General features: G+C 68.4%; 58 protein-coding genes (1 of these 58 cut by a window edge). 30 read left to right on the top strand and 28 right to left on the bottom strand.

Features of this window, described 5'->3' with window-relative positions; all coding sequences use genetic code 11:
* Positions 1–82: the start of a LamB/YcsF family protein gene (locus tag A5789_RS06325; protein ID WP_064901902.1), read on the bottom strand. 668 nt of this gene lie to the left of the window's left edge; only the first 82 of its 750 coding nucleotides appear in the window; it begins with the start codon at positions 80–82; its stop codon lies beyond the left edge, outside the window.
* A gap of 106 nt (positions 83–188) precedes the next feature.
* On the opposite strand from A5789_RS06325, the gene A5789_RS06320 reads away from it, so the two are divergent.
* Complete coding sequence (locus tag A5789_RS06320; RefSeq protein ID WP_064901901.1) at positions 189–716, top strand: NUDIX domain-containing protein; 528 nt, start codon at positions 189–191, stop codon at positions 714–716.
* Here A5789_RS06320 and A5789_RS06315 read toward each other — a convergent pair.
* On the bottom strand, positions 713–1,393 hold the full coding sequence (locus A5789_RS06315) for a TIGR00266 family protein (RefSeq protein ID WP_030518137.1): 681 nt from the start codon (positions 1,391–1,393) through the stop codon (positions 713–715). The two genes, A5789_RS06320 and A5789_RS06315, sit on opposite strands and share 4 nt — an antisense overlap.
* Positions 1,394–1,591: 198 nt before the next feature.
* On the opposite strand from A5789_RS06315, the gene A5789_RS06310 reads away from it, so the two are divergent.
* Positions 1,592–2,245 (top strand): peptidylprolyl isomerase, encoded by a 654-nt coding sequence (locus A5789_RS06310; RefSeq protein ID WP_324193184.1) that lies wholly within the window; start codon positions 1,592–1,594, stop codon positions 2,243–2,245.
* A gap of 63 nt (positions 2,246–2,308) precedes the next feature.
* On the opposite strand, the gene arc is transcribed toward A5789_RS06310, so the two are convergent.
* Complete coding sequence (gene arc / locus A5789_RS06305; RefSeq protein WP_063015441.1) at positions 2,309–4,069, bottom strand: proteasome ATPase; 1,761 nt, start codon at positions 4,067–4,069, stop codon at positions 2,309–2,311.
* A 348-nt stretch (positions 4,070–4,417) separates the two neighbouring features.
* Between arc and A5789_RS06300 the strand changes: the two genes are divergently transcribed.
* Positions 4,418–4,858: a nuclear transport factor 2 family protein gene (locus A5789_RS06300; protein ID WP_227462892.1), complete on the top strand. Its 441-nt coding sequence runs from the start codon at positions 4,418–4,420 to the stop codon at positions 4,856–4,858.
* A gap of 40 nt (positions 4,859–4,898) precedes the next feature.
* On the opposite strand, the gene A5789_RS06295 is transcribed toward A5789_RS06300, so the two are convergent.
* Positions 4,899–5,732: a tRNA (adenine-N1)-methyltransferase gene (locus A5789_RS06295; RefSeq protein ID WP_064901900.1), complete on the bottom strand. Its 834-nt coding sequence runs from the start codon at positions 5,730–5,732 to the stop codon at positions 4,899–4,901.
* Between the two features lie 83 nt (positions 5,733–5,815).
* Here A5789_RS06295 and A5789_RS06290 point away from each other — a divergent pair, with 83 nt between their 5' ends.
* The gene (locus A5789_RS06290; RefSeq protein WP_064901899.1) at positions 5,816–6,679 is read left to right on the top strand and encodes a RecB family exonuclease; all 864 of its coding nucleotides are present in this window, start codon (positions 5,816–5,818) and stop codon (positions 6,677–6,679) included.
* A gap of 21 nt (positions 6,680–6,700) precedes the next feature.
* Here the strand turns inward: A5789_RS06290 and hisG are convergent, their stop codons facing one another.
* From hisG to A5789_RS06260, 6 genes are all read right to left on the bottom strand, one after another.
* The gene (hisG, locus tag A5789_RS06285; protein ID WP_064901898.1) at positions 6,701–7,552 is read right to left on the bottom strand and encodes an ATP phosphoribosyltransferase; all 852 of its coding nucleotides are present in this window, start codon (positions 7,550–7,552) and stop codon (positions 6,701–6,703) included.
* Positions 7,553–7,644: 92 nt separating this feature from the next.
* On the bottom strand, positions 7,645–7,908 hold the full coding sequence (locus A5789_RS06280) for a phosphoribosyl-ATP diphosphatase (RefSeq protein ID WP_030518144.1): 264 nt from the start codon (positions 7,906–7,908) through the stop codon (positions 7,645–7,647).
* 85 nt (positions 7,909–7,993) lie between these two features.
* Positions 7,994–8,587: a GNAT family N-acetyltransferase gene (locus A5789_RS06275; protein WP_227462891.1), complete on the bottom strand. Its 594-nt coding sequence runs from the start codon at positions 8,585–8,587 to the stop codon at positions 7,994–7,996.
* A 218-nt stretch (positions 8,588–8,805) separates the two neighbouring features.
* Entirely contained in the window at positions 8,806–10,620 is a 1,815-nt protein-coding gene (locus A5789_RS06270; RefSeq protein WP_064901897.1) for a choline/carnitine O-acyltransferase, read from the bottom strand.
* Positions 10,617–11,426 (bottom strand): class I SAM-dependent methyltransferase, encoded by an 810-nt coding sequence (locus A5789_RS06265; RefSeq protein WP_197039966.1) that lies wholly within the window; start codon positions 11,424–11,426, stop codon positions 10,617–10,619. Before A5789_RS06265 ends, A5789_RS06270 begins: the two co-directional genes overlap by 4 nt.
* A gap of 28 nt (positions 11,427–11,454) precedes the next feature.
* Positions 11,455–12,411, bottom strand: coding sequence for an arpA protein (locus A5789_RS06260; protein ID WP_227462890.1), 957 nt, complete (start codon positions 12,409–12,411; stop codon positions 11,455–11,457).
* A gap of 170 nt (positions 12,412–12,581) precedes the next feature.
* Between A5789_RS06260 and A5789_RS06255 the strand changes: the two genes are divergently transcribed.
* Positions 12,582–14,747: an AAA family ATPase gene (locus A5789_RS06255; RefSeq protein ID WP_064923011.1), complete on the top strand. Its 2,166-nt coding sequence runs from the start codon at positions 12,582–12,584 to the stop codon at positions 14,745–14,747.
* Positions 14,662–15,099: a helix-turn-helix transcriptional regulator gene (locus tag A5789_RS37220; protein WP_064901895.1), complete on the top strand. Its 438-nt coding sequence runs from the start codon at positions 14,662–14,664 to the stop codon at positions 15,097–15,099. Before A5789_RS06255 ends, A5789_RS37220 begins: the two co-directional genes overlap by 86 nt.
* On the opposite strand, the gene A5789_RS06245 is transcribed toward A5789_RS37220, so the two are convergent.
* From A5789_RS06245 to metH, 3 genes are all read right to left on the bottom strand, one after another.
* Positions 15,056–15,721: an HAD family phosphatase gene (locus tag A5789_RS06245; protein ID WP_227462889.1), complete on the bottom strand. Its 666-nt coding sequence runs from the start codon at positions 15,719–15,721 to the stop codon at positions 15,056–15,058. The two genes, A5789_RS37220 and A5789_RS06245, sit on opposite strands and share 44 nt — an antisense overlap.
* A 25-nt stretch (positions 15,722–15,746) precedes the next feature.
* Complete coding sequence (locus A5789_RS06240) at positions 15,747–17,387, bottom strand: serine/threonine-protein kinase (protein WP_064901894.1); 1,641 nt, start codon at positions 17,385–17,387, stop codon at positions 15,747–15,749.
* A 74-nt stretch (positions 17,388–17,461) separates the two neighbouring features.
* On the bottom strand, positions 17,462–21,040 hold the full coding sequence (gene metH / locus A5789_RS06235) for a methionine synthase (RefSeq protein ID WP_064901893.1): 3,579 nt from the start codon (positions 21,038–21,040) through the stop codon (positions 17,462–17,464).
* 162 nt (positions 21,041–21,202) lie between these two features.
* Between metH and A5789_RS06230 the strand changes: the two genes are divergently transcribed.
* Positions 21,203–22,063 (top strand): PAC2 family protein, encoded by an 861-nt coding sequence (locus A5789_RS06230; RefSeq protein ID WP_210743458.1) that lies wholly within the window; start codon positions 21,203–21,205, stop codon positions 22,061–22,063.
* Positions 22,064–22,135: 72 nt separating this feature from the next.
* On the opposite strand, the gene A5789_RS06225 is transcribed toward A5789_RS06230, so the two are convergent.
* Positions 22,136–22,441, bottom strand: a complete 306-nt coding sequence (locus A5789_RS06225) for a hypothetical protein (RefSeq protein WP_062965122.1) — start codon at positions 22,439–22,441, stop codon at positions 22,136–22,138.
* A 311-nt stretch (positions 22,442–22,752) separates the two neighbouring features.
* On the opposite strand from A5789_RS06225, the gene A5789_RS06220 reads away from it, so the two are divergent.
* From A5789_RS06220 to A5789_RS06200, 5 genes are all read left to right on the top strand, one after another.
* Positions 22,753–23,868, top strand: coding sequence for an XRE family transcriptional regulator (locus A5789_RS06220; RefSeq protein ID WP_227462888.1), 1,116 nt, complete (start codon positions 22,753–22,755; stop codon positions 23,866–23,868).
* Between the two features lie 58 nt (positions 23,869–23,926).
* Positions 23,927–24,691, top strand: coding sequence for a DUF2127 domain-containing protein (locus tag A5789_RS06215; RefSeq protein WP_064901892.1), 765 nt, complete (start codon positions 23,927–23,929; stop codon positions 24,689–24,691).
* A 159-nt stretch (positions 24,692–24,850) separates the two neighbouring features.
* Positions 24,851–26,359, top strand: coding sequence for a TIGR02677 family protein (locus tag A5789_RS06210; RefSeq protein WP_063019361.1), 1,509 nt, complete (start codon positions 24,851–24,853; stop codon positions 26,357–26,359).
* Complete coding sequence (locus tag A5789_RS06205) at positions 26,359–27,801, top strand: DUF2398 family protein (protein WP_064901926.1); 1,443 nt, start codon at positions 26,359–26,361, stop codon at positions 27,799–27,801. Before A5789_RS06210 ends, A5789_RS06205 begins: the two co-directional genes overlap by 1 nt.
* A gap of 2 nt (positions 27,802–27,803) precedes the next feature.
* Positions 27,804–32,024 carry a TIGR02680 family protein gene (locus A5789_RS06200; protein ID WP_064901891.1) on the top strand — a complete coding sequence of 1,407 codons (4,221 nt, stop codon included), beginning with the start codon at positions 27,804–27,806 and terminating at the stop codon, positions 32,022–32,024.
* 43 nt (positions 32,025–32,067) lie between these two features.
* On the opposite strand, the gene A5789_RS06195 is transcribed toward A5789_RS06200, so the two are convergent.
* Together A5789_RS06195 and A5789_RS06190 are read right to left on the bottom strand one after the other, a co-directional pair.
* On the bottom strand, positions 32,068–32,310 hold the full coding sequence (locus A5789_RS06195; RefSeq protein WP_064901890.1) for a hypothetical protein: 243 nt from the start codon (positions 32,308–32,310) through the stop codon (positions 32,068–32,070).
* 219 nt (positions 32,311–32,529) lie between these two features.
* On the bottom strand, positions 32,530–33,018 hold the full coding sequence (locus A5789_RS06190; RefSeq protein WP_063015778.1) for a M15 family metallopeptidase: 489 nt from the start codon (positions 33,016–33,018) through the stop codon (positions 32,530–32,532).
* Positions 33,019–33,177: 159 nt separating this feature from the next.
* Between A5789_RS06190 and A5789_RS06185 the strand changes: the two genes are divergently transcribed.
* Positions 33,178–33,762: an NADPH-dependent FMN reductase gene (locus tag A5789_RS06185; RefSeq protein WP_064901889.1), complete on the top strand. Its 585-nt coding sequence runs from the start codon at positions 33,178–33,180 to the stop codon at positions 33,760–33,762.
* A gap of 10 nt (positions 33,763–33,772) precedes the next feature.
* Positions 33,773–34,240, top strand: coding sequence for a nuclear transport factor 2 family protein (locus A5789_RS06180; protein ID WP_064901888.1), 468 nt, complete (start codon positions 33,773–33,775; stop codon positions 34,238–34,240).
* 15 nt (positions 34,241–34,255) lie between these two features.
* Here A5789_RS06180 and A5789_RS06175 read toward each other — a convergent pair whose 3' ends face one another.
* Positions 34,256–34,714, bottom strand: coding sequence for a MarR family transcriptional regulator (locus A5789_RS06175; RefSeq protein WP_064901887.1), 459 nt, complete (start codon positions 34,712–34,714; stop codon positions 34,256–34,258).
* Between the two features lie 95 nt (positions 34,715–34,809).
* On the opposite strand from A5789_RS06175, the gene A5789_RS06170 reads away from it, so the two are divergent.
* Positions 34,810–35,202 (top strand): hypothetical protein, encoded by a 393-nt coding sequence (locus A5789_RS06170; RefSeq protein ID WP_064901886.1) that lies wholly within the window; start codon positions 34,810–34,812, stop codon positions 35,200–35,202.
* Between the two features lie 32 nt (positions 35,203–35,234).
* On the opposite strand, the gene A5789_RS06165 is transcribed toward A5789_RS06170, so the two are convergent.
* Positions 35,235–36,386 (bottom strand): serine hydrolase domain-containing protein, encoded by a 1,152-nt coding sequence (locus A5789_RS06165; RefSeq protein WP_064901885.1) that lies wholly within the window; start codon positions 36,384–36,386, stop codon positions 35,235–35,237.
* A 165-nt stretch (positions 36,387–36,551) separates the two neighbouring features.
* On the opposite strand from A5789_RS06165, the gene A5789_RS37215 reads away from it, so the two are divergent.
* The gene (locus A5789_RS37215) at positions 36,552–36,779 is read left to right on the top strand and encodes a hypothetical protein (RefSeq protein WP_169812432.1); all 228 of its coding nucleotides are present in this window, start codon (positions 36,552–36,554) and stop codon (positions 36,777–36,779) included.
* 6 nt (positions 36,780–36,785) lie between these two features.
* Here the strand turns inward: A5789_RS37215 and A5789_RS36320 are convergent, their stop codons facing one another.
* From A5789_RS36320 to A5789_RS06150, 3 genes are read right to left on the bottom strand one after another with little or no spacing between them, the layout of a single operon-like run.
* Positions 36,786–36,998, bottom strand: coding sequence for a hypothetical protein (locus A5789_RS36320; protein ID WP_146098585.1), 213 nt, complete (start codon positions 36,996–36,998; stop codon positions 36,786–36,788).
* Positions 36,991–37,338: a hypothetical protein gene (locus A5789_RS06155; RefSeq protein WP_064901884.1), complete on the bottom strand. Its 348-nt coding sequence runs from the start codon at positions 37,336–37,338 to the stop codon at positions 36,991–36,993. The genes A5789_RS36320 and A5789_RS06155 overlap by 8 nt, the downstream gene beginning before the upstream one ends.
* A 3-nt stretch (positions 37,339–37,341) precedes the next feature.
* Entirely contained in the window at positions 37,342–37,695 is a 354-nt protein-coding gene (locus A5789_RS06150; protein WP_064901883.1) for a hypothetical protein, read from the bottom strand.
* Between the two features lie 337 nt (positions 37,696–38,032).
* On the opposite strand from A5789_RS06150, the gene A5789_RS06145 reads away from it, so the two are divergent.
* Together A5789_RS06145 and A5789_RS06140 are read left to right on the top strand one after the other, a co-directional pair.
* Positions 38,033–38,902, top strand: coding sequence for a helix-turn-helix transcriptional regulator (locus A5789_RS06145; protein WP_064901882.1), 870 nt, complete (start codon positions 38,033–38,035; stop codon positions 38,900–38,902).
* A complete protein-coding gene (locus A5789_RS06140; RefSeq protein ID WP_064901881.1) occupies positions 38,899–39,111 on the top strand; it encodes a DUF397 domain-containing protein in 213 nt (70 codons plus the stop codon). Before A5789_RS06145 ends, A5789_RS06140 begins: the two co-directional genes overlap by 4 nt.
* A 308-nt stretch (positions 39,112–39,419) precedes the next feature.
* Here A5789_RS06140 and A5789_RS06135 read toward each other — a convergent pair whose 3' ends face one another.
* Positions 39,420–39,839 (bottom strand): MerR family transcriptional regulator, encoded by a 420-nt coding sequence (locus A5789_RS06135; RefSeq protein WP_064901880.1) that lies wholly within the window; start codon positions 39,837–39,839, stop codon positions 39,420–39,422.
* Positions 39,836–40,171 carry a hypothetical protein gene (locus tag A5789_RS06130; RefSeq protein ID WP_064901879.1) on the bottom strand — a complete coding sequence of 112 codons (336 nt, stop codon included), beginning with the start codon at positions 40,169–40,171 and terminating at the stop codon, positions 39,836–39,838. Before A5789_RS06130 ends, A5789_RS06135 begins: the two co-directional genes overlap by 4 nt.
* Positions 40,172–40,286: 115 nt before the next feature.
* Between A5789_RS06130 and A5789_RS06125 the strand changes: the two genes are divergently transcribed.
* The 3 genes from A5789_RS06125 to A5789_RS06115 all read left to right on the top strand — a co-directional run bounded on the left by A5789_RS06125 (position 40,287) and on the right by A5789_RS06115 (position 42,268).
* Positions 40,287–40,622, top strand: coding sequence for a helix-turn-helix transcriptional regulator (locus A5789_RS06125; protein WP_064901878.1), 336 nt, complete (start codon positions 40,287–40,289; stop codon positions 40,620–40,622).
* Complete coding sequence (locus A5789_RS06120; protein WP_064901877.1) at positions 40,622–41,335, top strand: cation transporter; 714 nt, start codon at positions 40,622–40,624, stop codon at positions 41,333–41,335. Before A5789_RS06125 ends, A5789_RS06120 begins: the two co-directional genes overlap by 1 nt.
* Before the next feature lie 201 nt (positions 41,336–41,536).
* Positions 41,537–42,268 (top strand): dienelactone hydrolase family protein, encoded by a 732-nt coding sequence (locus tag A5789_RS06115; RefSeq protein WP_063015792.1) that lies wholly within the window; start codon positions 41,537–41,539, stop codon positions 42,266–42,268.
* A gap of 167 nt (positions 42,269–42,435) precedes the next feature.
* Here the strand turns inward: A5789_RS06115 and A5789_RS06110 are convergent, their stop codons facing one another.
* Positions 42,436–42,930, bottom strand: a complete 495-nt coding sequence (locus tag A5789_RS06110) for a hypothetical protein (protein ID WP_155525696.1) — start codon at positions 42,928–42,930, stop codon at positions 42,436–42,438.
* Between the two features lie 739 nt (positions 42,931–43,669).
* Between A5789_RS06110 and A5789_RS06105 the strand changes: the two genes are divergently transcribed.
* From A5789_RS06105 to sigJ, 4 genes are all read left to right on the top strand, one after another.
* Positions 43,670–44,212: a YceI family protein gene (locus A5789_RS06105; RefSeq protein WP_063015794.1), complete on the top strand. Its 543-nt coding sequence runs from the start codon at positions 43,670–43,672 to the stop codon at positions 44,210–44,212.
* 48 nt (positions 44,213–44,260) lie between these two features.
* On the top strand, positions 44,261–45,196 hold the full coding sequence (locus A5789_RS06100; RefSeq protein WP_082940493.1) for an alpha/beta fold hydrolase: 936 nt from the start codon (positions 44,261–44,263) through the stop codon (positions 45,194–45,196).
* A 106-nt stretch (positions 45,197–45,302) separates the two neighbouring features.
* Positions 45,303–46,484 carry an NAD(P)/FAD-dependent oxidoreductase gene (locus A5789_RS06095; RefSeq protein WP_064901925.1) on the top strand — a complete coding sequence of 394 codons (1,182 nt, stop codon included), beginning with the start codon at positions 45,303–45,305 and terminating at the stop codon, positions 46,482–46,484.
* Positions 46,481–47,404, top strand: a complete 924-nt coding sequence (gene sigJ, locus A5789_RS06090) for an RNA polymerase sigma factor SigJ (RefSeq protein ID WP_064901874.1) — start codon at positions 46,481–46,483, stop codon at positions 47,402–47,404. The genes A5789_RS06095 and sigJ overlap by 4 nt, the downstream gene beginning before the upstream one ends.
* A gap of 144 nt (positions 47,405–47,548) precedes the next feature.
* On the opposite strand, the gene A5789_RS06085 is transcribed toward sigJ, so the two are convergent.
* Positions 47,549–48,436 carry an LLM class flavin-dependent oxidoreductase gene (locus A5789_RS06085; RefSeq protein WP_064901873.1) on the bottom strand — a complete coding sequence of 296 codons (888 nt, stop codon included), beginning with the start codon at positions 48,434–48,436 and terminating at the stop codon, positions 47,549–47,551.
* 238 nt (positions 48,437–48,674) lie between these two features.
* Here A5789_RS06085 and A5789_RS06080 point away from each other — a divergent pair, with 238 nt between their 5' ends.
* The 3 genes from A5789_RS06080 to A5789_RS06070 all read left to right on the top strand — a co-directional run bounded on the left by A5789_RS06080 (position 48,675) and on the right by A5789_RS06070 (position 50,271).
* Positions 48,675–49,430, top strand: coding sequence for a class I SAM-dependent methyltransferase (locus A5789_RS06080; protein WP_064901872.1), 756 nt, complete (start codon positions 48,675–48,677; stop codon positions 49,428–49,430).
* A gap of 116 nt (positions 49,431–49,546) precedes the next feature.
* Positions 49,547–49,930 (top strand): hypothetical protein, encoded by a 384-nt coding sequence (locus tag A5789_RS06075; RefSeq protein WP_064901871.1) that lies wholly within the window; start codon positions 49,547–49,549, stop codon positions 49,928–49,930.
* A gap of 2 nt (positions 49,931–49,932) precedes the next feature.
* Positions 49,933–50,271, top strand: coding sequence for a helix-turn-helix domain-containing protein (locus A5789_RS06070; RefSeq protein WP_064901924.1), 339 nt, complete (start codon positions 49,933–49,935; stop codon positions 50,269–50,271).
* 105 nt (positions 50,272–50,376) lie between these two features.
* Here the strand turns inward: A5789_RS06070 and A5789_RS06065 are convergent, their stop codons facing one another.
* Positions 50,377–51,138, bottom strand: a complete 762-nt coding sequence (locus tag A5789_RS06065; RefSeq protein WP_064901870.1) for a TetR family transcriptional regulator — start codon at positions 51,136–51,138, stop codon at positions 50,377–50,379.
* 92 nt (positions 51,139–51,230) lie between these two features.
* Between A5789_RS06065 and A5789_RS06060 the strand changes: the two genes are divergently transcribed.
* Complete coding sequence (locus tag A5789_RS06060; protein WP_064901869.1) at positions 51,231–52,439, top strand: FAD-dependent monooxygenase; 1,209 nt, start codon at positions 51,231–51,233, stop codon at positions 52,437–52,439.
* 80 nt (positions 52,440–52,519) lie between these two features.
* On the opposite strand, the gene A5789_RS06055 is transcribed toward A5789_RS06060, so the two are convergent.
* Together A5789_RS06055 and A5789_RS06050 are read right to left on the bottom strand one after the other, a co-directional pair.
* On the bottom strand, positions 52,520–52,783 hold the full coding sequence (locus tag A5789_RS06055; protein WP_063015801.1) for a hypothetical protein: 264 nt from the start codon (positions 52,781–52,783) through the stop codon (positions 52,520–52,522).
* Positions 52,784–53,122: 339 nt separating this feature from the next.
* Entirely contained in the window at positions 53,123–53,521 is a 399-nt protein-coding gene (locus tag A5789_RS06050; protein WP_064901868.1) for a PPOX class F420-dependent oxidoreductase, read from the bottom strand.
* A gap of 416 nt (positions 53,522–53,937) precedes the next feature.
* Here A5789_RS06050 and A5789_RS06045 point away from each other — a divergent pair, with 416 nt between their 5' ends.
* Entirely contained in the window at positions 53,938–55,164 is a 1,227-nt protein-coding gene (locus A5789_RS06045; protein ID WP_064901867.1) for an FAD-dependent monooxygenase, read from the top strand.
* Positions 55,165–55,327: the final 163 nt, after the last annotated feature.

Genomic DNA, 55,327 nt, shown 5'->3' with positions numbered 1-55,327 from the left:
CGACGTCGAGCAGCGCCGCGTCGTCGCTCATCGTGTACGCACCGAACCCCTCCCCGAGATCGCTGTTCAGATCGATCACCACGGAGTATCACCTCGCCTCGCCGTTGTCCTACCACCATCGTCGGCGCCCGTCGCCGATACGCCACCGTGGGCGCATTCTCCCGCACTCACCGCCTAGGCTGGCGGGAATGGGTGAGGTGATCGCCGTCTACGACGGCCGCGGCAACGAGACCGGCAGCGCCGAACGCGCCGAGGTGTATGCCGAAGGATTGTGGCATGCCAGTGCCGGCGTGCTGGTGCGATCGCTCGACGGGCGGCGCATCTACGTCCATCGGCGTACCGATACGAAGATGGTGTTCGCCGGAATGCACGACTGCCTGGCCGGCGGGGTGCTGGCCCCCGGCGAGGATCCCGCCGCCGCGGCGGCGCGCGAGCTGGGCGAGGAATTGGGAATCGTTGCCGCGCCAAGCGGACCGCGGCCGCTGGCCCGGGTGTCCTGGGACGGCAGCTGGGCGGGCCGCCCGATGCGGTGCCACCTGTTCGCCTACGAGATTCGCTCCGACGGGCCGATCACCGTCCAGCCCGAGGAGATCGCCGCGGGCTGGTGGTGGACCGACACGCAGCTGTGGGAGCACCTGAGCGATCCCGGCTGGCCGTTCGTCCCCGACACCCGGGTCCTGATCGACGAACTGCTGCATCCGCGCAATCGGACCTAGCCGGACGAGGTGACCGCGCCGGCCCAGGCCGCGAACGCGCCGGGGTTGCGGGTCTGCAGCAGCACCCGGCCCGGACCGGTGAAGTCGAACACCAGACCTTCGCCGGAAGTGATCGACTGCAGCGAACGACCCGAAACCGCCCGGCGGATACCGAATTTCAACGCCAGGTCGTAAGCCACCACATGGCCGCAGTCGATGGTCACCGACTCCCCCGGCTGCAGATCGATCACGTCGATCGCGCCGAAGACGCCGAGCACGACCTCGCCCTGCCCCTGGGCACGCAGGCCGAATCCGCCCTCGCCGCCGAACATGTTCGCGAAACCGCCCCATTTCGCTTCCACTTGCACGCCATGGGAATTGGCGATCCAGCCGCCGCGGCTGATGAAGTACGGGCGATCGGGCGCGATCGGCAGCGCCAGCATGTCCCCGGGCAGCGCCGGCGCCACATCGACCCAGCCGCCCTGTGGCGGCGCGGTGAACGTGGACACGAAGAACGACTCACCGGCCAGCACGGAACGCTTCAGCCCAGCCAGAAATCCGCCCTCGGCCTTCGCGGCCAGGCTCACCCCGGCCGAATGGGCCACCATCGCACCGGTTTCCGCACGCAACGGCTCCCCGCCGGCGAGAAAACACCGTGCCACCGTGGACGACGGATTATGCCGCAACACCACCTGCATGGCCGCGACGTTAGCAGCGCCGGGACCGGGATGTCCCATTCACCCGCACCCGGCGGTCGGGCATGCGATGATGCCGGGCGACCGAACCCATCACGAGACGAATCTCGGAGGCCCGCCCCGGTGCATATCGATGTCCCACACTCGCAGTCCGATCTCGACCACTCCGCCCGACGCGACCGCAGATCGCGCAGATTGCCGGTGCGCAGCGGCCTGGCGGCGGCGGGTGCGGCGATCGCACTGCTGGCCGGCGGCACCCCTGCCGTGGCTGCCCCGCTGCCACTGCACACCCAGGCACCCGGCTGCATGACCCCCGGCGACGCCCAGCCCAACGGCAAGCAGTGGCCGGCCGAACCCGCGGTGACCATCGACCCCAACGCCGGATACACGGCGACGCTGGAAACCAACTGCGGAACCATCACCGTCGCCCTCGACGCCGCGCGGGCCACGCATACGGTCAACTCGTTCGCCTTCCTCGCCGGCGAGCAGTACTTCGACCACACCCGCTGCCACCGCCTGACCACCGAGGGCATCTTCGTGCTGCAGTGCGGTGACCCGACCGGAACCGGCACCGGCGGTCCCGGCTACCGGTTCGGCGACGAGAACCTGGTCGGGGCGACCTACCCGGCGGGAACGGTCGCCATGGCCAACTCCGGCCCGAACACCAACGGAAGCCAGTTCTTCCTGGTCTACTCCGACAGCAAACTGCCGCCCAGCTACACCCCCTTCGGCCGGATCACCGGCGGGATGGACGTGCTGCAGAACATCGCCGCGGGTGGCGTGAAGGACGGATCCGGCGACGGCGCACCGGCCACCGATATTGTGCTCGACTCGGTGGCCACTGCCCGGCGCTGACACCGGATACGGCGAAGGCCGCGCTCGCGATGCGAGCGCGGCCTTCGTGTGTGTGCGGTACTCCTAGAGGTACTGACCCGTATTGGATTCGGTATCGATCGCCCGGCTCGCCGAAGCGTTCTTACCGGTAACCAGCGTCCGGATGTAGACGATCCGTTCGCCCTTCTTACCCGAAATACGTGCCCAGTCATCCGGATTGGTGGTGTTGGGCAGGTCCTCGTTCTCGGAGAACTCGTCGACTATCGAATCGAACAGGTGCTGGATGCGCAGACCGGGATTGCCGGTCTCGAGCACCGATTTGATCGCGTACTTCTTGGAACGATCCACGATGTTCTGGATCATGGCGCCGGAGTTGAAGTCCTTGAAGTACAGGACCTCCTTGTCACCGTTGGCGTAGGTGACCTCGAGGAAGCGGTTGTCCTCGCTCTCGGCGTACATCCGGTCCACGACCCGCTCGATCATCGCCTTGACGCACTTGGAGCGATCGCCGGCGAATTCGGCGATGTCGTCGGCGTGCAGCGGCAGTTCCTCGGTGAGGTACTTGGAGAAGATGTCCTGTGCCGCTTCGGCATCCGGACGCTCGATCTTGATCTTGACGTCCAGACGGCCGGGCCGCAGGATCGCGGGGTCGATCATGTCCTCGCGGTTGGACGCGCCGATCACGATGACGTTCTCCAGGCCCTCCACGCCGTCGATCTCCGACAGCAGCTGCGGCACGACCGTGGTCTCCACATCCGAGGACACACCCGAACCACGAGTGCGGAAGATCGAGTCCATCTCGTCGAAGAACACGATCACCGGGGTGCCTTCGGAGGCCTTCTCACGAGCCCGCTGGAAGATGATCCGGATGTGGCGCTCGGTCTCGCCCACGAACTTGTTCAGCAGCTCGGGACCCTTGATGTTGAGGAAGAAGGACTTGGCCTCCTTGGCGTCCTCACCACGCGCCTCGGCGATCTTCTTCGCCAGCGAGTTGGCGACCGCCTTGGCGATCAGCGTCTTACCGCAGCCCGGCGGACCGTAGAGCAGCACGCCCTTGGGCGGGCGCAGCGCGTATTCGCGGAACAGATCCTTGTGCAGGAACGGCAGCTCCACCGCGTCGCGGATCTGCTCGATCTGGCGGCCCAGGCCACCGATGTCCTCGTAACCGACATCGGGCACCTCTTCGAGCACCAGATCCTCGACCTCGGCCTTGGGAATGCGCTCGAACGCGAATCCGGCCTTGGTGTCGACCAGCAGCGAGTCACCCGGCCGCAGCCGCCGCACGGGCGCGTTGGGATCTTCGACGTCGTCCGCGTCGACCAGCGCCGACAGCGGGCCCGACAGCCAGACCACGCGTTCCTCGTCGGCGTGGCCCACGACCAGGGCGCGGCGGCCGTCGTCGAGGACCTCGCGCAGGGTGCCGATCTCACCGGTCCGGTCGAAGGTGCCGGCCTCGACCACCGTGAGCGCCTCGTTCAGACGCACGGTCTGTCCGTAGTGCAATTCGGAGGTGTCGATGTTCGGCGAGCACGTCAGGCGCATCTTGCGTCCGGAAGTGAACACGTCGACCGTCTGGTCCTCGTACACACCGATCAGCACGCCGTAGCCGCTGGGCGGCTGGCCCAGCCGGTCGACCTCCTCACGCAGCGCCACCAACTGCTGACGGGCCTCCTTGAGGGTGTCCATCAGTTTGGTGTTGCGAATCGTCAGCGAATCGATACGAGCTTCCAATTCCCTTGAACGATCCGGCGAGTCGGCGAGTTGCCTACGGAGTGCAGCCGCCTCGGCGCGTACCACCTCGAGTTCTCTCCAGGCCGCCGAATCCGAATTCTCGATGGGGCTCATGATGCTGCTCCTCCCAGTCCCGGTCTATCAACGCTACCGGGCGCGAACCGTTCTCGCTTTCCGACATGGTTTCGTCGTGATCACATCTCAGCTGCGGTACCAGCCCGGGCAACCATGTTAGCCTGCCCTAACCTGCATTCGGCGAGCGATTTCGCCGGACCGAACCGAAAGGTCTAGTCGATGCTCCTTCCTACCCGCCACAGCGCTACTCCCTTCGGTGGCAGTACCCGCACCGGGAGCAACGCCACGCGGACCGCCGGTGTTTCCGGTCTGCGTCGCTCCTGGATGCATCTTGCCGGGTTCCGCCTTGCCACGGCTACCGCCTTTACCGCGCTCGCCGTTACCGCTATGACAGCATGCGGGTCCGACAATTCCCAGGACTCCACGCCGACGGGCACCACGACGGCCACCTCGGCCGCAGCCGCCGCCACGAGCGCCGCCGCCGCGCCCGCCCCCACCGCCGAGGAACTGCAGACCACCCTCAACGGCTTCGTGGATCCGGCCAAGCCGACCGCCGAGAAGGAGAAGCTGGTGGTCGGAGGGGGTAAACGAGCCGCCAACATCGACACCATGACCAAGGGCCTGGCCAACTACGGCACCATCACCTTCACCGTCGCCGATGTCAAGACCGAGGGCGATCAGGCCACCGGCCAGGTCACCATCACCTCGCCGCACGGCCCGGCCGGCCCGATGCCGATGACCTGGCAGCACTCGGCGGCCGGCTGGCAGCTGTCCGACGCCTCCGCCTGCCAGATCCTGGCGATGGGTATGGCGCCCTGCCAGCCCTGAGCGCCGCACGGCCCGAGAGAGGAAGGCCTCAGCCGCTCGCTCAGCCCTTGGAGGGCCGCCGCTGCGGCTTGGGCGCCACCACACCGTCGGCGAGGCGCCGGGCGCTCACCAGGAAGGCCGTATGCCCCTGCATACGATGCTCGGGACGGACCGCCAGGCCGACCACATGCCACGGCCGCACCAGCGACTCCCAGGACCGCGGCTCGGTCCAGCACTGTTGCTGACGCAGCGCCTCCACGATTTCCGACAGCTGCGTGACGGTGGCGACGTAGACGATCAGGACCCCGCCGGGGATCAGCGCACGCGATACCGCGGGCAGCGCGTCCCACGGTTTGAGCATGTCCAACACCACCCGGTCGACCTGCTCGCCGTCGTAGTCGGCGACGTCGCCCAGGGTCAGCGTCCAGTTGTCCGGGCGTTCGCCGAAGAATCGCTCGACATTGCGGACGGCGTGCTCGGCATGGTCCTCGCGGATCTCATAGGAGCGCACACTGCCGCTCGGCCCGACCGCGCGCAGCAGCGAACAGGTCAGCGCGCCCGATCCGGCGCCGGCCTCGAGCACCCGCGCACCGGGGAACACATCACCCTCGTGCACGATCTGAGCGGCGTCCTTGGGATAGATCACCGCCGCACCGCGCGGCATCGAGAGCACGTAGTCGACCAGCAGTGGCCGCAGCGCGAGATACGGTGTGCCGTTGGCGGATTGGACCACAGAGCCCTCGTCGGCGCCGATCAGCTCGTCGTGGCGGATCGGTCCCTTGTGGGTGTGGAACTCCTTGCCCGGCTCCAGGACGACGGTGTGTTGCCTGCCCTTGGCATCGGTCAGCTGCACCCGGTCCCCCGTGGTGAATGGGCCGGTCCGTCTGGCCGTCATGAATCTCCGTTCTCCTGCGCGTCATTTCCGGCGGCGGTATCGCGCCGCGGAATGTGTCGGTACCCGCCGATAGCCTGCCAGGTATGTCCGCACCACCGACGGCGACCCCGCCCGAATTACCGGCCGTTTCCCGCGGGCCGGCGTTGTCGCCCTCGCGGGCAATCGATTTCAAACAATGTCCGCTCAAATACCGATTACGCGCGATCGACCGCATTCCGGAAACACCCGGACGCGACGCCGTACGCGGAACGGTGGTGCACGCGGTGCTGGAATCGCTGTACGGGCTACCCAGTGGTGAACGCGTTCCGGAGCGGGCCGCGGCGCTGGTGGAACCGGCCTGGCAGCGTTTGCTGGCAGATCGCCCCGAGATCGAGGTGGTGCTCGAACAGGGCGGTCTCCCACCGTTTCTCGACGAGGTGAGCCGCCTGGTCCGCGACTACTATCACCTCGAGAACCCCACCGGATTCGACCCGGAATCCTGTGAATCGCTGGTGGAGGTCCGGCTGGCGGACGGCTCGCCGCTGCGCGGATATGTCGACCGCATCGATATCGCGCCGGACGGCCGGTTGCGGGTCGTCGACTACAAGACCGGGCGCGTTCCCGCACCGGATGCCGAGCAGAAGGCGCTGTTCCAGCTGAAGTTCTATGCGCTGATCATGTACCGCACCCGGGGGGTGGCCCCGGCCCAGCTGCGGCTGCTGTATCTGCGCGACGGGCAGATCCTGACCTATGCGCCGGACGCGGACGAACTCGTCCGGTTCGAGCGCATCGTGTCGGCGCTGTGGGCGGCGATCACCACCGTCGGCCGCGAGGGAGATTTCCCGCCGCGGCCGGGGTGGGGCTGCAAATTCTGCGAGTACCGCCCGCTGTGCCCGGCCTACGGCGGTACCCCGCCGCCGTATCCGGGCTGGCCGGACGACGCTGCCGCGACGGTGCCGCATCCATGACCGCGGCGCCGTCGAGCGAGGTCAGAAGGCGCGGCAGGAACGAATATCGGTAGCCAGAATCGCCTTGGCGCCGAGGTCGGCGAGCTGATCCATCACGTCGTTGCCCTGATTACGCGGCACCAGCGCGCGCACGGCGACCCAGTCGGGATCGGTCAGCGGCGAGACGGTCGGCGACTCCAGACCAGGCGTGATCGCGGCGGCCCGGTCGAGCAGATCCTTGGGGCAGTCGTAATCGAGCATCAGGTACTGCTGGGCGAAGACCACACCCTGCACCCGCGCGATGAGCTGGTTGCGGGCCTTGTCGCTGTGATCGGAGCCGGTGGCCTCGATCAGCACGGCCTCCGAATCACACAGCGAATCGCCGAAGGCGACCAGATCGTGCTGACGCAGGGTGCGCCCGGAGCCGACCACGTCCGCGATGGCGTCGGCGACCCCGAGCTGGATGGAGATCTCCACCGCGCCGTCGAGGCGGATCACCTCGGCCTCGATCCCCCGGCGCTGCAGATCCCGCAGCACCAGATTCGGGTAGCTGGTGGCGATCCGCTTGTCGTAGAGGTCTTCGACCTTCCATTCCCGTCCGGCGGGGGCTGCGTAGCGGAAGGTGGAGCGGCCGAAACCCAGGCCGAGGCGTTCCTGCACCGGGGCGCCGGAATCCAGGGCCAGATCGCGGCCGGTGATGCCGAGGTCGAGGCGACCCGACCCGACGTAGATGGCGATGTCCTTCGGGCGGAGGAAGAAGAATTCGACCTGGTTGGCGTTGTCGATCACCGACAGGTCGCGCGAATCGCTGCGCTTGCGGTAACCGGCCTCGGTGAGAATTTCCACGGCCGATTCGGAAAGTGCGCCTTTGTTGGGGACTGCGACGCGAAGCATGGGATGTCCTTTCGGGACGGGTGGCGGACAAAGGTGTCAGGGAGCGGTCGAACCGTTTCGCCCGGTAGCCGTGGCGGCCCGGGTCTCACCCGTCACAGATGTCGGTACACGTCCTCGAGCCGCAGACCGCGGCCCACCATCAGCACCTGCACCCAGTACAGGAGCTGGGAGATCTCTTCGGCCAGCTGTTCGTCGGTCTCGTGTTCGGCGGCGATCCACACCTCACCGGCCTCTTCGATCACCTTCTTGCCCTGCGCATGGACCCCGGCGTCCAATGCCGCCACGGTTGCGGAACCTTCCGGACGGTTGGCCGCACGATCCTGCAGCTCGGCGAACAGGGTTTCGAAAGTCTTCACGGGACGCCATTCTTTCAGACGACCGCATATGTCCCGCAATCGGTTATCGGCGGGGGCGCCGCGGTTGCCGCCGGTGTGCGCGCGATCACCGTCCGGCACCCGGCGGCGGTGCTGCCGGCGCCTCGAGCGGGCGGTCGATGCGATAGATGTAATGCCATCCGTCGTCGATCGGGTTGTCCGGCGGCAGCTCCCCTTCCGCGACCCGGTGCAGACCGGCCTTCTCCAGCGCCCGCCAGGATGCCCGGTTCGCGGCGGCGACGGGAATGACGATGCAGTCGGCGCGCGGATAGTCGGCCCAGCTCGCCGCGACGACCGCGCGCAGCATCGCCGAACCCAGGCCGCGGCCGACCCGCCCCGGCTCGCCGATCAGGTAGTCCAGTGACACGGCCTCGCCGGGCACGTCGAGTATCGGCCGCACCTGCTCCACATACTCGGGCCAGTCCGCCCAGCGAATACGCTGCACCAGCCCGACGGGTTCGCCGTCGGCACTGACGAGCAGATCTTCGGCGGCCACCTCCCCGCGCGCGGCCGGCCCGAAATCGCGTTCGACGGATGCGGCGTCGAAGTCGTGATGCCACCATCGCCGCACATGCGGTTGGGCCAGCCAATGCCCGAGCAGCGCGAAATCCGCCGGTGTCACCTGGCGCCAGGCGAACCGCGGCATCACCGAGTCGACCACGGGAACGAGGCTAGCAATCCGGGTGCATGCCCACCACGGATCGAGACCGCTCCGCACGGAGCCTGCGCTCCGGTGACGGCACCTGTGGACCGAAACCCGTTGTGACCGAGACAGTCTCGCGCGACAGCAATTTGCCGCGACCATCCCCCCGATACGACCGGCACCCGAGCCGCCTGTCTCCCGGTTCGGGTGTCGGTCGGCTCGGGCGCAGTCCCCGATCAGGCGGAGGCGAGCAATTCCTCCAGTTCCGACACCGCGGTCCGCAGTTCGTCGGCGAACCGATACATCTGCTCCGCAACCGATTTCGGCGTCGCGAGGTAGATGTTCCAGCGATCCGGCAGCAGGACGTAGGCGATGCCGATGCACTTCTGGCTGGTGCAGCCGAAACCGAAGTATTCGATATTCGCCGAAGGCGCCGAGCTCGTACTCAGATAGTCGTCGCGGGTGATGATCCAGCCCGGGCTGTCGAAGAAGGGCATCGGCTCCGTAGCGCCCAGTTCGGCGCCTCGCCGGCGCTGCACCCACTGCAGCTCCCAGAGATGCTGTTCCGGCGCCTCGCCGCGCTGGCATTGCTTGGCGCGCTCCACATGGGCGGTCGCGGCCGCGCGGGCGGCGGCCAGCTTCGTCGCCGCATCGGCCGACGAATCGTCCATGGCGGCAACGAATTCCAGGATCTGCGGGGTCACCACGCGCATGGCCTCGGTGCGGCCGTTGCGATACTGCCGGGTCGCGATCGATTCGTAGGTGGCCCCGATCATTCCCTTGCTGCGCTGATGGGCGAGCTGATAGCTCAGCTGCGCGAAGGCGTCCGGCGAGATGCCGAGCTCCTTGGCGCGGGCCGTGCCGAAATGGTCGAACGACACCGTGGTCGTCGCGTTATCTGCGACGAACTGCGCGAATGCGGCTGCGGCCGAGGAGATCTCACCGCGCAACCGATCGTCGAGCCGAAATTCGATCGGCTCCACCGAGGGCAGCCCCTGGGGCTGCGCCCCCGACTGCGCGGCATGCTCGGCGGCCGGAGCCTCGAGCAGCCGGTCGACGAACGACAGGATGGTGGTGCCGTCGAGTCCGCAGTGTTCGACGTTGATACCGGCGCTGCCGTCGGCGAAGACGATCAGCGAGACCGCCTTGTCGAACCACCGGCTACCGCTGTCGCCGTGCAGCAGCTGGTCACTGGCCGCGAGTTGATCGGCGGGGGTCACATCGTCGAGGCAGACGCAGAACAGTGCGGTTTCGATCGCCTCCAGCGCCGCCGCGTTCACCGGATCTTCCAGCAGACGGCCCCGCACGCCGGCCCATTCGGCCCGCGCCATGGTGGTGAGATGTCCGGCCGAGGAGTCGACGGGCAGCTGATCGGGCGCCGCCTTGAGCACGGCCCGCAGACCGTCGGCGAGGTCCTCCGGGGCATGCGGCGCCCCGCCGGCGCCGATGACCTCCATCCGGAACATGGCGCCGTGGTGGAAGACCACGATGTGGCGCGCCTGCGACGGGCCCGGCCATTCATCGCTGTAGGGCACGCGCACGCTGTCCTGCGGATCGCCGGGAATCCTGGTCTCGGAGAACAGGAATTTGTTCTGCGCCATCGAAAAGTGCGCTCCGCGTTGCACGACCGGCGGGATCTCCTCCCGATCGAGCAGCAGTTTGTAGTTCACCGCGGCGGTGATCAGCGCGGCGGCGCGATCGGCCTGCTGGTCCGAGGTGGACTGCGCCAGTGGCGTGTCGTTGCGGAACAGGAAGAAGAAGTTGGCGTTGACCGCGATCCGGTCGCGACGGCCCAGATAGCGCGAGGGCCAGAACTCGTCGAGCCAGCTGCCGACACCGGGGGTGCGGTCGAACCGCTCCAGATCGGCGTGCAGGATCCGGGCCGGACCGTCGGCGCGCAGCAGATCGGCCACGGCGCGCTCGGTATCGGCGAATTCGTCCTCCGACAGCAGCGGCCGCGACCACTGCAGGAAACGCGCGCAGCTGTCGTCGAGCGTGGGCAGCGGCACGCGCGGCAGCTGATCGTCGAAGGCGAAGGTACGGTCGGTCACGGGCGGTCCTCGGGGGTCGGTGTGGATATGTAGAGTTCGGCGTGCAGCCAGCCGTCGGATTCGTAGCCGGTCGGATCTATTCCGTTGGCGGTCAGCGTATTCAGTACCTGTTGCTGTTCGGCGGCGGAGGCGAAACGGCGCTGCCGGAAGGTGCCGGGACGGCGCTCGGTCCGGTACCCCAGGGCGGCGAGTTCGCGCGCGATCGGTTCGAAGGCATACATCCGCAGCACGAAGTGTGCCATCCACGGTAGCCGGGTGCCGTGCGCGCGAGCCACCCGTGTGAGGGTGCGGCCGGTGACGTAACCGACGCAGCCCGTGGAGATCACCAGATCGGCCGAGCCGATGATCTTGCGCTGTGCCTCGGTGGGATCGCCCGCCTCCAGATCGGCGTGGACGGTCTCGTGCAGCAGTCCGGTGGCCGCCGCGTAGTCCAACGCCGGCGCGGAGGCGTCCATACCGATGAAGCGGATCTGGGGCAGCCGGTCGTCGGCGACCAGGCGGGCGCGGTCGCGGGCGATACAGGTGGCGGTATCGGCGTCACCGTAGTGCTCGGCCAGATCGGCCACGGTGGTCCCGAAGCGCAGCAGCGCCGCGTTCACCCCGTAGGAGCACCCCAGGTCCAGGACGGTCGGCACGGTGCCGGTGCGCGCCTCGTAGTCGGCGAACAGTTCCAGGAAGGCGGGTTTGGCCAATTCCGGTATGCAGTAGTCCAATTCGGCCATCCGGCGGCAGTAGGCGCTCGGATCGGGGCGGTCGTAGATGTCGTCGAACGAAGCTTTTCCGGTGCTGTGCATCGAAACCGTCACGGGCGATCCTCCTGAGTCGAACGGGTGATCAGTCGAGAAGTCGGTCACCGCGTACGGCATTGCCCGCCGCGGCCAGATGGTCCGGAAGAACCCGCCCGAACAGCTGCCGGGTGCGTTCGACCGCCCCCACGATGCCCGGGCGGTCGCTGTAGGCGAAGATCGCGCTGTGGCGCTGGGTGGTGCCCTCCACCGGCGAGACCCGGTGCAGGGAGAAACGGCCTTGGAACAGTTGCAGATCGCCGGGGCGCAGCGTGAGCCGCCGGATGAAGGAGTCGCCCGATCCGGTGAGCACGGCCCGCACATCGGCCAGATTCTCCGCTTCCGGCGTCCGGATGCGCGGGCAGTATTCGAAGACACCGCCCGCATCCGGTTCCTGCGTCAGCATCGAGACCGTGAATTCGTTGGTGTCGAAATGCCACGGATGCGACATGCCGGGCGCAACCACGTTGAGACACAATCCCGCCAGCGGATCGGTGTATTCATGCAGCTGTGGCAACCCGAAGCATTCGGAGACCAATCGCTGGAACGCCGCGCTCGTGTAGAGCACCTGGATCACCGCGGTGGGCGGGATGAGATCCCGCGCGACGAAGGCGTTTCCACGCTCGAGCACGATCGTGGCCGGATGGTCGGGAGGCAGGTCGCTGTCGAGCGGAATGTTGTACGCGTTGACCTTCTCGACCGTGTAATAGGCGTGCGGAGCGAGCTCGGCGCCCTCGTCGCGCAGCGTGGCCAGCAGATCGGGGCGCACGAATCCGGGCAGGACGGTGCAGCCGTCGGCGGCGAGGTCGTCGCGCGCTCGGCGCACCACCTCGTCCCACCGGGCGCTGCCGGGTGCGTCGAGCGGATAGCGCTCGGTATCGACGACGGCAGCGAGGGCCGGACGGGCCGCCGCCGCGTCGACCCGTTCCGAACTACCTTCTGCCCCAGCTGTTTCGCCGTCCCGGCTCGGTGCACCCACGTTGCCACAACCCCCTGTCGCCGCCATGAAGATCATTGTGACCTGCCGGGCGCCATTACACAGCAGATTCCCGGATATCATTGGGAAACCTCACAAACCCTCGAGTAACCATGTGCGCCAGCGATATTCGCCACCACAACGTCGCGCGGCGCGCCGCTGCCGGTCCGGCCGCCGCGCGCGGACGGTAGGGTCGCGAGATGGCGCCACTGCGGGTGGGCACCGTGCCGACCACCTCCGACGAATTCATCGGCCGCGAACCGGAACTGGAACGGCTGGCGACCCTGCTCTCCGGGCCCGCGCGGCTGATCACGGTGATCGGCGCGGGTGGTCTGGGCAAGACGCGCCTGGTCACCGAGGCCGTGCACCGGTTGCCGCGGACCGGCGAGGGGCGCGTGCACTGGGTGCGCCTGGCCCGGCTGGCGGCGGGCACCGACGCGGCCGGAGTCGCCGACGAGGTGGTCCGCGCGGTCGCCGACCACGACTTCTCCGGGCGGGCACCGTGGCCGGCGCTGATCGAAACCCTCGATGCCGGCGCCACGCCCCCGGTGCTGGTCATGGACAATTGCGAGCACGTCACCGAGGGCGCCGGTCAAGTGATCGCCGAACTGATCGAGACGGTGCCGGGCCTGAGGGTCCTGGCCACCAGCCGCCGCCCCATCGGCTGGATCGACGAACAGCTCCTACCGCTTCCACCGTTGACCCAGCGCCAAGCCGAGGAGTTGTTCCACCGGCGCGCGGCGCTGACCGGTACCGTGCTGAGCCCGGACACCGCCGAGACGGTGGCATCCATCTGCCGGCATCTGCACCACTACCCGCTGCACATCCGCCTCGCCGCGGCGCGGTTGCGGCGGCGGCCACCGGCCATGATTCTGCGCGATCTCGACGGCCGCGCCGGCGACACCCGTCTGCATTGGCCGCCCGCCACTGTGATCGGCGCGGATGCCCGGCATCGCGGTATCACCGACGTGATCGCGTGGTCGTTCGAACTGTGCGATGCGCGGGAACGGCTGCTGTTCGAGCGGATGTCGGTTTTCGCGCCCGGATACGACGTCAATCCGGCCGACGCCGAGGACGATCCGAGTCTCGAGGTGGGAGCCGACCTCGACGCGATCGTGGCCGTGTGCGCCGGACCCGACGCCGCGGCGGAGCCGGCCGCCGCCGACATCGAGGAGCTGCTGGAACGGCTGGCCGACCAATCGCTGGTCACCGTGCATGTGAGCGCCCGCGAGGTGCGCTATTCGCTGCTGGAGAGTCTGCGGCTGTTCGCCCGGGAGCGCCTGGCCGAACGGGATCCGCGCGAGCCGCGGCGGCTCGCGGACCGGCACCGCCGCTACTACCGCGACCGCATCACGAGCACCGACGACGGCGACGGCCGATTGCCACAGTGGGCGCGGGCGGCGTGGGACAACCTGCTGGTCGCCATCGATCGCAGCCTGGACTCGCCCGACGACGCGGTGGCCGGGCTGGAGATCGCGTTGGGAATGATCGCGTTGCACGTCCCCTTCTTCCGGGGTTCGTTGCGCGAATCACGGCGCCGCGCCGAGAAGACGCTGGCCGCCGCCACCTCGGCGCCCGAGCCGCTGCGGATCCGGGCGATGGCGACGATCGCCTGGATCTGCCTGTGCCAGGGCCTGCCCGAGGAGGCCGAGGCGTTACTCGATCGCTGTGTGACGGCCGCGGTGCCCGACCCTGCGGCACGGGCCCGAGTGGCCGCCGATCCCACCGCCGACATTGCGCTCCCGGCGCCGGTGGCCTTCACCCTCGGCTGCCGGCTGATGCTCGTCGACCAGGATGTGCGCGCGCTGGTGCTGCTGGCGCGCGCCCGCGAAAAATTCACCGCCGCAGCGGATTACGGGCATGTGGCGATCAGCGCGCTGTTCGAGGCACTCGCCGCCGCCTTCCTCGGCACCTCCGAGCAGGCCCTCGCCGTGACCGCCCGCCACCTCGAGGCGGTGTCGGATTCGGGCGCGGACTGGGCGAAGTCGTGGGCCGAGATCGCGCGGATCATCGCCGACACCCTGCACGGCGACGCGCGGCGGGCCGCCGCGGCCGGGCCCGCCACCCTGGCGCGCCAGGTCCGTCCACGCGCGGGCATGGGCACTGGCGCGGCTGACTCTCGCCGCGCCGCCGGCGGCCGCACCGCACACGACGGCCGTGGAGATCGCGCGGCTGCTCGGCGCCGCCGCGGCGCTGCGCCGCCGGCTCGGCGTCGACATCGCGCAGCTGCGGCCCTTCGTGGCGGAGACCGACCACGCGGCGGACGGAATCCGGCGGCTCGTGGGTGCGCACACCTTCGACGCGGCCTATCGCGAGGGAACCGAGGTATGCACGACACTGCGGCAGATCAGCCGGCTCGCCTGTGACATCGCCGTGCCGGACGAGTTCGCGGTCGCACCGCACGCACCGGAATGGGATCTGCTGACTCGGGCCGAGCAGGAGGTCGCCGCGCTCGCGGCGGCCGGGTGGACCAACAGCGCCATTGCGGACCGGCGGGGTAGTTCGGCGCGCACGGTGGACGCCCAGATAGCCGCCGTCCTGCGGAAGCTGGCCGTCGCGTCGCGCGCCGAAATCGCACCACTGGTGCCACCCGAGCGGCGCGTCGGCGCCGACCACCTACCGAGGCCACGCCGACTCCGCGCCGTGCCCGCACCGGCGAACTCGGTGGTGCGGGTCAGCGGACGCCGGCGTGAACCAGGGCAAGCTCGTCGACGGTGAGGCCTACCAGGGATTCGCGGAATTCGAGTCCGGGCCGCGCCGGGACCGCGATCTCACACGGCACCACCAGCACCCGGCATCCGGCGGCCAGTGCGGCGGCCGAGCCGGTCGGCGAATCCTCCACGGCCACACACTCTTCCGGGGCGACACCGAGCAATCGCGCGGCGCGCAGATAGGGATCGGGCGCGGGTTTGCCGCTGTCGACCTCGTCGCCGCAGACCGAGACGTCGAACATGTGACGGCCCAGCGTTTCCAAGCACAGCTCGGTGATCGACCGCTTGGTGTTGGTCACCAGTGCGGCCGGCAGGCCCGCCGTCCGCAGCGTAGCCAGTGCGTCCTGGGCACCGGGCCGCCACGGGATGGGCCCGGCCATCAGTTCGGTGACCCGGCGCTCCAGCCACTGGCCCGCCGCCAGCATCGCCGCCGGGTCGAGCTCCAGGCCCAGGCCGTCGAAGAGGATCCGCAGCGCGTTGCGGGCGTCGGCGCCGATCAGCGCGTGCCGGATGGCGTCGGTCATCCGGCCGCCGAGCTCCTCGGCGAGTTCGCGCACGCCGATATCCCAGAGCTTCTCCGAATCCAGCAGGGTGCCGTCCATATCCCACAGCACGGCGGCCACAGTCACCCGGAGCTCTCCTTCCGATTCCGCATCAGGTTCCCGACGCGGTGATGAGCATCCGGCCGGTGGCCGTATCCACCGTGAACCAGCGGCTCTCGGAGGTGACGGTCCCGTTCTTCAGCGTATAGGTGAGCGTCGCGACCGCCCGCCCGGGACCGCTCTGGGTCACCCCGCCGACCCGCACCGACGACACCGTCGACCAGAAATTCGAGTACTGCGCGTAGCCGCCGGTCTGGGACTGGTACGACGGTGCCAGCTCGGCCCACGCGCCGCTGGTGTTACCGGGCAGCATGCCGTAGTAGCCGGAGATGAAGCTCGCGATATCGGCCGGCTGGGCAGGGCCGTAGGGCGCGCTGGTTCCGGGCGGGGCCGGCCGGGTGGCGCTCGCGCCGGGCGCCGGGGCGCCGCTCGGCGCCGGGCCGGGCGGGACCTGGCCGCTGGGCACGGGGCTGCCGAGCGACGCGCTACCCCCCGCACCGTTGGATGAGGATCCACCGGGCGCGTCCGGGGTCGCGGCGCCGGGCGGCGCGAAGGCGGTCGCCGAGGGTTGCCCCGGCGCCGAGGTGGTGCCGTCCCCCGCCGCCGCGGTGTGGTTGTCGTCGGACCCGGACGTCGCCACCAAACCGATGATCACCGCGACGACGAGAACGGCGGCAGCGGCGACCGCCCAGATCCGCCGATCGCGCAGCGGGCCCGGTTTCGGTTGCGGCGCGGGCGTTTTCGCCGTGGATCCGGCACCCGCGGGGGTGGGCGCGGGCGCTGTCTTCTCGGGAGCCGACAGCACCGTGGTCGCCGCGGCGTCGGCGCCCGGTTGCGGCAGCACCTTGGTGGCCGCGGGAACCAACGCCGCCGATCGGCCGTCGGCGACGGCCTCGAGCGCCTGCTGCGCCTCCCGCATGGTCGGCCGGTCGGCGCCGTCGGCGGCCAGCAGGCTCATCAGCACCGGGCCCAGCGATTCGGCGCGCTTGGGCTCGGGCACCTTGGCACTGACCACCGAATGCAGCACCGCCAGCGGGTTGTCGCCCTCACCGAACGGCGGCGCGCCCTCGACGGCCGCATACAGCGTCGACCCCAGCGCGAACACGTCCGACGCCGGCTCCGGATCCTCACCGCGCGCGATCTCCGGCGACAGATACGCCGGAGTGCCGGCCAGGAAGCCGGTCGAGGTGACCGTGACGTCGCCGACGGCCCGCGAGATCCCGAAGTCGGTGATCTTCACCGTCCCGTTGTCGGCGACGAGGATGTTCGCGGGCTTCACGTCCCGGTGCACGATGCCGGCGTCGTGCGCGGCGGCCAGCGCCGCGGCGACCTTCGCCCCGATCCGGGCCACCTCGCGCGGCTCGAGCGGCCCCTTGTCGCGCATCAACGCCGCGAGGCTCTGCGCGTCGACGTATTCCATCACCAGCCAGGGCTGGCCATCCTCCTCCGCGACGTCGAAGACGGTGACCGCGTTCTGATGGTGCAACCGCGCCGCGATGCGTCCCTCCCGCATCGCGCGCATCTTCGCCTCGAGCGCCTGCGCCTTGGTCAGCCCGGGCGCCAGCAACAGCTGTTTGACCGCGACGGTGCGCCGCAGCCGGACGTCACTGGCGCGCCACACGACCCCCATGGCTCCACTGCCGATGGGATCGGCCAGTCGGTACCGCCCGGCGATCAGCCGATCTGAACTCATGGTGTCCAACCCCTCCTGCGCTCACACGCCGAGCCGCCTTGCCACTCTGCGTGACGCCCGGAAACGCCAAAATCCTACGCGTTGAAGTATTTTGCTTCCGGATGCAGCAGGACGAAGGCATCGGTGGACTGTTCCGGATGCAGCTGCAACTCCTCCGACAGCGACACGCCGATCCGGTCCGCCTCGAGCAGCGACACCAGTTTCGCGCGATCCTCGAGTTCGGGGCAGGCCCCGTAACCGAAGGAGTAGCGTGCGCCACGGTAGCCGAGTTTGAAGTAATCCGTCACCTCGGCGGGGTCCTCGTCGGCGACCGAATGTCCTTCCAGCACAAGCTCTTCGCGAATCCGGCGGTGCCAGTACTCGGCCAGCGCCTCGGTGAGCTGCACGCCGATGCCGTGCACCTCGAGGTAGTCGCGATAGTTGTTCGCCGCGAACAGCTCGTTGGCGAAATCGGCGATCGGCTGGCCCATGGTGACCAGCTGGAACGGCAGCACGTCGACCTGTCCGCGCTCCACGGCCAGCTTCCGCGAGCGCACGAAGTCGGCGATGCACAGGAACCGGTCGCGCTGCTGACGCGGGAAGGTGAACCGATAGCGTTGCGGCGCAGCGGGGTCCGGCTCGGTGAGAACGATCACATCGTCCCCCTCGGATACGGCCGGGAAGTAGCCGTAGACCACTGCCGCATGCTGCAGCACGCCCTCGGTGGACAACCGGTCCAGCCAGTACCGCAGCCGCGGGCGGCCGTCGGATTCGACCAGTTCCTCGTAGCTCGGCCCCTCGCCGCCACGCTGCCCGCGCAGACCCCACTGCCCCAGGAACAGCGCGCGCTCGTCCAGCAGGCCCGAGTATTCGCCCACCGCAAGACCTTTGATCACCCGCGTGCCCCAGAACGGCGGCACCGGCACCGGCAGATCGGCGGCCACGTCCGAGCGTTCGGGCACCTCGACGGGCACCTCCTTGGCGCGCCGTTCCGCCGCGATGCGCTTGGACCGCTCGTGGCGGGCCTTGCGCTCGGCGGCCTTGGCGCGTTCGGCCTCGGCGTCGGGACTGTCCGAATCGCCCGCGCCGCCACGCTTGCGGGTCATGATGTCGTCCATCAGGCGCAGGCCCTCGAACGCGTCGCGGGCATAGTGCACATCGCCGGCGTAGACGTCGGTCAGATCGTTCTCGACGTAGGCGCGGGTCAGCGCGGCGCCGCCCAGCAGCACCGGGAACTGGTCGGCGACCCCGCGGGTGTTCATCTCCTCGAGGTTCTCCTTCATCACCACCGTCGACTTGACCAGCAGACCGGACATGCCGATCACATCGGCCTTCTTGTCGGTCGCCGCGTCCAGGATCGCCGAAATCGGTTGTTTGATACCGAGATTGACGACCTCGTAGCCGTTGTTCGACAGGATGATGTCGACCAGGTTCTTGCCGATGTCGTGCACGTCGCCCTTGACCGTGGCCAGCACGATGCGGCCCTTGCCGGAGTCGTCGGTGGCCTCCATATGCGGTTCCAGGTGCGCCACGGCGGCCTTCATCACCTCGGCGGACTGCAGCACGAACGGCAGCTGCATCTGACCGGAGCCGAAGAGCTCACCGACGGTCTTCATCCCCGACAGCAGCGTTTCGTTGATGATCTGCAGCGGCGGCACCTCCTGCATGGCCGCGTCCAGATCCTGCTCCAGCCCGTTGCGGTCGCCGTCGACGATGCGCCGCTCCAGGCGTTCGAACAGCGGCAACGCGGCCAGTTCGTCGGCGCGGGAGGCCTTGGCCGAGGCGGCCGACACGCCCTCGAACATCGCCATCAGCGTCTGCAGCGGGTCGTAGCCCTCGCGGCGGTGGTCGTAGATCAGATCCAGCGCCGCGGTGCGCTGATCCTCCGGGATCCGGCTCATCGGCAGGATCTTCGAGGCGTGCACGATCGCGGAATCCAGTCCGGCCTCGACACATTCGTGCATGAACACCGAGTTCAGCACCTGCCGCGCGGCCGGGTTGAGGCCGAAGGAGATGTTCGACAGGCCGAGGGTGGTCTGCACCTGCGGGTGGCGGCGCTTGAGTTCGCGGATGCCCTCGATGGTCTCCAGGCCGTCGCGCCGCGACTCCTCCTGGCCGGTGCCGAGGGTGAAGGTCAAGCAGTCGACGATGATGTCGCTCTCGGCCAGCCCCCAGTTGCCGGTGATGTCGGCGATCAGGCGCTCGGCGATCTCGACCTTCTTCTCCGCCGTGCGAGCCTGGCCCTCCTCGTCGATGGTCAGCGCCACCACGGCGGCGCCGTGCTCGGCCACCAGGCGCATGATCTGCTGGAAGCGCGAATCCGGCCCGGCGCCGTCCTCGTAGTTCACCGAGTTGACCGCGCACCGCCCGCCCAGATGTTCCAGACCGGCCTGCAGCACCGGCGGCTCGGTGGAGTCGAGCATGATCGGCAGCGTCGAGGCGGTGGCCAGCCGGCCCGCCAGCTCGGCCATGTCGACGCTGCCGTCGCGGCCGACGTAGTCGACACACAGGTCCAGCATGTGCGCGCCGTCGCGGGTCTGGTCCTTGGCGATGTCGAGGCATTTCTGCCAGTCGCCGGCCAGCATCGCGTCGCGGAATGCCTTGGAGCCGTTGGCGTTGGTGCGCTCGCCGATCATCATGATCGAGGCGTCCTGTTCGAACGGCACCGAGGTGTACATCGAGGACACGCTCGGCTCGTGAGCCGGATTGCGTTCGGCCGGAGCGACATTCGTGACCGCGTCGGCGACCTCGCGGATGTGCTGCGGGGTGGTGCCGCAGCAGCCACCCACCAGCGCGAGGCCGAATTCGGTGACGAAGCCGTGCAGCGCGCTCGCCAATTCGCCCGGGGTGAGCGGATATTCGGCGCCGTTGGCCCCCAGCACCGGCAGGCCCGCGTTCGGCATCACCGACACCGGCAGCTGGGCGTGCTTGGACAGATGGCGCAGATGTTCGCTCATCTCGTCCGGGCCGGTGGCGCAATTGAGACCGATCATGTCGACGCCGAGTGGCTCGATCGCGGTCAGCGCCGCACCGATCTCACTGCCGACCAGCATGGTTCCGGTGGTCTCGACCGTGACGTGGGTGATGATCGGAATGCGCCGCCCGGCCCGTTCCATGGCCCGGCGGCTACCGGTGACCGCGGCCTTCACCTGCAGCAGGTCCTGGCAGGTCTCGATCAGGATGGCATCCGCGCCGCCCTCGAGCATGCCGAGCGCGGCCTCGGCGTAGGCGTCGCGCAGCGCGACGAAGGGGGCGTGGCCCAGGGTGGGCAGTTTGGTACCGGGGCCCATCGACCCCAGGACGTAGCGGGGCGTGCCGTCGGCGGACGGGCCCATCTCGTCGGCGACCTCGCGGGCGAGCCGGGTGCCGCGCTCGGACAGATCGCGGATCCGGTCGGCGATGTCGTAGTCGGCCAGGTTGGGCAGGTTGCAGCCGAAGGTGTTGGTCTCGACCGCGTCGGCGCCGGCCTCGTAGTAGGCGCGGTGAATGCCGCGCAGCACGTCGGGGCGGGTCTCGTTCAGGATCTCGTTGCATCCTTCGAGGCCACGGAAGTCGTCGAGCGTCAGATCCGCGGCCTGCAACATCGTGCCCATCGCACCGTCGCCGATCACGACACGCCGGGCAAGCGTGTCGAGCAACGTGGTATCGAACTCGGCGCGGGAGGACACAGACATGTACCCCAGAGTAGTGGGCGGCCCCGACAATCCTGACCACCGGACCGGGCGGCCCGTGCCACATCGCTCCCGACACGCGGTATCCCGCAATATGCGGTGAACGACACCGCCGCCACGCCGTAGGCTGACCGGGTGAACCCCAGTGCCTCATCCGATCCGGCAATGCCGACGTTGCGTGATCCGGTTCTCGTCGCCGCCTTCGAAGGCTGGAACGACGCGGCCGACGCCGCCAGCGGCGCCGTCGAACATCTGGAACTGATCTGGGACGCCGAACCGCTGGCCGAACTGGATTCCGAAGACTACTACGATTACCAGGTCAATCGGCCGACCGTGCGCCAGGTCGACGGCGTGACCCGCGAGATCCAGTGGCCCTCGACCACGCTGTCGGTGTGCTCACCTCCCGGTAGTGAGCGCGACATCGTGTTGCTGCACGGCATCGAGCCGAATATGCGCTGGCGAGCGTTCTGCTCCGACATCATCGAACTGATCGAGCAACTGCAGGTCACGACGGTGGTGATTCTGGGAGCACTGCTCGCGGACACGCCGCACACCCGGCCGGTCCCGGTCACCGGCACCGCCTACAGCAAGGAAGCGGCCGAACAGTTCAGCCTGGAACAAACTCGCTACGAGGGCCCGACCGGCATCACCGGCGTGCTGCAGGACGCGTGTGTGCGAGCGGGCGTGCCGGCCATCTCGTTCTGGGCGGCGGTTCCGCACTACGTCTCCCAGCCGCCGAATCCGAAGGCGACCATCGCGCTGCTGCGCCGGGTCGAGGACGTGCTCGATATCGAGGTGCCGCTGGGCGAGTTGCCCGCGCAGGCCGAGGACTGGGAGTCCGCGGTCGACGAGATGACCGAGGGTGACGAGGAGGTCACCGAATACGTGCGGTCGCTGGAGGAGCGCGGCGACGCCGCGGTCGACCTCGACGACGCGATGGCCAAGATCGATGGCGATGCGATCGCCGCGGAATTCGAGAAGTATCTGCGCCGGCGAGGCGGCGGCAAGGGCGGATTCGGCTTGTAGCCGGTGGCGGCGCCGGACACTCGGCCGGCGGACGGGTCCCGCGGACGCGTGTCCGGCGACAGCCGCGCGCGGTCAGGTCTCGATGGTCAGCACCTGGGCCTCCGCGTCGTGAGCCAGTTTCGCGATCAGCACGTCGCGCGGAATGGTCTGGCCCGCAAGATGATCGAGGGACGGAACCACCACATGGTGTGCCTCGGCCCGCTTGAGCTCGGCCGTGAGTTCGGCGAACGCGGTGCCGTCACCCTGGGTCGATTCATGGAACGTCGCGGCGAAGCAGAGGCCGACTTCGCTGGCCAGGGTGCACATCGCATCCTCCAGCTCGGCGGCGTGACCGTCGGCCAAATCGTCACGCACGTATCCATAGATCAACGCTTCCACCCGAACCTCCGTTTGGATGTGTAAGGGACTCGCTGTTCTGTTGTGGATCACCTGCTAGTGGATCACCTTCTGCGGACGGGAAAACCGCCCGAATCGAGCATCCGTCATCGGCAAATGCAATTGCAGATGTCAATGACGGACAACCGCGTGCCCTATTGGGTCCAACTCGCGTTAACTGGTGGGATACTACAGACGTGGCCGTGAGTGACGATCGACCCGTCTGGGCTGTCAGGATGCGCTCCGAACGCGACGCCCGGGGGTGGTCCCAAGCGGATGCCGTCCGTGCGATGCGCGCGAAGTCATCCCACAACTTGCCGACAGACAGTACCCTCCTACGCAATTGGCGCCGTTGGGAATCGGGCGAGTCGCGCCCGGACGATTTCTACGCGCCGGTCATCGCGGCGGCGTTCGACACCGTCACCGCGGCGTTTTTCCCCAAGGCGCGCCCGAATCGGGACGACGAACTTTTGTCGTCAACGGGAATGGACACGCTCGAGTTCATCGGCCGGCTACGGATGTCCGACATCTCCTCGGCCACACTGGATGCCATTCGCATCACCGCCGAGCGGCTGTGCTGCGAATATCCCTTCGCCGACCCGCACGAACTGCATACCGAGGGCACCGCGTGGCTGCGGCGCATCACCTCGCTGCTGGACGGGCGGCTGACCCTGGCCCAGCATCGCGAGGTGCTGGTCCTCGCCGGTTGGGTGGCGTTGCTGGTCGGATGTGTGGACTACGACCTGGGCCGGCGCACCGCCGCGGAGGCGACCCGCCGCGCGGCCCTGTCACTGGGACAGGAGGCCGACCATCCCGAAATCGTCGGCTGGGGTGCGGAAATGGCGGCCTGGTTCGCCATCACGCAGGGCAACTACCGCGGTGCGATCGAGGTGGCCGAGTCCGCCCTGGACAACTGCCGCGGCATGGGCGTCGGCGTGCAGCTGGCCGCGCAGCAGGCCAAGGCGTGGGCCCGCATCGGCGATCGCGAGGCGATGGAACGCGCCCTCGAGCGCGGCCGAAATATCTTGCGGCAATTGGACAATCCGGCAAATCTGGACAACCACTTCGTGGTCGACGCGCAGAAGTTCGACTTCTACGCCATGGATTGCTGCCGGGTCGCCGGTGACAACCGCCCGGCGGAAGCCTATGCCCGCCAGGTGATCCGCAGCGCCACGGGCCTCGACGGTTCGGTCCGTCAGCCGATGCGCGTATCCGAGGCACAGCTGACGCTGGCCGTCGTAGCGGTCCGCGATCGCGATCTGGAGCTCGCGGTCGACGAGGCGATGCGGGCGTTCGAGGGCAAGCGCCGCTCGCTGCCCTCACTGCTGTGGATCGCGGGCGAGGCGGCGCGGGAGATGATCGAACGCTATCCGTCCGATCCCCGCACTCGCACCTACCTCGAGCAGCTGCGGGTCCTGTCGATGAGCTGAGCGGATTCGCCTGCGCCGCTGAATTGCACGATGCCGCCGGGGTTGTACGCTGCGACGAATGGACTTCAGTCTGCGCAGCTGCTCGTGGCACGGGCACGCCACCTACGCCCCCGACGAAGCGGAACTGGCTGCGCGCCTGCATGTTTCGACGGCCGCCGGCGAAGCCTGGCGGTGTCTGCGCTGCGGGAACTTCGTGATCGGCGAACCGCGCGGACGCGGCCCGGCCGGCGCGGCGCCCGAGGTGCCGCGCGGGCGGCTGCTGCGCGACCGGCTGATAATGCGGCTGCTGGCCACCGAACGCGTGATCCGCGGGCTGGTGTTCGTGGTGCTGGCCGCCGGGGTGTTCAAGGTGCGCAATTCGCAGGAGCAGCTGCATGCCGCATTCGATCGCGAGCTGCCGCTGATCCGTCCGCTCGCCGACCAGATCGGCTGGAATCCCGACAATTCCAAGATCGTGGCGTTCATCGAGAAGGGCTGGACGCTGTCGCCGACCGTGCTCACCTGGATCGCGGCGGGGTTGCTGGCGTACGCCGTCATCGAATTCGTGGAGGCCGTGGGCCTGTGGTACGTGCAGCGCTGGGGTGAGTATTTCGCGGTGATCGCCACCTCGCTGTTCCTACCGCTCGAAATCTACGAGCTCACCGAGCGCATCACCGTCGTCCGCGCCGGCGCCCTGGTGATCAATATCGCCGCGGTGCTGTGGTTGCTGTGGTCGAAGCGGTTGTTCGGCCTCAACGGCGGTGGCGCCGCCTATCATCGCGAGCACAGTGAGGAGAGCCTGCTGACCGTGGAACGCTCCGCGGTCGCCACCGAGGCGGGGTGACGGCACGCCGAGGCCCGGGTGCGCCGCCGCGGCGCACGGGCAGGTATTACGCTCGTGCCGGTGACCGAGTCCGCTGACCGATTGCTACCCGCCGAACCCGCACTGTTCGACGGCGTCTCCCGCACCCGGGACGAGACGGTGATCGAGGGCGCGGATCGGCTGCGGTTGTTCTCCTTCGCCACCGCCGACAAGCGCAACGACTATCTGTGGGTGCTGCGCGCCTTCGATCACGCGCGTGCCGCCTATGTGGTGCTGCTGCATGCCTCCGATGTGGCCGACACCCTGGCTCGGATGCTCGATGCCCCGCACCCCACCGCCACCGAGATCGGGCCGCTGCTCGAACAGCTGCACACCTGGGGTGTGCTGGAACGCAGTTACGACGGCACCCGCGCGGCGACCCTGGCCGAATATCGCAACCGGCACTACGTATATCAGTTCTCGCAGGCCGGATATCAGGCGTACCGGGCGGTGAACGAGGTCCTGGGCGCGCGCTTGGACGAGGCCTCGCTGTCGCGGCTGGTGCTCCCGGAACTGCTGGCCGATCTGCAAGCACTGGCGCAGGCCAATCGCGGCGGGGACGCCGAGCGGGTGTACCGGATCCTGAAGCGACTCGATACCGCGCTGTCCGAATTGGCCGACCGCGCGGCGCATTTCTATCTGACCCTCGGCGATCTGGTCCGCACGACCGAGGCCACGCCGGAAGCCTTTCTCGCACACAAGGATGCGCTGCTGGCGCACATGCGCGAATTCAGCATGGATCTGGCCCGCTACGCGCCCCGGCTGGCGGCCGCGATCGCCGAGGTCGACGACACCGGCGCCGAGTCGCTGATCGCCCGCGCCGCGTCCTGTGACGAGCGGGTGCTGCTGGACATCGGCGCGCGCGAAGCCGATTGGCGGGCTCGCTGGCAGGGGCTGCGCGGATGGTTCGTCGCGGTCCGCGATCGCGGCGCGCCCGACCCGGCCGCCGAATCCGCACCGGCGACCGAGGCCGAACGGTTGCGGGAGGCGACCATGAGCGCGATCGCGGCGGTGCTGTCGCTGCTGCGCCGCGTGACCGAAACACGCAAGGGCGGGGTGAGCCGGGAGTCGGCGCTGCGGCATCTGGCCGGTTGGTTCGCCGCCGCGCCCACCACCGACAGTGCGCACGCCCTGTTCGACGTCGTCTTCGGATTGGGCAAACCCCGGCACCTGTCGATGGAACATCCCGACGCCGACATCATTCCCGCCCACCGATCCTGGTGGGAGGCAGCGCCGCTGGAGATCGCGCGCACGCTCGCCGAAACCGGCCGTCAGCCCACCCCGGGCGCGCCCGCGCGGCTCGTGCGCAACGATGCCGGGGTGCGGCGGCTGCGCCAGGCGCAGTTGGAGACGCAGCGGGCCCGCGCGGCGGCCGCGATGTCGCTGGCCGCAGCCGATGTGCACGACCGGGTGCTCGACGAACGTGAAACCGAGGTCCTGCTGCGGCTGCTCGACGCCGCCTCGACCGCGTGGGTGCCCGTGAGCGGCCGGGTGAGCACGACCGGATCCGACAGCGGCGTCACGCTGACGGTCCGCGAACATCCCGGCTCCACGGTGGTGCGCACGGCCCAGGGCCTGCTGTATCTGGATCACCGCCGGCTCGAGGTGCGCGAGAATTCCCGCGCCCGCACCGCCTCCGGTCGGTCGTGATGCACGCGAAAACCATCGACCCGCTCGCATTGGACAGCTACCAGCGCGCGGCGCGGGTCCTGCTGGCCAATCATCTGGTGACCCGGACCTTCCCGGATCGCATTGCGCTGCCGTTGATCCGGCGCTGGGCCACGGAACTGCGCGAGGACATGGCCGAGCTGCTCGGTTACCGGCTCGAGGTCACCGAGACCACGGCTCGGCTGTTCCCGATCCCCGACCGGCTCGACACCGGCCGTCCCGCCCGTACCCCCGCCGATCGTATCTTCGACCGTCGCCGCTACGCCTATCTCTCCCTCGCCCTGGCGGCGCTCGGTCGCGCCGGTGATCAGATCACGCTGTCGGAGTTGGCCGATCAGGTCGCGGCCTACGCCGTGCGGGTGGAAGGGCTGGAACTGTCGACCGAACGCGCTGCCGACCGGGATGCGTTCGTGGACGCGGTGGCCTGGCTGGCCGCCCGCGGCGCCCTGACCCTCGCCGACGGCGACGCCGGTGGCTGGGCCGCCGACCCGGAAGCGGGTGAGGCACTCTACGACATCGACCGCTCGGTGGTGTTCGCGATATTCCGGCCGCCGCGCGCGTTGCAGCACCTGCACAGTGTGCGCACCCTGCTCGCCGACGACACCGATTCCGCCGCAACGGTTTCCGTGCTGTCGCGCGCCGCGGCCGCGCGCCGGGTGCGGCGGGCGCTGATCGAACTGCCGGTCGTCTACACCGAGACCCTCGGTGCGGCGGAACAATCCGCGCTGGGCAGCGAGAAGATCGTGGCGGAGGTGGAGTTGCTCACCGGGCTGCGCGCCGAACGCCGCGGTGAGGGTGTGGCCTTGATCGACACCTCCGGCCGGTTCTCCGATGTGCGCTTCCCCAGCACCGGAACCCTCGCGCAGGTCGCGCTGCTGCTGATCGGCGAGATCGCCGACCGGGTCCTCGACATCGACAATCCGCTGCCCCGGCAACCGCGCCCGCCCGCCGCCACCGGCATCGCCGACGGTCTCGATGCCGCCATTCCGGCGGCCACCGTCTTCGCGCCGCTGGTCACGGCGCCGCAGGAGCCCGGCGACGCGGATGATCCGGCCGACGAGGAAGGTCCCGAGCCGATCACCCATCCATTCGTCGACGACGAGTGGATTCGCGCGACGGTGCACGCGCTCACCGAGCGGTACGGTTCGACCTTCGCCGCTCAATGGCAGGCCGACGTGGGCGGGCTCACCACCGAGGTGGTCGGTCTGCTGGCGCGGCTGTCTCTGGTGGAGATGGTCGACGGCGGTGTCCTGGCACTGCCCGCGCTGGCCCGCTATCGGGGCGCGGTGGTCACCGTGCGCACGCGGGCCGAAACCGAATTGTTCGCCTCGGCACGATCGCTGGGCGCGCACGCCACCGGGCAACCGGCGACCGCACCGGCCGACGCCGCGGGATCCAGTACCTCAGGAAAGGGGACGGAGTAACCATGGACCTCATTCACGGTGGTGTCCGCTTCATTCCCACCCGCGCCGGAATCGTCAATCTGTGGGACTACCGCGATCAGGAATTCTGCTTCGCCGACGGGCGGCTGGTGCTGCGCGGTCCGAACGGCTCCGGCAAGACCAAGGCCCTGGAGGTGTTGTTCCCCTTCGTCTTCGACGGCCGCATCGAACCGCGGCGGTTGAATCCGTTCGCCGGTGAAGAGCGCACGATGAAGTCGAATCTGCTCTATCGCAAACAGGATTCGGCCTATTCCTATGTCTGGATGGAATTCGCGCGCGGGCGCTGGTCGGATCCCGAGGTGGTCACCGTCGGCATCGGCATGCGCGCGACCCGGTCCTCGGACAAGGTGACGCGGTGGTATTTCGTCGCCGACGGCCGGGTGGGCGTGGACTTCTCGCTGATCGGACCCGACGACCGGCCCTTCACCCGCAAACAGCTGGCCGAGCAGATCGGCACCGACGCGATCGTGGACCGCCCCGTCGACTACCGCGCCGCGATCGACGCGCGCATGTTCGGCCTCGGTGTGCAGCGCTACGACCAGTTGATCAATCTGATCCTGACGCTGCGCCGCCCGCAGCTGGCCAAGAACCTCGATCCGCGCGGACTGTCGCAGGCCCTCACCGACGGTCTGCGCCCGCTCGACGATCAGCTGATCCTCGACGCCGCCCGCTCGTTCAGCGATATGGAGGAGGTCGGCCGCACGCTCGAGGGGCTGGTCGCCGCCGACTCCGCCACTCGCACCTTCGTCGACGTCTATCGCAAATACCTTGCGGTGCAGGCGAAGTCGGATGTGGATCAGGTGCGCTCGCGGCTGGACGCGGTGACCCACGGCAGCACCGCGCTGTTCGCGGCCGCGGCACTGCGGCAGCGGCGCGAGACCGAGCGCGCCGCCGCCGAGCATCGCGCCGAGGAGGCCGATCGCGCCTACGAGCAGGCCCTGACCGATCGGGAGACGCTGCAGCGGTCCAGCGCCTACGAGGGCAAGCAGCAGCTCGACGATCTGGCCGATGCGGTGCGGCGGCTCGAGACCTCGGCGGCGGTCCACCGCGACAAGGCGACCAAGGCCCAGCAGGCGGCCGACCAGCGCGGCGAGGAATACGAACGCGCCACCGCCGCGGTCACCACCGCCGCCGCGGCCCTGGCCCGCGGTGAGGACGAACTGCGCGCGGCGGCCGAGGAGGCCGGAATCGCCTGGGCCGCCCTGCCGGAACAGGCCCGCACCGAACAACTCACCACCACCGTGCGCAGCCACGCCGAGGAACGCGACGCCGATGTGCGCGCGGTGCGCCAGGCGATGACGGTGGCCGATGCCGCCGCGGCCGACCGCACCCGCGCGGAGCGAGCCCTCGAGCGTGCGGCCCGCCGGCGCGACACCGCGGCCGCCGAATTGGCCGAGGCGGAGGCCGCGGTGGCGCTGGCACGCGCGAATACCGCTGCCTCCCTGCGTAGTTGGTGGAACACCCACGGTGAGCTGTACTCACCCGTGGCCGCCGGATTGTTCGAGGCGCTCGACGCCGCGCTCGCCGAGGCCGGCGGCGACGATGCGCCGCCGCTGCCGCAGGTGCTGGCCGAGCACACCGAATCGCTCACCGAGTCGCTGCGGGATCGCCGCCGTCTGGCCCGCGCGAGCGCCGATCAGGCTCGCGATCGCACCACGGCGCTGCGTGCCGAACAGCAGCGGGTCGCGGCCGAACAGGACGACGCGCCCCCGTCCCCGCAGAGCCGCGCCGAGGCCCGAACGACGCGTCCCGGCGCACCGCTGTGGCGGCTGGTGCGTTTCGCCGACGACATCGATGCCGAGCGAGCCGCCGGGATCGAGGCGGCTTTACAGGCCGCGGGCTTGCTCGACGCCTGGGTCGGTGCGAATGACGAGGCGCCGCAGGCTGATTCGGACACCTTCCTGACGCCGCTCCCGCCCACCGCCCGGCCCGACGGTCCCACTCTCGCGCAGGTGCTGGTCGTCGAGGACGGTGTCGGCGACGATGCCGATTCGCCGATCGCTACGGCCTCGCGCACCCACCTCACCGATATCCTGGCCTCTATCGCATTGAGCGACAACGGCTCCCACGTCGGCGACCTCGTTGCCGTCGGCGGTGACGGCGGTTTCCGGCAGGGTGTCCAGATCGGCTGCCACCACAAGCCGCAGGCCGAATTCATCGGCGCCACCGCCCGGGCCCGACGCCGGGAGCGGCGCCTGGCCGAGTTGGCCGAGGAGATCGCCGCCGCCGAACAGACCGAACAGACCGCTCGTGCGGATGCCGATGAGGCCTCCGGCGAGTTGGCCCGGCTGGCGGCCGCCGCGAAGGACTTGCCGCGCAGCAGTGCGGTGATCGCCGCGCTGCGTTCGGTGTCCGAGGCGGCGGGAGTTCTGCGCTCGCATACCGAGGCGGCGGCGCAGGCCGAACACGATCTGGACCAGGCGGTCGCGGCGTTCACCGCGGCCGACAAGAAGGTGCGCGCGGTCGCCGCCTCCCGCAACGCGCCTCGCGACCCCGCGGAGCTGGACGCGCTCGCCGCGGCCGTCCGCCATTTCGAGAACACCGGCACCGCCCTGCTGCGGCTGCGCGGCGACCAGCAACGCGAGGCCGAACGCGCCCGCGAGGCCAGCGACCGGCTCGGCGAATCCCGCGATCTGGCCGAGGCTTTCGCCGAGGAGGCCGAAGCCGCGCGAGCCGGGTACGAGGAGCAATTGCGCAAACTCGAGACGCTGCGTGAGGCGCTGGGCGCCGACGCCGCCGATATCGACCGCGAACTCGAGCAGGCCCGCGAGCGCATCGACGCCGTCCGCGCCGAACAGCGGGCCGCTCGCAAGGCCGCCGCCGAGGCGATCGAAGCGGTCGGTTCGGCCGAGGGCGCCTATCGCGCCGCCCACGAGTCGCTCGGCACCGCGCTGACCGAATTGCTCACCGACGTGCGGCAACTCGCGCCCTACGCGCGGCCCGATCTGCTCTCGCTGCTGGGCGCGCCCACCGAGAGCCGGTGGCCGAGTTCGCCGGCGGCCTGGTCGACGGCCGATCAGCTGCTGTATCGCATCGAATCCGGCGGGCCGGAGAACGAGACCGCCGTCCTGCCCGTCGAGGTGCACGAGTTGTTCGACAACCTCTGCGCCGCCACCACTTCCGTGCGCGCCGGGGAGTCCGCCCGCAAGTCGACCCGCAGCGCGGTGACCGCGGCGCTGCAGGAATTCGACGCCGCACTGGCCTCCGCGCGCCAGGACTACCGCCTGCAATGGGACGCGGCCGACGGCCTGACCGTGGTCCAGGTGCACGACGACAACGGGATGGCGGCACTGGCCGATTTCGCCGACCGCATCGCCGCGGCTCGCGCCGATCAGGAACTGCTGCTGACCGATGCCGAGCGGCGTATTCTCGAGGACGCGCTGCTGACCGGGCTGGCGCAGCAGATCCACGAACGCACCTGCGACGCCCGCGATCTCATCGCCCGGATGGGCGCGGAGATGAAGCAGCGGCGCATGTCCTCGGGCAACACCATCGGGGTGCACTGGGTGCTGGCGGACAATCTGTCGGAGTCGGCGCGCGCGGTGTGCAAACTGCTGGACCGCGCCGCTGCCGATCTGGGTCCCGACGAGTTGGCCACTGTGCGTGCGCATTTCGCCGCCGAGATCCGGGCGGCACGCGCGGCGCATCCGGAACGGTCCTATCCGGAGATTCTGGCCACCACGCTGGACTACCGGACGTGGCGGGTGTTCTCGTTCACCCTGGTGACCGCCGACGGCTCCGAGGATCGGCTCACCGTCGCCCGGCACAGCGCGCTCTCGGGTGGCGAACAGTCGGTGTCACTGCATCTTCCGCTGTTCGCCGCCGCGCACGTGATGCTGGATTCGGCCGATCCGCAGGCGCCGCGACTGCTCGCACTGGACGAGGCGTTCGCCGGCGTCGACGACAACGGTCGCAGCGAATTGCTCGGCCTGTCGGTCGATTTCGATCTCGACCTGTTCATGACCGGCTACGACCTGTGGATCACCTACGATCACGTGCCCGCGTGCGCGCATTACGACCTCGCGCATTCGGCCGCCGAGAACACCGTCAGCGCGACGCTGCTGGTATGGGATTCCTCGGCGCTGCTGGCCGAACACGACGGCTCCGATCTGACCACCGCCCTGGGCTCGCCCAACCGGCGCCGCACCCCGCATACCGTCGAGGGCGGCATCACTTTCGACGAGGCGCTGGAACCGACCAGCTAAACCAAATTCGTTGCGCGCCAGGCATATTCGCGACCGGCGCGGCTCACCGGTCGCCGAAGGTGACCGACAGCGTATCCCGGTCGCCGGGTGCGACCACGACGGTCAGCGGCGGATCGGGAATCGGCCGGTCGGAGGCGGCGTAGCCGACCCAGCCGGTGCCGACGAAGACCGCGATCAGCAGGGCGGTGGGCAGTTCCGGCAGCAGCCATCCGCACGGTATGGAGGACAGACCGGTCTCGGGGATCAGCTGGACCGTGGGTATGTCCGGTCCGGTCTCGCTGTGCACCGCATTGCCACGTATCGCACCGCTCCGCCGTACCGGAACCCGCCCTTGCACCCGAACCTCCATCGCTTCGAGCGTCCCGGCCCGTCTGCCGGGAAACCGCCAGACATTTACAGTGCCCCATCCGCGAGTGCGCCACACCGGTATTGGACAGGACAATGGGCGTGTCTCCGAAAGTTTGCTGAATACCGACTGGTAGCTATCCGATTCGCGAGTTTCGCGCTACCGGTGCGGACGGACACTGGCGTCGGGCCACCGGGGCGGGCAGGCGCCGCCGGGGAAGGTCTGCAACTCGAAGTGCCACCACTCGTTGTCGAACGTCCGGCACAGCCCCCACCGATTTCCGTTGTCCTGCATCCACTGCGCGCCCTGCTGCGGGCCGACGTCGATGGCCTTACCGGTTACGTGCGTGGATTCGTCCGGCGGCAGCACCCACCGCCGCGCGGCGTCGGGACCGCCGTAGGTGGCGATGCCCTGCTCCCACAGCTGTTCCTGTTCCTCGCGGGTGCGATGCCCGGACACGATCTCGAGCGGAACACCCTGCTGGTGGGCCTGGCTTTCGGCCATCGTGTAGGCGGCGGCCAGCAGCGGATCCAGTCCCTCGGTGCCGGCGGCGAACGCGGTATGGGCGGGTTCGGCCAGACCCGGTCCGGCGGCACCGGCCAGCGCCACACCGACCACCACGGCTGTACCGGCAAGTCCTCGCAGCATGAAACCGATCGTAACCAGCGCCGATCCCCACACCGCGCAACCGGGTGCCGGCCCACCGTCACGCCCGCGAGCCGCCGGGCACGACCATCGCCTGACATTCCGGGCGGCTGCGTCGTCGAAAGGACGTACCAGTTTTTCAGCCATCCAGGAGCTCCGGACATGACCAGAATCGGCATCATCCTCGGCAGTACCCGCCCCAACCGCAACGGTGCCCAGATCGCGCAGTGGGTTCTGGACTCGGCATCGCGTCGCGGCGATGCCGAATTCGAACTGATCGATCTGCGCGATCACCCGCTGCCGCATCTGGACGAGCCGGTGCCGCCGATGTTCGGCCCCTCGGTGCACGCGCACACCCGGGCGTGGGCCGAGCGGATCGCAGCGTTCGGCGGTTTCGTGCTGGTGACCCCCGAATACAACGGCGGGATGCCGGGGGTGCTGAAGAACGCCCTCGATCACGTCTTCGCCGAGTGGGTCGACAAGGCGGTCGGATTCGTCTCCTACGGCGCGAACGGTGGCGCCCGCGCGGTTGTGCAGCTGCGGGCGGTCTGCAGCTCGCTGGGGATGGCCGATGTGGGCTATCAGGTCTCGATCTCGGTGCTCACCGATTTCGAGAACCACACCACCTTCACCCCGCGGGACCATCACGCCGCCGCGCTGGACAAAACGCTGGACCAAGTCGTCGCGTGGAGCACCGCGCTGGCCCCGCTGCGGGCCGGCGCCGAAACCACTCTCGCCAATTCCTGAGGAGCCGAACATGACCGTATCCAACGATTTTCAGTCCCGCGCCGACCGGCTCGCGGCCGACGAAGCCGAGATCCGCCGCCTGATCGACCGGGTGGTCGACGGACTGCGCGCCAAGGATCTCGACGCCGTGCGGCAGGCGTACGCGACCGACGTCGTGTCCTTCGATGTCGAACCGCCACTCCAGCACGTCGGGATCACCGCGAAACTCGACAACTGGGCCAAGGTTTTCCTGTTCTTCGAGGACGTGGACTACGAGATTCGCGATCTGACGTTCACCGTGGGCGAGGACGTGGCATTCGGGCACGCCTTCGCCCGGCTGCACGGCACGATGAAGAACGGGGTGGCCAACAGCGGTATGTGGGTCCGGGTCACCTACGGAATGCGCAAGATCGACGGCACCTGGCTGATCGTGCACGACCAGGTGTCGGTGCCCTTCGACATCGCGAGCGGCACCGGGGTCGTCGATCTCGAGCCCTGACAAGCACTTTCGACGTCAGCCGGCGGAGACCGCTTCCTCGTAGGCGCGCAGTGTCGCGATGACCAGGGCCCGCTGCTCCGCGGTCAGCGGGCCCAGCGCGGCGCGCCACCCCCGATCCGCGCCACCGAGCCAGTCCGCCACCGCCTTTCGGTGCGCGCCGGCGATCGTGACGAGGGTGCGCCGCCGGTCGTTGTCGTCGGTGCGGCGTTCCAGGACGCCCTGGCGGCTGAGGTCGGCGATCATCAGGCTCACGGTGGTCGGCGCCACCTCCAGTCGCCTCGCCAGCTCGTTGACCGTGAGCGGCCCGTCGAACAGCACGTACGTCAACAACGACAGATGGCGCGGCGCCAGATCGAACGATCGCAGGGCGTCGGGCACCGGCAGGCGTTTCGCCCGGCCGACCAGTCGCGGCATGAGCAGCACCATCGCCCGGACGCTCTCGTCCAGGGACAGCCCGTCGTGCTCCGTTGACATACCCTTCTCCCTCAAATACCTTTGCTTTCAAAGCTAAATTGCCGAACAGGCCCATCGTCCCATGTGGACAACTGCCCCCTTCTCGGAGGAGAACGATGACCGATCCCGCCCGGCTCCGCGCGCTGACCATCGGATTGGATCCACGAGCGCTGGACTACAGTCGCCTTCCCGATCTGGACGAGGAGCAACTCACCGCCAGGGTCGACGCCGCCAATGCCGCGCTGCGCGATACCGAATTCGATATCACACCGTGCCTTGTCTCCGCGTCGCCCGACGAGGCCGAGCACGAGATCCGCGCGGTGCTGGCGACCCGGTCGTTCGACCTCGTCATGGTGGGCGGGGCGGTGCGAGCCATACCCGAGCACACCCTGCTCTTCGAGCGCGTGGTCAATCTCCTCGCCGAGGCGGCGCCGGGAATCCGGTTCTGCTTCAACACATCACCGGAGACCACCCTCGACGCCCTCCGCAGAGCGGCCGCATTCGCCTGAATTCCGCTCGCGGCGAAGCCTTCCGGCGACGATCACAGGCAGTCGTAGACGGCGGCGACCAGGTCGTAGGCTCGCCGGTCACCGGCGAGCCAGTCACGGCGCAGATTCGGAACGAAGGCGATCGCCACCCGGTTGTCGACATCACCCATGCCGATCGAGCCGCCCGCGCCGGGGTGTCCGAACGCGGTGGGTGCCGCGGTGTCCGGCAGGACGAAGTTCTGCGACGGCAGCATGTATCCCCAGCCGAACGCCGTCTCGAGTTGCAGCACCGCGTCCACCCCGCGCACCCGCTCCCGCGTGGCCTCGGCGAGGACCGCCTGCGGCAACAGCGTTCCCGCGACGAGGTCGCGATAGAAGCCGGCGAGAGCGCGAGCTGTGACGACCAGACCCGACGCCGGCCACCCACCCGCCAGCACATCCGAATTATTGTATGCCGCAGTGGGATTGGACGAGGAGCGCATCAGCAGCGAATCCGGATCGCGATACGCCTCTGCCACGCGGGCCGCCGCGGCCGCATCGATCGGCCCGCTGTCGTCGGTCCACACCATCTCGGCGGCGGGCGGGCGGGCCAGGCGCGCCGCTCGAGCGGCCTCGTCGGCGGAAACACCGATGCGCAGATCCGCACCGAAGTGGCCGCGCACATACTCACCGACCGTCGACTGGGTATGGCGGCGTACGAATTCGCCCACCAGCCAGCCGAAAGTCAATGCGTGATAACCGTGTTCGCTACCCGGACGCCACATCGGGCGCTGCGCCGCGAGGGTGCGTGCCATCAGTTCCGCGTCGGCGGCCTCGGCCACCGTGATCGGCTGCTCGAAGACGGGCAGCCCGGCGCGATGGGTCAGCATGTCGGCGAGCGTCGTGGATTCCTTGCCGGCGACCGCGTACTCGGGCCACCACCCCGCGACCGGCTCGTCCGGGTCGATGCCGAGGTCGTGCGCGACGGCGAGAGCCGCCGTCGCGGTGACCGCTTTCGTGCAGGAGAAGACGACGCAGGCCGTGTCCTGCTCCCACGCCCGCCCGGTGCGTTCGTCGGCGACACCACCCCACAGATCCACCACAGCGCGCCCGTCGACACACACCGCCACGGAGGCGCCCAGATCGCGCCCCTCGCCCAGGTTGGCGGCAAACACCTCGCGGACCGCCTCGAAGGCCGGATCCACCCATCCCTGTACGCCGGTCATCACAGAATTAGAACACGTTACAGAGACTGTCGCCGGTGTTCGCCGCCGAACCCGGCGCACCGGGGCGAAATGCGCGGCGGCGTGTCGCTCTGCCGCGAGTCCGAATCACCCGATAGCGTGCGAAGCGGTCGTGTGCTCTGCCGGCCCGACGACGAGGAGGCAGTCATGGCTCTTCCGCTGACCGCGAACACCCTGGTGCCGCTGGCCGCCGCACTGGGGGCGAGCGCACTGGTCGCAGTCGCCTCCCTGGCGCCGGGACGAACCCGGAGGATCCCCGCGCAGGCCGACGAGGTGACCCGGCGGCGCCTGGTGCGCCAAGGTGGCGTCGCACCCACCGGCCGGCACCGGGCGGGACGAGCTCGGTGGCGTGCGGCCACATCGACGTCGCGATAGGACGGATCACGAATCGAGCCATTGTTCGATCGCGTTCAGTTCAGCGGTGCAGAAGACCTCTTCCCCGCTTTCCCTGTCCAGCAGTTTCCATTCCGGTTGCGGGCGGACGCTGCGGAGGAGAACGTAGCCGGCGGTTTCGGCGCGCGCGGTGAGCTCGGGAATGCGTTCCGGCATCGGATCTGCTTGCGCTGCCGAGGTATTCGTCTCACGATCACTCATCGTCGTCGCTCCTGAGGGTGTTCGGGCGGGTGGAATCGGGACGAATGCGACCGGCCGCGACCAGCGCGACGAAGGCCTCACGCTTGCGCGGGCAATCGTGATCGCGATGCATCTGCATCCAGTGGTGAGCCTCGGCCGTAGTGAAGGACCGGGCGGGCGGGGCACAGCTCCAGTCCGTGAGCCGAGCGATCGGCGACCCGGAGTTCGCGCCGTTCCATCGCTCGACGTGCCCGGAACGCGGAGAATCATCGCTCGGCCAGAAGCATCCGACAGCGAGCAGCACGACGCCGCACCCCGCCAGCACCGTGACGACGCTCGACAGGGCGTTCCACGTTCCCATCGCTCACCGGTCACGAATGGTGTTGGGGTACAGATCGTTCGCGAGTTCGCTCAGCCCGGCGAGCACCTGCTGGAAGGTTTCGATCGGCACGTCGCACTGTCGCGGTAGACCGGAAACGTCACTGCCGACCGGGAATTCGATGTCGCGCCGATGCGCACGCTCGCGCGGGCTCAACCGCGGCGGCTCGATCCGCCGGACATGCACCAGGGTCCGATAGGCAACCTGTTTCCACGCGCACAGTTCGATACGGCAGTTCCGGTGATGCTGCATCAGATCGTGGGCCAGTTCGATCTGCGAGAGATCGCAAATATCCGGTAGCGCGAGGAGAGCATCCTCGTCGATCGGCGGGTACGGCACTGGTGGCATCTCCTTCGATAGCGTTGGGCTGGAACGCAATTCACGACCGGCGCTCGCCGGGCGGGTACGACTCGGCTATCATGTGCGGTAGCCGTGGCACAGGGGGCGCACTCCACCTGTAGCCGCACTAGCGATTCGTCAGGTTCCTCTGTTTGTGCCGACCGCAGGAGCGGTCATGCTTTCGCGTCGGTCGTGGTCGCAGCACCAGAACACCATCGACCGGCCTGGTCCGCGTGCGCGACATGAAATCCCGCCGGAAGTGCCGCAAAGCGCCAGGACGGATTACAGGAATCCAGAGGCACCATTTCACTTCGCAACGCATAGAAAGGGGCATTCGATGGCCGAACGCGGGGAACCGCTGTCCCTGCCGAAACGCCAGCTCGGCTACTACCTCAGGCAGGCCCGGGAGGAAACCGGCATGAGCCTGGCCGAGGCCGCGGCACATATCGGACGCTCGGCACCCACGTTGATGCGTATCGAGAAGGGGCTCACCCAGAAGCTGTCGGTTCCCGAGATCGAGGCGTACTGCCGGCTGTACGAGTTCGATGAGGAGAAGGTCGAGGCGATGAAAGGCCTTGCCCAGCAGGCCGATACACAGAACTGGTGGCACGAGTACGACGATCTGATTCCGGCCGACTTCGATATCTATGTGGGGTTGGAAACAGGAGCACAGGAAGTCGCCACGTACCAACCAGACCTGATTCCCGGCCTACTACAGCTCCCGGACTACGCCCGGGCGCTGATGCGCACCGCGTTGCCCGACGCTCCCGAGGAGGAAATCGAGCGTCGCCTTCGGCTGAAGCTGCGACGACAGCTGCTCATCACTCGCAAGGTGCGTCCCGCCGCACTCCAGGCAGTGATTCACGAAGGGGCGCTCCGAAGGAGCGTCGCAAGCGCCAAAGTCATGGGCTCTCAGATTCGCCACGTCGCGGATATGAGCACCCGCACGAACATCGAGGTCCGAGTTCTTCCGTTCAGCTCCGGAGTCCCCCTGGGTGATCCGGTGGGCGCCTTCGTCGTTCTGCGGTTCAACGACCGCACGCGCACCGTTGTCTATGTTGAAACCTTCACCGGCAACTTGTACTTGGAGAAATCGGCTACCGTCCGCCGGTACGCTGGAGCATACGAGGAGATGCAGCTCGCCTCCCTGGATGCGTCGGCCAGCAGGGCCTTGTTGCGACAGGTAGCGAAGGAGTATTTGCGATGACGGTTGATCTATCCGGCGCGAAATGGTTCAAGAGCAGCCGAAGCACCGCCACGAGAGAATGCGTCGAGGTCGCATTCCTCGATGGCAGCATGGTCGGCATCCGCGATTCCAAGAACCCGAACGGCCCTGCCCTCGTTTTCACCGCTGATGAGTGGGACGCCTTCACCGACACGATGCTGAACGGTGGGTTCTCCCAACCACAGGCGTAGTCGATCGGCGAAGCGAGTCGGCCGGGCGGCTCGCAGTCGGTGATTCCGCACGGATCCCTGTTTCATGTCTCGGCGAGTCTGAAACGTGTTGCGCCACAGTCCTGCTGGCACAGCAGGGCGGGCTGCCACCGGCACCGGTTCTCGCTGCCACCGGCACCGGTTCTCGGCGAGCTCCAGGCCGATCCCGCGTCCAGTACCACCGCGGGGGCGCTCGGACGGTCTACACGTAACACTGCCCCAGCGCCGATGGAGGTGGTCAGCGCGGCATCGTCGTGTCGGCATTCGCGACTGTCGATCCTACCGGTCCGCTAAGTACCGGAATCGGGCGGAAGCTCGAAAGGCACTGGGCAGGAGGGTGTCTCACTGCAGGTGAGCAGGTCCTCGCACCCGGCGGCCAACGCGGCACGCAGGGTGTCGCGGACCGCGCCGAGTTCGGCCAGTTCGGCATCGACCTCCGCGAGCTTGACGCGCGCACGGGTCCGCAATCCGGCATCGCGCCGGTGGTGGCTGGTACCGGAGAGCAGGTCGGCGACCTCGTCGAGGGTGAACCCGAGCCGCTGGGCAGCCTTGATCACCCGCAGCACCGTCACCGCTTCCTCCGGATACAGGCGGTGCCCGCCGAGGGTGCGCTGCGGTTCGGCCAGCAGGCCGCGGCGTTCGTAGTACCGCAGGGTCTGGGTGTTCACCCCGGCCGCGGCCGCGAGCTCGCCGGTGCGCAGCCCGGTCACCGCGCACCGCCGGTGATGCGGGCGGCGAATGCGTCGAGCACCGCCGTATAGGCCGGTGGGACAACGATACTCAGCACTGAACCTTCCTCGGTGGCGCCGAAGTCGAACGCGAAGAACGAGCAACAGCTACTCTCCCGCGCCGCGAGGTCCCGGGCCCGCGGCTCGGCATCGGCGGCGAGAATCAGGTCGAGCCGGTGAGGGCCCGGTCGACGAACAGCACGGACCGCCTCAGCGAGAAACCGATCGAACTCGGCCACCCGGATCGGCTGCTCGGCCGTGGGCAGGGTGCATGCCGGCGGCACCCAGTCGTCCTGAACCGGAGAAATCGTCATATCTCGACGGTAAGCCTGTACCCCGGTACCGGATGCAAGCTCGAGATTCACCCGAAGACCACACGGCGATAATCCACTCTTTTCTGTATACAGATTTCGATGTACCGTTTGCGTTATGCAGACCTTGCCTGTGGGCCACACCGACGCGCTGGCCCGCTTCGGGCACGCCCTGTCGGATGCGACCCGCACCCGGATCCTGCTGAGCCTGCGCACCGGCCCGGCCTATCCGGCGGAGATGGCCGAGCAGATCGGGGTATCTCGCCAGATTCTGTCCAATCATCTTGCGTGCCTGCGCGGATGCGGGCTGGTCGTAGCGGTCCCCGAGGGTAGGCGTAACCGTTACGAACTTGCCGACCACCGCATCGCCGCCGCCCTCGAAGACCTGCTCGGGCTGGTGCTCGCGGTCGATCCGGCCTGCTGCCCCGCCGCCGAGACCGAGGGCTGCTGCTGATGTCGCAGTCGCTGGGTATGCCGGGTGTGCCGTCGACCGTGGCGGCCGGCCCGTCGTCGCAGCGGCGTGCCGTGCTGGCGCGGCGGATCCGCTGGTTCGTGGCCGCGACCATCTCCTACAACGTCATCGAGGCGATCATCGCGCTCACCGAGGGCAGCCGGGCGTCCTCGACCGCGCTGATCGGATTCGGACTGGATTCGGTGATCGAGGTGTCTTCCGCGGCCGCGGTGGCGTGGCAGTTCGCCGGACCGAACCCGGAGGCCCGGGAGAAGATCGCGCTGCGCATCATCGCGTTCTCGTTCTTCGCACTCGCGCTCTACGTCACCGTCGACTCGATCCGCGGCCTGCTCGGAATCGGTGAAGCTCGCCACTCCCCCATCGGAATCGGTTTGGCCGCAGTCAGTTTGGTGATCATGCCCATCCTGTCGGCCGCGCAGCGACGCGCCGGTCGCGAACTGGGCTCCGCCAGCGCGGTCGCCGACTCCGAACAGACCCTGCTCTGCACCTACCTGTCCGCGGTACTGCTCGTCGGTCTACTACTCAACGCCCTGTTCGGATGGTCGTGGGCCGATCCGATCACCGCACTGGTCATCGCCCTGATCGCGGCGAAGGAGGGCGTGAACGCCTGGCGCGGCGACACCTGCTGCCCCACCCCGGCCGCCCTCGGCCCGCACCAGACCGACGACCACACCTGCGACTGCGAGCACCCGTGATCGCGTGTAAGTAGCCGCACATCGCCGCGAAAACCTGTTGCCGGACAACCGGGACCACTGCTACCTTTCCCGGAGCCGTGCAAGAGAACGAGGAGGTGGTACCTGTGAACGCAGTATCGACATGGGTGCTCCCCTCAGGGGTCACGGTCGGGCGATAGGTCGTCCGGGAGCGCCGCGAAAGCACTCCCGAAAGGCACGACCATGCATCTCACCTCGGAACAGCGTCTCGACGACGACGTCCTCGAACGCCGGTTCACCCTCGGCGAGATCCCCGGCATCCTGTGGACGCCGGCATCCTCCCCCGCACCCACACCGCTGATCCTGCTCGGCCATCCCGGCGGACTGGACAAGATGTATCCCCGTCTGGCGGGCCGGGCCCGGCGCGCGGTGGCGCAAGGCTACGCCGCGGCCACGATCGAACTCCCCGGCAGCGGTGACCGGCCGCGTTCCCCCGACGCCGAGCAGGCCCGCGCCGATCTGCGCCGGGCGGTTCAGGCCGGCGAACCGGTCGACGGCGAGATCGTGGACCGGCTCGTCCTACCGCTGGTCGACAAGGCGGTACCGGAATGGCGGGCCACCCTGGACGCCCTCCTGTCGCTGCCCGAGATCGGCGGGCCGGTCGGGTTCTCGGGAGGGGTGATCGCCATCGCGCTCCGGCTGGCGGTCGTCGAGCCACGCATCGTGGCTGCCGTGTTCTTCGCCGGAAGTTTCGTGCCCCGCAGCATGTTCGACGAGGCCCGGCAGGTCACCATCCCGCTGCTGGTCCTGCTGCAGTGGGACGACGAAGGAAACGATCGGCAGCAGGCCCTCGACCTGTTCGACGCCTTCGGCTCGAAGGAAAAGACGCTGCACGCCAACATGGGCGGGCACACCGGCGTCCCGCACTTCGAGGGAGACTACGGAGACCAGTTCTTCGCACGGCATATGAAGTGATGCCGCGCAGCGTCTCTCGACCTGCACCCCATGCGGTCCCGTCGGCATGTCGCTGCGCATAACCGTGCACACCGCACCGCCCTATGCGGTTTTCCGCGATTTTCATCGAGGTTGCCGCCACGATGACGGGAGCTCGCAGCTGACCCGACCGGCCGGCGCCGGTCGGGTCAGCATCCCCGCGAATCATGCGAGGCCGTCGGTCGGTTAGCGGGAGGGGTCCGGGTGATGTCGTTGATCGTTCGCGTCAAACGCGGCGCCGCCTGGTCGCTGTCGTGAGCCGACAAGGCTTGGTTGACGATCAGCCAATCTTCGATGTTGTCACCACCGACGTACTTGCGAAAACAGTTGTAGATCGCGTAGTAGGCGAACTCGACCGGGTCGGGGAAGGCGAGATCATCGTCTTGCAGCGCGGTGATGGGCTCGAGATACCGGTTGCCGACATCCGCGAGATCCACACCGGCCCCGGCAGAGCGAAGGGCATCGGCGGGAAGCTCGACATCCACGTGGTGCCGCATTCCGACAACCGAGTCGCGATAGCGTAGCGCGCTGGGCTTCTCCCGCACGTAACCGATCCAGGTCGGCAGCGCATCCTCGCACAGCGACAGGTGAACCCGTCGTCTGTACTCGGTTCCGAGTTGGAAGAAAAGGGCGCTCGGCGTCATGAACGACACTCTGCCAAGTGGCGCATCAGTTTTCGATCGCCGGTGCCGGCGGGCGCTCTTGCGGGGTCACTTGGTCGATGGCGGCTCGGTCCGAAGCGGCTGTGCGCGAGCATGTTCGCACGCGCACTACCGTTGCCTTGGCCGCGTCTTCGGAAGGGCTTGCGGACTGCGGATTCAGTAGCCGACGGTGAAACGCCGCTGCGCGAAGCGAGGAGTCTCGATCTCGTCGAGTAATGCGACGGCGGTGTCTCGAACGAGATACGACTGCGGCCGTCGCGGTCGAGGACCGGCTGGTCTCCGCCCACCCGGAAGCGGGCGGTGCGCTCGCCGGGGCCGATCTGCTCGGCGGGGCTGAGATAGGTCCACAGGCGGTTCGACGTCCGCAGCACAGTCGCGCCACGGTCGCGTACACGGTGGGGTCCGCGATATCGCCACTCTCCGCGAGCGAACCGAACCAGCTCAGCGGTGACGGGCAACGAACGTCCTGTCATGCCGCATATCGCGCCGGCGAACTCGCCCCACGACTCGGACATGCCGAAACCAACTGGGGGCAGTCATCCCGGCCCAGCGAAGCTATGACTCGCATCACAATGTGTTATCCCGCAGTCGTGGGCGGTGTCGCGTGGGCGTGCCCGAACACAACGGCATTCGCCCACAGTCGTGGCGATCGGCAGCGGCTACGCCGCCGGCGTGGCGGCGTCGACGACCAGCCGCACTCAACCAGTGAACAGGACAAACCATGACGAGCAACATCGAGTCGAGTGAACTGACCGGGAACTACGTCATCGATACCGAGCACACCCGAATCGGGTTCATCGCCCGGCACACGATGTCCACGAGGGTGCGCGGTAGCTTCGGCGAGTTCGAGGGCAACGCGCACCTGGACGGTGACCACCCGTCGAAGTCGAACGCCCAGCTCATAATTCGGGCACAGAGCCTCGACACCGGTAACAAGCGGCGCGACGATCTGGTGGCAAAGAAGTTCCTCGGTGCAGACGACCACCCGACCATCACCTTCACTCCGACCGAGGTGGAACAGACCGGCGCAACCATCCTCAGAGCCACCGGCGACCTGACTATCCGCGGCGTCGCCGCACCCGTCACCGTCGACTTCGAATCGACTGTCAGGCAACGCGATACGCGCGGGATCGTCCGGCTCGGCCTCACCGGCAGCACCACCGTCGACCGCAAGGACTGGGGCGTGCATTGGAAGGCGGCCGTCGGCATGGTCAGCCCGAAGGTCACCCTGGAATTCGACGTCGTCGCGGTGCGCCGGTCCTGAGCGACAGCGGAAACGCTTGTCCACCATAGCAAGAGAAGGAGAAGGTAGATGAGGTCCGATGGGGCACCACAGCGGAGACGCCGGCGGTGGTGGATACTCGTGGCGGCGCCGGTCCTGCTGGTGATCGGTATGGTGGCGCCGGCCCGGGCCGATCCGGGCACGGACCCGGCGCCCGGTGAATGGCTGTATGCCGACACCCCGGCGGCGCGGTTCCACTATCGGAAAGCGGGCGAGGGACCGCCGCTCATCCTGCTGCCGGGCGGGACCCTATGGTCGTACACCTACCGCGACATCATCCCGGCGCTCGCCACAGACCACACCGTCTATGCCGTCGATCCGCCCGGCACCGGGTACACGACGCTGCACGATCCCGGCTTCGGATACGACGTGCATGCCATGGCGGATGCGTTGCGCCAGTTCGTATCCGCGGTCGGGCTGACACGTGCGTCCGTCCTCGCACATTCCCTGAACGGTTCCGTCGCGGTGGATTTCGCCGCACGGTATCCGCAACAGGTAGATCGTTTGGCACTGCTCGCGCCGCTGGTCCTCGACACCCGGCTCAACGCGAACATGCAACTGATGCGGCAGCCGGTCATCGGCGAACTGGCCACATCGGTGATGACCAGGGACATCTATCGAGCGAGCCTGCGGGACGCCTACGCGCATCCGGAAATACTCACCGAGGACCTGACCGACACGTATTGGGCCCCGCTCAGCCGTCCGGAGAATCGGACCGCCATGTGGAAGCAGCCTCGACACCTCGATCTGGCGGCCGTACAGCGGGAGGCAAGCGAGGTCCGCGCCGACACGCTGATCCTGTGGGGTGAGAACGACCGTGTCGTCGATCCGTCGCAGGCCCAGCCGCTCGCGCGGCTGATCCCGACGTCCAGGCTGCGGATCGTCCCCGGCGCCGGACACAATGTCCACGAGGACGATCCGGCCATGGTCACCGCCGCCCTCACCGAATTCTTCGGCCCGCACTAGCCCGCGGACGAGTTGGGCACCGGGGATGAGGATGCGATTCCGGCTGTTGCGAGGTGACGCGTGTCACGCCGTGTTACGTCGTGGGCGTTTCCGGTGTCTGATGGGCATGACTGATCACAGCGACACCACCGAAATCGTCGTCATCGGCGGCGGATACGCAGGCGTCATGGCGGCCAACCGGCTGCGCAAACGCCAGGACGTGACCGTCACGCTCGTCAATCCCCGTCCGCGCTTCGTCGAGCGTATTCGGCTCCACCAGTTCGTCGCCCGAACCCGCGATGCCGCCCTCGACTACGACACGCTGCTCGGCAACGGCGTGCGGCTGCTGGTCGACCGCGCCACCCGCATCGACACGGGTGCCCGCACTGTGCTGCTCGCATCGGGGCGTGTTCTCGACTACGACTACGTGATCTACGCCGTCGGCAGTACCGCCGACTCGCCCACCTCCGTACCTGGCGCGGCCGAATTCGCCCACCCTATCGGCGAGTGGGAGCACGCCGAACGACTGCGGACCGCGATCGACGAATTGGCCCGGGATGCCCGGATCACCGTTGTCGGTGGCGGTCCCACCGGCATCGAAACCGCCGCCGAACTGGCTGATCAGGGCCGCGCCGTCACGCTGGTGGGTGGCGGCCGGTTGGCGCCGACGTTCCGGGAACCTGCCCGGCGCTCGGTGCTGAAATGGCTGTCCTCGAACCAGGTCGAGGTGCTCGAGGATGCGCGGGTGGCGAAGGTGTGGCCGGACGCGGTGACATTGGCGGGTGGCACGGTGCTGGCCGGCGCTCTCACGATCTGGACCGCCGGATTCGGTGTGCCGGATCTCGCTGCCGACAGCGGCCTGCCCGTCGATGCGCTGGGCCGGCTACTCACGGATGAGACACTGACCAGCGTGGGCGACGATCGCATCATCGCGGCCGGTGACGCTGCCGCACCCTCGGGCCGGCCGCTGCGTATGAGCTGCCAGGCCGCCGCGCCGCTGGGTCTGCACGCCGCCGATACCGTCCTGGCACGCATCGCCGGCACCCGTCCCGGCGTGCTGAACATCGGGTTCATCGGCACCGGTATCAGCCTGGGCCGCCGCGCCGCGGCGGTGCAGTTCACCCACCGTGACGACACGGCCGGAAAACTTCACCTCGGCGGTCGCTGGGGTGTCCCGATCAAGGAGGCGGCGAGTAATGGTGCGGTGACGGGAATTCGGAAGGAAGCCCGCAAACCCGGCTCGCTCTCGATCTACAAGGGTGCCGGAAACCGGCACCCGCTGCCGGCGGCGGAGAACGTCACGCGATGACCGCCACTACCGAACACGCCGAGCGGTTCACCTTGCTGCGACCGCTGTTGTTCACGATCGCCTACGAAATCCTGGGCTCCGCGACGGAATCCGATGATGTGCTCCAGGACAGCTACTTGCACTGGTCCCGGGTGGATCTCGCGATCGTGCGGGATACCAAATCGTATCTGGCACAACTGGTGACTCGGCAGGCTCTCAACGCGGTACGGGCCGGTTCCCGCCGACGCGAGGACTACGTCGGTCCGTGGCTGCCCGAGCCGCTGCTGATCAGCGAACAGGATGCGGTCAGCGATGTGGTGCTCGCCGAATCGGTATCGATGGGGATGCTGGTGCTGCTCGAAACGCTCACTCCGGATGAGCGCGCGATCTTCGTGCTGCACGAGGTATTCGGCTTCGCCTACGACGAAATAGGTTCGGCGATAGGCAAATCCGCGACCGCGGTGCGCCAGATGGCCTACCGTGCCCGTGCCCACGTCCAAGCGCGACGCAACCGATTCGGGCCTGTCGACTCCGCCCGCACCGCCGATCTCACCGAACGGTTCCTGGCCGCGGCGACCACCGGCGACCTGTCCGGACTGCTGGCGCTACTCGCACCCGATGTCGCCTTCACCACCGACAGCGGAGGCAAGGTCAGCGCGGCCGGCCCGCGGGCGCGGGGAGCGCAGGATGTGGCCACCATTGTGATCGACGTATTCCACATGGTCGGACGGGTGCCCGGCCTGCGGCTCGAGTCGGCGACCTACAACCACACCCCTGCGATCGCGATCTACGACGGCGATCGGCAGGAGGCCGCCTGCCTACTCGAGAGCGCCGAGGGCCGGATCACCAACCTCTACATCATCCGAAATCCGGACAAACTCGCGACCCTCGCGGTCCCGCGCGCCGTCACGCGCAGCGACCCGACCGTGCACAGGCCATAACGCGCCCCGGCCGGCGCCCATCCTGGGCGGGACGGCCGGCTCGGTTCGTCCACGTCGGTCGGTTACCACTCTGCCAAGTGGCGCAGGGATATCCGTTCACCCGGTTCCGGTTGGCGCTCTTACGATTTGCGCACCTTTCGCGCGTCAAGGCCGTGTGGCGACCACCTCGGACGCGACCTCGAGGAAGTTCAGGTCGGTGACGGCCGGAACCAGAATGAACTCGTCGCACCCGGCCCGCTCCGCGCCGTCGAGAATGCCGGCGAGCGCCTCGGGACTCGACGCCCGCGCCGACGCGGCGACGATGTCGGCCAGGTCGGGTCCGAGGAAGCCGAGGTAGCGGGCGGTGAAGGAGCGCAGCGCGTCGGACGCGTCGGTGACGCCCAAGGCGGTGAAGCAGCCGCTGACCTTGCGCGGGGGCGTCGTACGACCGGCCTCGGCCCAGCATCGGTCGGCGAGCTCGCCTACCTTGGCGATCTCCTCGGCGTCGCCGGAGATGCTGAAGCCGGAGATGCCGTCGGCCCACCGCGCCGCCCGGCACATCGCCTTGGGCCCCATCGCGCCGGCGAGAATGATCGGCCCATCCGGCTGCACGCACGCCGGCCCGATCGGGTCCGCGCCCTCGAACGGGGGCTCGCCGGCCAGCAGTGACTTCAGCTCGGCGACCTTGTCGTCGAGTCGCTGGTGCCGTCGCTCGAATTCGGCGCCGAGAGCGCGGTAGTCGTGCTCGCGAGCGCCGACGCCGACGGCTACCTCGAGACGGCCGTTCGCGAGCTGGTCGAGGGTGCCGATCTGCTGGGCGACCATCGCCATCGGATGCTGTGGGAGCACCCAGAGGTTCGCCAGGACCTGCACTCGCTCGGTGACCGCGGCGCAGGCGCCCAGCGTCGCGACCATCTCCGGATTCGAGAACGTCACCCGCTCACCCACGGAGACGCTCGAAAACGGACCCGCGTCGATTCGCCGGGCCCAATCGAGCGTCGTACCCGGCCCGTAGCCGGGAGCCATCTGCGGAAGTGCGACACCGATCTTCATGGGGCGACCCTTTCAGACCCACCCGGCCCCGGTCACGCGATCCCCGATATCGCTCCGGAGCTTCACATGCGGTTCGTCCTCGACCGCGGCCGGCGCCATGGCGTTCGCAACACGACTCACGCGACCGGTCCCGGCAGAAGGCGCTCTTCCAGGGCGTCGCGCGGGATCGTAGGCCATCCGAAGTGATTGGCTCACAAGGCTTTACAGCGCATACCCCTGACATGTCAGGATGGGGCGCATGACTTCGATTCCGGAAGGCCATGCATTCACCGCTGATCCGGCCGCGGTGAGCGGCTACGACAGCATCGCCGGGGGGTATGCGGCCGAAAACGAGACCGGCCTCCTGCACGCGTACTACAACCGGCCCGCGATCGTGGAGCTCGCCGGGAATGTGTCCGGGCGGCGGATCCTCGATGCCGGCTGCGGCTCGGGTCTCCTGTTCGCCGCGCTGCGCGACCGTGGCGCCGTCGTGACCGGCATCGACGCGAGTGCCCGGATGCTGGAGCAGGCCCGGCAGCACCTCGGCGCCGACGCGGATGTGCGAGTCGCCGACCTGGCCGATCCGCTGCCCTTTCCCGACGACGCGTTCGACGATGTCGTCGCGTCTCTGGTCTTGCACTATCTGCGAGATTGGGGACCGACTCTCGCCGAGTTGCGACGAGTGCTGGTCCCCGGCGGCAGACTCCTGGTCTCGGTCGAGCATCCTTTCGCCAACTTCCTCGGGCAGCGCCTGGCCGGTGACCCGACCAACTACTTCGAGGTCCGCAACCGGATCGAGGAATGGACCATGGGCGGCCGGACCGCCCGACTGAGCTTCTGGGACCGGCCATTACACGCGATGACCGACGCCTTCACCGCTGCGGGATTCCGCATCGGTGTCATCAGCGAACCCCCGGCCCTGCCGGCCGCCCGCGACCTGATCCCCGAGGTGCTCGGCGAGAGCACCGACAACAGATTCCTGTGCTTCCTGTTCTTCGTCCTGCACGCCGACTGACAACCGCAGCCTCGGGCGCGGCCAGTCCTGGATGTCCGGACGATGCCCGGATTCTCGACCGGGATCCCCGCGCGCAGGGACTGGCACCCACCCCAGCATGCCTCTAAAATAGAGGCATGGTCGAAAGTCTCATCCTGCCGGTGTGGCAATCGAAAGACACCACGCAACTGCCGGCCTTGCTCGCCGAAGGCGTGACCTTCTCGAGCCCGGTCGCCGACTACCACGGGCGCGCCCGCGCGGCACATCTGCTGGCCACGATCGCGACGGTGCTCGACTCGGTGCAGCAGACGCGGCAGTGGACCGACGGGCAGCAACGGATATTCGCCTTCACCGCCCGATTCGCCGACCAGGAACTCCAGGGTGTGTTGCGGGAAGAACTCTCCGAGACCGGCAGCTTGACCCACGTGACACTGTTCCTGCGACCGTATCGGGCATTGCGCGCGGCCATCGCGGAAATGGCACGGCGACTGGAAGATTCGCCCCCGCCGCAGGCGGCGTGACCGTGGCGGCCGAAACGCCGCGTCCGGGGCGCCCGGTGCGCGGATCGACCACCGGGCGCCCGATCATGGCGCTGTTCGATCTGCTCGGGCGGCGCTGGGTGCTGCGGGTGATCTGGGAACTCGATCAGGCCCCGGGTCCGCTCACCTTCCGCGAACTGCGCACCGCATGCGGCGACCTCTCCTCGAGCGTGCTGACCCGCCGGCTGTCCGAACTCACCGAGGCGCGCCTGGTCGAACACCACGAGGGTTATCGGCTGACCCGCGCCGGGCGCACACTCGTCGAGCGACTCACACCGCTGACGCAATGGGCGACGGAGTGGCGCATGACGATGGACGAGTAGCCACTCCGGGCCGGAGGGCAGCGGTAACGCTCATTCGGATACCGCACCGGGCCGTCGAGGTCGCGCCGGAATCCTCGAACCAGCCTTCACGTATCAAAAATAGATTTATGAGACGGGCGGGCCGTCGTCGGAAGTTGTGAGGTTCCGATAGACGGTCGCACGGGACACGCCCAGGCTCGCGGCGATCTCGTCGACGGTACATTCGCCGGAATCGCGCATTCGCCGAGCGGTTTCGACCATCGCGGGGGTCATCGCCCCCGGTCGGCCGCGACCGGTCCGGCGCCGCGAGATGTCGGCGGACCGCCCGGACGCGCGAGCAGTGACACGGGACGGCGCCCCACCCAGCAGTCGCTGCACCCCATCGAGAATAGCTGCGCGTAAACGCTTTTCACTCTGGTCGGCAAAGAACACCACCGGATCACTGAGCGCCGCGTAGATCTGCGCGGCCCGGACCCGGGCGGTGAAATCCGCGTCGGGGCCGGCGAGCAATGCCTGCGCGGTCAGGGCGATGTCACGCAGCCGCCGGTAGGTGGCAGTATCGGCCGACAGCGCCTGGTCCTGCATATGTATCCGCAGCAATGGCCGATGCTGGAGCCAGGTATCGATGAGCCCTTCGGCCACTGCCCACCGTCGCGCGTCCGGATCCCGGATGGATCGGACCGATTCGAGCATGGCCTCGGTGTCTGCGAGCAATGGTTCGACCAAGGCGACGACGATGTCGCTCTTGCTCGGAAAGTGATAGAGCACAGCCGTTTTGGTCAGTCCGACCTGCTCGGAGATCTCCCGCACGGAGACGGCGTGGTAGCCGCGCTCGGCGAACATCACCAGCGCGGTGCGCAGGATTCGAGCACGCGAATCGTCGGTCACGATCCCGATCCTATCCCTTGACTGACCGACGGTCAGCACCTTATCGTTGAGACCTGACCAATGGTCAGTATTTTTGCGACAAGGAGGACGCGGTGAAGAACGAGCGGATTCTGATTTCCGGCGCCGGTATCGCCGGACAGGTGTTGGGGTACTGGCTGGCACGGCACGGATTTCGGCCCACCGTGGTGGAACGGGCACCCCGGTTGCGGACCGGCGGCCAAGGGGTCGATATCCGCGATCAGGCGATCGACGTGGCCGAGAAGATGGGGATCATGGCGCGTGTGCGGGATTCCGCGGCCGACGTCGCGGGAATGAGATTCGTCCGCGCCGACGGACGCGACCTCGCTCGGATCGACATGCAGGGAATCAAGGAGAAGTACGGCAGCACCGAGGCGGAGATCATGCGTGGCGATCTCGTCCGGATCCTGCACGACATCACCGCCGACAACGTCGAGTACATCTTCGGCGACTCCATCCGCGGGCTCGAGCAAGACGCCGACGGTGTCACCGTCACCTTCGAGCATGCGCCGACGCGACGCTTCGACCTGGTGATCGGAGCCGACGGCCTGCACTCGGCGGTCCGGCGACTGGCCTTCGGCCCGGAGTCCGACCACGTGCGGCACATGGACCACTACTTCGCCTTCGGTAACACCGACTCGGCGTTGGGACCCGACCGGTGGATGACGGTCTTCAATACGCCGGGACACTTCGCCGGGATCTACCGCTCGGGCAACCACACACAGGCCAAGGCGTACCTCATGTTCCGCAGTCCGCGGCGCGATATCGACCCGCGCGACCAGGAGGCGGCGCGGGCGCTGCTCGCCACCGAGTTCCGTGGCGAAAACGCTTGGCACGTGCCGGAATTGCTGCAGGGCGTACTCGCCGATCCCGACGCCTACATCGACACGCTCGGCCAAGTTCGCATGAATTCCTGGTCGATCGACAGGGTCGCGCTGGTCGGCGACGCCGCCTACTGCGCGTCTCCGGCCTCGGGCGCCGGGGCCGAACTGGCGTTGATCGGCGCCTATCGGCTCGCGGGTGAACTCGCCGCCGCCGGCGACCATCGCATCGCCTTTCACCGGTACGAGCGGGCCCACCGGCCGTTGGTCGACCGCAAACAAAAGATCGGCCCCAACCTGCGACTGATGGCCCCCAAAACGCGGGTCGGCATCGCCGTGCGCAACCTCATCACCCGCCTGCCGCTCCTGGAATCGATGGCCGGAATGGAACGCATCATGGCGCCCAAGTCCGTCGAGCAGCTCCCCGACTACAGGCCGCCGGCAGCGACGATCGCGGAATGAACCGCTTCGGCGCACGGTGCCATCGCGGTTCGCCTCGCGCCCGCTGGTCCCTCGTCGACGCCGGCCGAGTTCAGCCGGAATCAGGAATCTTTGTCCTTGCGAAGTTCGTCCGGTGGTTTGTTCTCGGTGACCTGCTCGTCGACCGAGTCGGCGAAGGCGGTACCGGCGACCATGCCGTCGGTACCGGGTACGACGACGCTGGCCCGGGCGCCGGGCTCGTAGATCTTGTCCAGCCTGTCGGCTTCCTTCTTGGCCCGCTCGCGGGTTTCCCGATCCGGTTCCGGCGCGGCCGTCTCGGCGGGCTTGGCGGTCGACTCCGAGGCATCCGATGTGTTTTCTGTCATAGTGGCGTGATTCCCGCCCGTCCCGCTCTTACACGGGCTCTGCGATCATCGCGGTCGGCGTTCGACATCGGTCCGGTGTGGCGCGGCGTGTGGCATCCGCCTGTGGACCTCGCAACCGGGCCCGTCCGCGACATCGACCGGCGAAGTGCCCCGTCGGACTACCCGCAGCCTGTGCCGGCATCGCGGCGCCGAGTGCGCGCCGGCACGACCTCGCGCGAGCCCCGGGCACCGTGCTGCACCCGCACATGATGCCGGTCCCGTAGGGCGCCGAGCCGGCTCGAAAGGCCGGACCATACTGCGCACGTCCTGCGATGACGCATAACGCGCACACCGTAGCGACTACTCGGGCTTGCGACTGGTGAAGTCGAAGGATCCGCTGTCGATGCCCCAGGAGATAATCCGTTCGGGGATGATGCGGATGATCGCGCGTTCCTGGGGCGCGAACGGAGGCTCCTCGTCGTCGAGCGCAACGGCCGTGCCGCGCACCTCGATGCCGCGAATTTCGTAGGGCTCCAACGACACCTGCTGGTCGACGACGAACGACACGCGGCTGCCCGCCTCGACATTGCGATATTTCCGGCTGGCGCGCATGCGCATACCCCCGATGTCGATGGTGCCGTCGGCGTTCACCCGATAGCTGGTCGGGTTGTTCTGCACGACGCCGTCGGGGGACACCGTGGCGAGGCGGCCGATTCCGGCCTCGGCGAGGAACTTCTGCTCGTTGGTGGTGAAGGTCATGTCGATTACTCCTCGGTGAACTCGAATCACGGTGCGCCCCCGGCGATCAGCCGGAGTTGTCGGTGGCGCCGAGTGTGAGCGATCCAGCTTCCCCTACCGAAACCTATCAGCGCTAGCGACTAGAGCGACAGTAACATTCACGCGATAGATTGTCTAGTGCTGCTAGATTCCACATCGCGGACAGAGGTTTACGCTCGAATCAACAAGCTCGACAGGCCGTTCGCCCGAGCGAATACAGCGACCTCGGCAGCACCGATGAATTCTCCGCGGCCCCGCCGTCGACACCACTGGATACCGACAGCACTGGGCCCGTCCCAGCGCGGGAACAAGCACAGGGAGGCAACGATGGGCACTCACGGACCCGAGCGGGGGCAGACGAACCGTTCAGTGATCGGCACGGGTGTGCAGGGGGCGCTGTGAGCGGCACTCGAGTGTTGGTGACGGGGGCGAGCATCGACGGGCCCGCGCTGGCCCACTGGCTCGTCCGGAGGGGCGCCGAGGTGACCGTGGTGGAGCGGGCGCCCGGACTGCGACCCGGCGGTCAGGCCGTGGACGCGCGCGGAGTGACCAAAGAGGTCATCCGGCGGATGGGACTCGACGCGGCGGTTCGCGCCGCGCGCACCGAGACCGCCGGCGCGTACACCGTGGACGCGAACGGCACAGTGCTGGAGACCTTTCGGGCGGACGACGACGGCGGCGACGGTTACATCTCCGAGATCGAAATTCTGCGAGGGGACCTGTCCCGGGTGCTCTACGACGACACCCGCGACGGTGCCGAATACCTATTCGGCGATCGGATCGCCGAACTGACCCAGGACGCGGACGGGGTCGACGTCGTCTTCGCGGGCGGCGATCGGCGGCGCTTCGACCTGGTGATCGGGGCGGACGGACTGCACTCGGCGTTGCGCGCCATGGTTTTCGGCCCGCGCGAGCGGTTCATCCGTCACCTCGGGCAGGCACTGGCCTTCTACACCGTGCCCAACGAGTTCGGGCTCGAGCGCTGGCTGATCGATTATCAGGAGCCCGGGCGGTCCGCCGGTCTGCGACCCATCCCCGACGCCACCAAGGCCATGGCCATGTTCTCCTTCACCGCCGCCGACCTCGACGTCGACTACCGCGACGTCGAGGCCCAGAAGCGCCTGCTCCGAGAACGGATGGCCGGCATGGAGTGGTTGACTCCGCGCATTCTCGCGCATCTGGACGACAGCCCGGACTTCTATCTCGACCAGGTCGCCCAGGTGGTGATGGACCGATGGTCCAGCGGTCGGGTGGGGTTGCTCGGGGACGCGGCGTTCAGCTCCTCACCGCTGTCCGGGCAGGGCACCGGGCTGGCCCTGGTCGGCGCCTACCTGCTGGCCGGAGAACTGGCGGCCGCCGACTGGGACCCGAAAATCGGATTCGCCCGCTACGAGGAACAGATGCGCCCGTACGTGGAGGCCAACCAGGAAATCGGCCGATTGCACGCCCGCAGCCGTGAGGTCCCCACGCCCGATTCCGAGCCGAGCCCCGATTTCACCGGCGAATGGTTCGCCGACCTGATCGAACGCGCGCTCAACGGCGTCGAGCTGCCCGACTACGCGGGTGTGCCCGACTCCAAGATCACGGCCACACCGCCGACCACCTCAGCTGCCGGACCCCGGTAGGCCCCCGCCGCAGCCCCAGTGCCACATCGGCTTTCGGGGTAGTCGACTCGTGGGACAGCGGTCCGTGGATCGAGGAGTCCGCTCTGATTCCGTTGTGCGAGCGCCTCTCCGCCCACTTCGGGCCGGCCGCAGAGCCGGCCCAGTCCTCCGATGCGGGGGAGCG

The organism is Nocardia sp. 852002-51101_SCH5132738, assembly GCF_001665695.1.
Lineage (GTDB): Bacteria > Actinomycetota > Actinomycetes > Mycobacteriales > Mycobacteriaceae > Nocardia > Nocardia nova.
This window is presented reverse-complemented; position numbering and strand designations above follow the sequence as displayed.

What these genes read in the sequence shown, in the direction of transcription:
- A5789_RS06200 (WP_064901891.1), top strand. Translation starts at nt 27,804, where the DNA reads ATGGACCTCATTCACGGTGGTGTCCGCTTCATTCCCACCCGCGCCGGA.
- sigJ (WP_064901874.1), top strand. Translation starts at nt 46,481, where the DNA reads ATGACCGCCACTACCGAACACGCCGAGCGGTTCACCTTGCTGCGACCG.
- A5789_RS06260 (WP_227462890.1), bottom strand. Translation starts at nt 12,411, where the DNA reads ATGGCGGCGACAGGGGGTTGTGGCAACGTGGGTGCACCGAGCCGGGAC.
- A5789_RS06095 (WP_064901925.1), top strand. Translation starts at nt 45,303, where the DNA reads ATGACTGATCACAGCGACACCACCGAAATCGTCGTCATCGGCGGCGGA.
- A5789_RS06125 (WP_064901878.1), top strand. Translation starts at nt 40,287, where the DNA reads ATGCAGACCTTGCCTGTGGGCCACACCGACGCGCTGGCCCGCTTCGGG.
- A5789_RS06295 (WP_064901900.1), bottom strand. Translation starts at nt 5,732, where the DNA reads ATGACGGCCAGACGGACCGGCCCATTCACCACGGGGGACCGGGTGCAG.
- A5789_RS06055 (WP_063015801.1), bottom strand. Translation starts at nt 52,783, where the DNA reads ATGACAGAAAACACATCGGATGCCTCGGAGTCGACCGCCAAGCCCGCC.
- A5789_RS06080 (WP_064901872.1), top strand. Translation starts at nt 48,675, where the DNA reads ATGACTTCGATTCCGGAAGGCCATGCATTCACCGCTGATCCGGCCGCG.
- A5789_RS06230 (WP_210743458.1), top strand. Translation starts at nt 21,203, where the DNA reads ATGCCGACGTTGCGTGATCCGGTTCTCGTCGCCGCCTTCGAAGGCTGG.
- A5789_RS06115 (WP_063015792.1), top strand. Translation starts at nt 41,537, where the DNA reads ATGCATCTCACCTCGGAACAGCGTCTCGACGACGACGTCCTCGAACGC.
- A5789_RS06290 (WP_064901899.1), top strand. Translation starts at nt 5,816, where the DNA reads ATGTCCGCACCACCGACGGCGACCCCGCCCGAATTACCGGCCGTTTCC.
- A5789_RS37215 (WP_169812432.1), top strand. Translation starts at nt 36,552, where the DNA reads ATGGCTCTTCCGCTGACCGCGAACACCCTGGTGCCGCTGGCCGCCGCA.
- A5789_RS06120 (WP_064901877.1), top strand. Translation starts at nt 40,622, where the DNA reads ATGTCGCAGTCGCTGGGTATGCCGGGTGTGCCGTCGACCGTGGCGGCC.
- A5789_RS06190 (WP_063015778.1), bottom strand. Translation starts at nt 33,018, where the DNA reads ATGCTGCGAGGACTTGCCGGTACAGCCGTGGTGGTCGGTGTGGCGCTG.
- A5789_RS06300 (WP_227462892.1), top strand. Translation starts at nt 4,418, where the DNA reads ATGACAGCATGCGGGTCCGACAATTCCCAGGACTCCACGCCGACGGGC.
- A5789_RS06085 (WP_064901873.1), bottom strand. Translation starts at nt 48,436, where the DNA reads ATGAAGATCGGTGTCGCACTTCCGCAGATGGCTCCCGGCTACGGGCCG.
- A5789_RS06180 (WP_064901888.1), top strand. Translation starts at nt 33,773, where the DNA reads ATGACCGTATCCAACGATTTTCAGTCCCGCGCCGACCGGCTCGCGGCC.
- A5789_RS06145 (WP_064901882.1), top strand. Translation starts at nt 38,033, where the DNA reads ATGGCCGAACGCGGGGAACCGCTGTCCCTGCCGAAACGCCAGCTCGGC.
- A5789_RS06050 (WP_064901868.1), bottom strand. Translation starts at nt 53,521, where the DNA reads ATGACCTTCACCACCAACGAGCAGAAGTTCCTCGCCGAGGCCGGAATC.
- A5789_RS06315 (WP_030518137.1), bottom strand. Translation starts at nt 1,393, where the DNA reads ATGCAGGTGGTGTTGCGGCATAATCCGTCGTCCACGGTGGCACGGTGT.
- A5789_RS06110 (WP_155525696.1), bottom strand. Translation starts at nt 42,930, where the DNA reads ATGACGCCGAGCGCCCTTTTCTTCCAACTCGGAACCGAGTACAGACGA.
- metH (WP_064901893.1), bottom strand. Translation starts at nt 21,040, where the DNA reads ATGTCTGTGTCCTCCCGCGCCGAGTTCGATACCACGTTGCTCGACACG.
- arc (WP_063015441.1), bottom strand. Translation starts at nt 4,069, where the DNA reads ATGAGCCCCATCGAGAATTCGGATTCGGCGGCCTGGAGAGAACTCGAG.
- A5789_RS06140 (WP_064901881.1), top strand. Translation starts at nt 38,899, where the DNA reads ATGACGGTTGATCTATCCGGCGCGAAATGGTTCAAGAGCAGCCGAAGC.
- hisG (WP_064901898.1), bottom strand. Translation starts at nt 7,552, where the DNA reads ATGCTTCGCGTCGCAGTCCCCAACAAAGGCGCACTTTCCGAATCGGCC.
- A5789_RS06075 (WP_064901871.1), top strand. Translation starts at nt 49,547, where the DNA reads ATGGTCGAAAGTCTCATCCTGCCGGTGTGGCAATCGAAAGACACCACG.
- A5789_RS06205 (WP_064901926.1), top strand. Translation starts at nt 26,359, where the DNA reads ATGCACGCGAAAACCATCGACCCGCTCGCATTGGACAGCTACCAGCGC.
- A5789_RS06170 (WP_064901886.1), top strand. Translation starts at nt 34,810, where the DNA reads ATGACCGATCCCGCCCGGCTCCGCGCGCTGACCATCGGATTGGATCCA.
- A5789_RS36320 (WP_146098585.1), bottom strand. Translation starts at nt 36,998, where the DNA reads ATGAGTGATCGTGAGACGAATACCTCGGCAGCGCAAGCAGATCCGATG.
- A5789_RS06215 (WP_064901892.1), top strand. Translation starts at nt 23,927, where the DNA reads ATGGACTTCAGTCTGCGCAGCTGCTCGTGGCACGGGCACGCCACCTAC.
- A5789_RS06255 (WP_064923011.1), top strand. Translation starts at nt 12,582, where the DNA reads ATGGCGCCACTGCGGGTGGGCACCGTGCCGACCACCTCCGACGAATTC.
- A5789_RS06320 (WP_064901901.1), top strand. Translation starts at nt 189, where the DNA reads ATGGGTGAGGTGATCGCCGTCTACGACGGCCGCGGCAACGAGACCGGC.
- A5789_RS06105 (WP_063015794.1), top strand. Translation starts at nt 43,670, where the DNA reads ATGACGAGCAACATCGAGTCGAGTGAACTGACCGGGAACTACGTCATC.
- A5789_RS06185 (WP_064901889.1), top strand. Translation starts at nt 33,178, where the DNA reads ATGACCAGAATCGGCATCATCCTCGGCAGTACCCGCCCCAACCGCAAC.
- A5789_RS06175 (WP_064901887.1), bottom strand. Translation starts at nt 34,714, where the DNA reads ATGTCAACGGAGCACGACGGGCTGTCCCTGGACGAGAGCGTCCGGGCG.
- A5789_RS06240 (WP_064901894.1), bottom strand. Translation starts at nt 17,387, where the DNA reads ATGAGTTCAGATCGGCTGATCGCCGGGCGGTACCGACTGGCCGATCCC.
- A5789_RS06130 (WP_064901879.1), bottom strand. Translation starts at nt 40,171, where the DNA reads ATGACGATTTCTCCGGTTCAGGACGACTGGGTGCCGCCGGCATGCACC.
- A5789_RS06155 (WP_064901884.1), bottom strand. Translation starts at nt 37,338, where the DNA reads ATGGGAACGTGGAACGCCCTGTCGAGCGTCGTCACGGTGCTGGCGGGG.
- A5789_RS06100 (WP_082940493.1), top strand. Translation starts at nt 44,261, where the DNA reads ATGAGGTCCGATGGGGCACCACAGCGGAGACGCCGGCGGTGGTGGATA.
- A5789_RS06165 (WP_064901885.1), bottom strand. Translation starts at nt 36,386, where the DNA reads ATGACCGGCGTACAGGGATGGGTGGATCCGGCCTTCGAGGCGGTCCGC.